Origin of the sequence: Micromonospora sp. NPDC049374 (genome assembly GCF_040677165.1) — a bacterium.
Taxonomy (GTDB): Bacteria; Actinomycetota; Actinomycetes; order Mycobacteriales; family Micromonosporaceae; genus Micromonospora.
Genome location: NZ_JBFAQH010000003.1, coordinates 1 through 55,733, shown reverse-complemented (window position 1 = coordinate 55,733; position 55,733 = coordinate 1). Strand labels below are relative to the sequence as shown.

At 71.8% G+C, this 55,733-nt stretch carries 58 protein-coding genes (1 of these 58 running past the window's edge); 38 read left to right on the top strand and 20 right to left on the bottom strand.

Going from position 1 to position 55,733, the window contains the following annotated elements:
- Window positions 1–1,060: the start of an AAA domain-containing protein gene (locus AB0J93_RS06210; protein WP_363918696.1), read on the bottom strand. It extends 2,522 nt beyond the left edge of the window; only the first 1,060 of its 3,582 coding nucleotides appear in the window; its start codon is at window positions 1,058–1,060; the stop codon falls past the left edge of the window.
- On the bottom strand, window positions 1,060–1,440 hold the full coding sequence (locus AB0J93_RS06205; protein WP_363918694.1) for a hypothetical protein: 381 nt from the start codon (window positions 1,438–1,440) through the stop codon (window positions 1,060–1,062). Before AB0J93_RS06205 ends, AB0J93_RS06210 begins: the two co-directional genes overlap by 1 nt.
- Before the next feature lie 524 nt (window positions 1,441–1,964).
- Between AB0J93_RS06205 and AB0J93_RS06200 the strand changes: the two genes are divergently transcribed.
- Window positions 1,965–2,483 (top strand): SNF2-related protein, encoded by a 519-nt coding sequence (locus AB0J93_RS06200; RefSeq protein WP_363918692.1) that lies wholly within the window; start codon window positions 1,965–1,967, stop codon window positions 2,481–2,483.
- Between the two features lie 112 nt (window positions 2,484–2,595).
- Here AB0J93_RS06200 and AB0J93_RS06195 read toward each other — a convergent pair whose 3' ends face one another.
- The 3 genes from AB0J93_RS06195 to AB0J93_RS06185 form a co-directional block, all read right to left on the bottom strand.
- Window positions 2,596–2,967, bottom strand: a complete 372-nt coding sequence (locus AB0J93_RS06195; protein WP_363918690.1) for a cupin domain-containing protein — start codon at window positions 2,965–2,967, stop codon at window positions 2,596–2,598.
- A gap of 157 nt (window positions 2,968–3,124) precedes the next feature.
- Window positions 3,125–3,379, bottom strand: coding sequence for a flavin reductase (locus tag AB0J93_RS06190; protein WP_363918688.1), 255 nt, complete (start codon window positions 3,377–3,379; stop codon window positions 3,125–3,127).
- Entirely contained in the window at window positions 3,376–3,675 is a 300-nt protein-coding gene (locus AB0J93_RS06185) for a hypothetical protein (protein WP_363918686.1), read from the bottom strand. The genes AB0J93_RS06190 and AB0J93_RS06185 overlap by 4 nt, the downstream gene beginning before the upstream one ends.
- A 236-nt stretch (window positions 3,676–3,911) precedes the next feature.
- On the opposite strand from AB0J93_RS06185, the gene AB0J93_RS06180 reads away from it, so the two are divergent.
- Both AB0J93_RS06180 and AB0J93_RS06175 read left to right on the top strand, forming a co-directional pair.
- Window positions 3,912–4,658: a DUF5753 domain-containing protein gene (locus tag AB0J93_RS06180; RefSeq protein ID WP_363918684.1), complete on the top strand. Its 747-nt coding sequence runs from the start codon at window positions 3,912–3,914 to the stop codon at window positions 4,656–4,658.
- Window positions 4,646–4,840 (top strand): DUF397 domain-containing protein, encoded by a 195-nt coding sequence (locus AB0J93_RS06175; RefSeq protein WP_363918682.1) that lies wholly within the window; start codon window positions 4,646–4,648, stop codon window positions 4,838–4,840. Before AB0J93_RS06180 ends, AB0J93_RS06175 begins: the two co-directional genes overlap by 13 nt.
- A 256-nt stretch (window positions 4,841–5,096) precedes the next feature.
- On the opposite strand, the gene AB0J93_RS06170 is transcribed toward AB0J93_RS06175, so the two are convergent.
- Window positions 5,097–5,981: a septum formation family protein gene (locus AB0J93_RS06170; protein WP_363918680.1), complete on the bottom strand. Its 885-nt coding sequence runs from the start codon at window positions 5,979–5,981 to the stop codon at window positions 5,097–5,099.
- An 86-nt stretch (window positions 5,982–6,067) separates the two neighbouring features.
- Window positions 6,068–6,955, bottom strand: a complete 888-nt coding sequence (locus tag AB0J93_RS06165; RefSeq protein ID WP_363918678.1) for a septum formation family protein — start codon at window positions 6,953–6,955, stop codon at window positions 6,068–6,070.
- 246 nt (window positions 6,956–7,201) lie between these two features.
- Between AB0J93_RS06165 and rpe the strand changes: the two genes are divergently transcribed.
- The 6 genes from rpe to ribH all read left to right on the top strand — a co-directional run bounded on the left by rpe (window position 7,202) and on the right by ribH (window position 12,698).
- The gene (gene rpe, locus AB0J93_RS06160; protein WP_363918676.1) at window positions 7,202–7,882 is read left to right on the top strand and encodes a ribulose-phosphate 3-epimerase; all 681 of its coding nucleotides are present in this window, start codon (window positions 7,202–7,204) and stop codon (window positions 7,880–7,882) included.
- Window positions 7,863–8,867: a response regulator gene (locus AB0J93_RS06155; protein ID WP_363918674.1), complete on the top strand. Its 1,005-nt coding sequence runs from the start codon at window positions 7,863–7,865 to the stop codon at window positions 8,865–8,867. The genes rpe and AB0J93_RS06155 overlap by 20 nt, the downstream gene beginning before the upstream one ends.
- 381 nt (window positions 8,868–9,248) lie before the next feature.
- Complete coding sequence (gene ribD / locus AB0J93_RS06150) at window positions 9,249–10,310, top strand: bifunctional diaminohydroxyphosphoribosylaminopyrimidine deaminase/5-amino-6-(5-phosphoribosylamino)uracil reductase RibD (RefSeq protein ID WP_363918672.1); 1,062 nt, start codon at window positions 9,249–9,251, stop codon at window positions 10,308–10,310.
- A gap of 2 nt (window positions 10,311–10,312) precedes the next feature.
- Window positions 10,313–10,933 carry a riboflavin synthase gene (locus AB0J93_RS06145; RefSeq protein ID WP_363918670.1) on the top strand — a complete coding sequence of 207 codons (621 nt, stop codon included), beginning with the start codon at window positions 10,313–10,315 and terminating at the stop codon, window positions 10,931–10,933.
- Complete coding sequence (locus AB0J93_RS06140; RefSeq protein WP_363918668.1) at window positions 10,930–12,192, top strand: bifunctional 3,4-dihydroxy-2-butanone-4-phosphate synthase/GTP cyclohydrolase II; 1,263 nt, start codon at window positions 10,930–10,932, stop codon at window positions 12,190–12,192. The genes AB0J93_RS06145 and AB0J93_RS06140 overlap by 4 nt, the downstream gene beginning before the upstream one ends.
- Window positions 12,193–12,197: 5 nt before the next feature.
- Window positions 12,198–12,698: a 6,7-dimethyl-8-ribityllumazine synthase gene (gene ribH / locus AB0J93_RS06135; RefSeq protein ID WP_363918666.1), complete on the top strand. Its 501-nt coding sequence runs from the start codon at window positions 12,198–12,200 to the stop codon at window positions 12,696–12,698.
- 115 nt (window positions 12,699–12,813) lie between these two features.
- On the opposite strand, the gene AB0J93_RS06130 is transcribed toward ribH, so the two are convergent.
- A complete protein-coding gene (locus AB0J93_RS06130) occupies window positions 12,814–13,674 on the bottom strand; it encodes a transporter substrate-binding domain-containing protein (RefSeq protein ID WP_363918664.1) in 861 nt (286 codons plus the stop codon).
- 138 nt (window positions 13,675–13,812) lie between these two features.
- On the opposite strand from AB0J93_RS06130, the gene AB0J93_RS06125 reads away from it, so the two are divergent.
- The 20 genes from AB0J93_RS06125 (at window position 13,813) to argH (ending at window position 33,853) form a co-directional block, all read left to right on the top strand.
- Window positions 13,813–14,076 (top strand): phosphoribosyl-ATP diphosphatase, encoded by a 264-nt coding sequence (locus AB0J93_RS06125; RefSeq protein ID WP_088947482.1) that lies wholly within the window; start codon window positions 13,813–13,815, stop codon window positions 14,074–14,076.
- A 44-nt stretch (window positions 14,077–14,120) separates the two neighbouring features.
- On the top strand, window positions 14,121–14,966 hold the full coding sequence (gene hisG, locus AB0J93_RS06120; RefSeq protein WP_363918662.1) for an ATP phosphoribosyltransferase: 846 nt from the start codon (window positions 14,121–14,123) through the stop codon (window positions 14,964–14,966).
- Entirely contained in the window at window positions 14,963–16,090 is a 1,128-nt protein-coding gene (locus AB0J93_RS06115) for a DMT family transporter (protein ID WP_363918660.1), read from the top strand. The genes hisG and AB0J93_RS06115 overlap by 4 nt, the downstream gene beginning before the upstream one ends.
- Window positions 16,087–16,614 (top strand): PH domain-containing protein, encoded by a 528-nt coding sequence (locus AB0J93_RS06110; RefSeq protein ID WP_363918658.1) that lies wholly within the window; start codon window positions 16,087–16,089, stop codon window positions 16,612–16,614. The genes AB0J93_RS06115 and AB0J93_RS06110 overlap by 4 nt, the downstream gene beginning before the upstream one ends.
- Window positions 16,615–16,942: 328 nt before the next feature.
- A complete protein-coding gene (gene infC, locus AB0J93_RS06105; RefSeq protein ID WP_363918656.1) occupies window positions 16,943–17,587 on the top strand; it encodes a translation initiation factor IF-3 in 645 nt (214 codons plus the stop codon).
- A gap of 20 nt (window positions 17,588–17,607) precedes the next feature.
- Window positions 17,608–17,802: a 50S ribosomal protein L35 gene (gene rpmI, locus AB0J93_RS06100; protein ID WP_093404274.1), complete on the top strand. Its 195-nt coding sequence runs from the start codon at window positions 17,608–17,610 to the stop codon at window positions 17,800–17,802.
- Between the two features lie 32 nt (window positions 17,803–17,834).
- Window positions 17,835–18,227, top strand: coding sequence for a 50S ribosomal protein L20 (rplT, locus tag AB0J93_RS06095; protein WP_093404272.1), 393 nt, complete (start codon window positions 17,835–17,837; stop codon window positions 18,225–18,227).
- 65 nt (window positions 18,228–18,292) lie between these two features.
- The gene (locus AB0J93_RS06090) at window positions 18,293–19,090 is read left to right on the top strand and encodes an RNA methyltransferase (RefSeq protein ID WP_363918653.1); all 798 of its coding nucleotides are present in this window, start codon (window positions 18,293–18,295) and stop codon (window positions 19,088–19,090) included.
- A 213-nt stretch (window positions 19,091–19,303) separates the two neighbouring features.
- A complete protein-coding gene (pheS, locus tag AB0J93_RS06085) occupies window positions 19,304–20,371 on the top strand; it encodes a phenylalanine--tRNA ligase subunit alpha (RefSeq protein ID WP_363918651.1) in 1,068 nt (355 codons plus the stop codon).
- Window positions 20,372–20,407: 36 nt separating this feature from the next.
- The gene (pheT, locus tag AB0J93_RS06080) at window positions 20,408–22,984 is read left to right on the top strand and encodes a phenylalanine--tRNA ligase subunit beta (RefSeq protein ID WP_363918649.1); all 2,577 of its coding nucleotides are present in this window, start codon (window positions 20,408–20,410) and stop codon (window positions 22,982–22,984) included.
- 249 nt (window positions 22,985–23,233) lie between these two features.
- Window positions 23,234–24,436: a nucleotide sugar dehydrogenase gene (locus tag AB0J93_RS06075; RefSeq protein ID WP_363918647.1), complete on the top strand. Its 1,203-nt coding sequence runs from the start codon at window positions 23,234–23,236 to the stop codon at window positions 24,434–24,436.
- On the top strand, window positions 24,436–25,215 hold the full coding sequence (locus AB0J93_RS06070; RefSeq protein ID WP_363918645.1) for a glycosyltransferase family 2 protein: 780 nt from the start codon (window positions 24,436–24,438) through the stop codon (window positions 25,213–25,215). Before AB0J93_RS06075 ends, AB0J93_RS06070 begins: the two co-directional genes overlap by 1 nt.
- A gap of 8 nt (window positions 25,216–25,223) precedes the next feature.
- Window positions 25,224–26,249 carry an NAD-dependent epimerase/dehydratase family protein gene (locus AB0J93_RS06065; RefSeq protein ID WP_363918643.1) on the top strand — a complete coding sequence of 342 codons (1,026 nt, stop codon included), beginning with the start codon at window positions 25,224–25,226 and terminating at the stop codon, window positions 26,247–26,249.
- Window positions 26,250–26,349: 100 nt separating this feature from the next.
- Window positions 26,350–27,351, top strand: a complete 1,002-nt coding sequence (argC, locus tag AB0J93_RS06060; RefSeq protein ID WP_363918641.1) for an N-acetyl-gamma-glutamyl-phosphate reductase — start codon at window positions 26,350–26,352, stop codon at window positions 27,349–27,351.
- Complete coding sequence (argJ, locus tag AB0J93_RS06055; RefSeq protein ID WP_363918639.1) at window positions 27,348–28,514, top strand: bifunctional glutamate N-acetyltransferase/amino-acid acetyltransferase ArgJ; 1,167 nt, start codon at window positions 27,348–27,350, stop codon at window positions 28,512–28,514. Before argC ends, argJ begins: the two co-directional genes overlap by 4 nt.
- Before the next feature lie 169 nt (window positions 28,515–28,683).
- Window positions 28,684–29,571, top strand: coding sequence for an acetylglutamate kinase (gene argB / locus AB0J93_RS06050; protein ID WP_363918636.1), 888 nt, complete (start codon window positions 28,684–28,686; stop codon window positions 29,569–29,571).
- On the top strand, window positions 29,568–30,893 hold the full coding sequence (locus AB0J93_RS06045; protein ID WP_363918634.1) for an acetylornithine transaminase: 1,326 nt from the start codon (window positions 29,568–29,570) through the stop codon (window positions 30,891–30,893). Before argB ends, AB0J93_RS06045 begins: the two co-directional genes overlap by 4 nt.
- Window positions 30,890–31,819: an ornithine carbamoyltransferase gene (argF, locus tag AB0J93_RS06040; protein WP_363918632.1), complete on the top strand. Its 930-nt coding sequence runs from the start codon at window positions 30,890–30,892 to the stop codon at window positions 31,817–31,819. Before AB0J93_RS06045 ends, argF begins: the two co-directional genes overlap by 4 nt.
- Window positions 31,816–32,331, top strand: a complete 516-nt coding sequence (locus tag AB0J93_RS06035; RefSeq protein WP_363918630.1) for an arginine repressor — start codon at window positions 31,816–31,818, stop codon at window positions 32,329–32,331. The genes argF and AB0J93_RS06035 overlap by 4 nt, the downstream gene beginning before the upstream one ends.
- Window positions 32,332–32,389: 58 nt before the next feature.
- The gene (argH, locus tag AB0J93_RS06030) at window positions 32,390–33,853 is read left to right on the top strand and encodes an argininosuccinate lyase (RefSeq protein WP_363919427.1); all 1,464 of its coding nucleotides are present in this window, start codon (window positions 32,390–32,392) and stop codon (window positions 33,851–33,853) included.
- 112 nt (window positions 33,854–33,965) lie between these two features.
- On the opposite strand, the gene AB0J93_RS06025 is transcribed toward argH, so the two are convergent.
- Genes AB0J93_RS06025 through AB0J93_RS06015 form a run of 3 tightly spaced genes read right to left on the bottom strand, consistent with a single transcriptional unit; the run spans window position 33,966 to window position 36,186 of the window.
- Entirely contained in the window at window positions 33,966–34,688 is a 723-nt protein-coding gene (locus AB0J93_RS06025; RefSeq protein WP_363918628.1) for a hypothetical protein, read from the bottom strand.
- Window positions 34,685–35,470, bottom strand: coding sequence for a hypothetical protein (locus AB0J93_RS06020; RefSeq protein WP_363918626.1), 786 nt, complete (start codon window positions 35,468–35,470; stop codon window positions 34,685–34,687). Before AB0J93_RS06020 ends, AB0J93_RS06025 begins: the two co-directional genes overlap by 4 nt.
- Window positions 35,470–36,186, bottom strand: coding sequence for an ATP-binding cassette domain-containing protein (locus tag AB0J93_RS06015; RefSeq protein WP_363918624.1), 717 nt, complete (start codon window positions 36,184–36,186; stop codon window positions 35,470–35,472). Before AB0J93_RS06015 ends, AB0J93_RS06020 begins: the two co-directional genes overlap by 1 nt.
- A gap of 125 nt (window positions 36,187–36,311) precedes the next feature.
- Here AB0J93_RS06015 and AB0J93_RS06010 point away from each other — a divergent pair, with 125 nt between their 5' ends.
- From AB0J93_RS06010 to AB0J93_RS05990, 5 genes are all read left to right on the top strand, one after another.
- On the top strand, window positions 36,312–37,163 hold the full coding sequence (locus AB0J93_RS06010) for a histidine kinase (protein ID WP_363918622.1): 852 nt from the start codon (window positions 36,312–36,314) through the stop codon (window positions 37,161–37,163).
- 5 nt (window positions 37,164–37,168) lie between these two features.
- On the top strand, window positions 37,169–37,861 hold the full coding sequence (locus AB0J93_RS06005) for a response regulator transcription factor (RefSeq protein ID WP_363918620.1): 693 nt from the start codon (window positions 37,169–37,171) through the stop codon (window positions 37,859–37,861).
- A 96-nt stretch (window positions 37,862–37,957) separates the two neighbouring features.
- The gene (locus AB0J93_RS06000; protein ID WP_363918618.1) at window positions 37,958–38,563 is read left to right on the top strand and encodes a DNA-3-methyladenine glycosylase; all 606 of its coding nucleotides are present in this window, start codon (window positions 37,958–37,960) and stop codon (window positions 38,561–38,563) included.
- Window positions 38,564–38,730: 167 nt separating this feature from the next.
- Window positions 38,731–39,870, top strand: coding sequence for an LLM class flavin-dependent oxidoreductase (locus AB0J93_RS05995; RefSeq protein WP_363918616.1), 1,140 nt, complete (start codon window positions 38,731–38,733; stop codon window positions 39,868–39,870).
- Window positions 39,867–40,490 (top strand): FMN reductase, encoded by a 624-nt coding sequence (locus tag AB0J93_RS05990; RefSeq protein WP_363918614.1) that lies wholly within the window; start codon window positions 39,867–39,869, stop codon window positions 40,488–40,490. Before AB0J93_RS05995 ends, AB0J93_RS05990 begins: the two co-directional genes overlap by 4 nt.
- A gap of 48 nt (window positions 40,491–40,538) precedes the next feature.
- Here the strand turns inward: AB0J93_RS05990 and AB0J93_RS05985 are convergent, their stop codons facing one another.
- The 5 genes from AB0J93_RS05985 to ppdK all read right to left on the bottom strand — a co-directional run bounded on the left by AB0J93_RS05985 (window position 40,539) and on the right by ppdK (window position 48,374).
- Window positions 40,539–41,384: a universal stress protein gene (locus AB0J93_RS05985; RefSeq protein ID WP_363918612.1), complete on the bottom strand. Its 846-nt coding sequence runs from the start codon at window positions 41,382–41,384 to the stop codon at window positions 40,539–40,541.
- Window positions 41,385–41,450: 66 nt separating this feature from the next.
- Window positions 41,451–42,347 (bottom strand): universal stress protein, encoded by an 897-nt coding sequence (locus tag AB0J93_RS05980; protein ID WP_363918610.1) that lies wholly within the window; start codon window positions 42,345–42,347, stop codon window positions 41,451–41,453.
- Between the two features lie 34 nt (window positions 42,348–42,381).
- Window positions 42,382–45,015 (bottom strand): cation-transporting P-type ATPase, encoded by a 2,634-nt coding sequence (locus AB0J93_RS05975; protein WP_363918608.1) that lies wholly within the window; start codon window positions 45,013–45,015, stop codon window positions 42,382–42,384.
- 245 nt (window positions 45,016–45,260) lie between these two features.
- Window positions 45,261–45,701 (bottom strand): hypothetical protein, encoded by a 441-nt coding sequence (locus tag AB0J93_RS05970; protein WP_363918606.1) that lies wholly within the window; start codon window positions 45,699–45,701, stop codon window positions 45,261–45,263.
- A gap of 12 nt (window positions 45,702–45,713) precedes the next feature.
- On the bottom strand, window positions 45,714–48,374 hold the full coding sequence (gene ppdK / locus AB0J93_RS05965; RefSeq protein WP_363918604.1) for a pyruvate, phosphate dikinase: 2,661 nt from the start codon (window positions 48,372–48,374) through the stop codon (window positions 45,714–45,716).
- 129 nt (window positions 48,375–48,503) lie between these two features.
- On the opposite strand from ppdK, the gene AB0J93_RS05960 reads away from it, so the two are divergent.
- The 3 genes from AB0J93_RS05960 to AB0J93_RS05950 all read left to right on the top strand — a co-directional run bounded on the left by AB0J93_RS05960 (window position 48,504) and on the right by AB0J93_RS05950 (window position 51,244).
- Entirely contained in the window at window positions 48,504–48,983 is a 480-nt protein-coding gene (locus tag AB0J93_RS05960; protein ID WP_363918602.1) for a GNAT family N-acetyltransferase, read from the top strand.
- 70 nt (window positions 48,984–49,053) lie between these two features.
- Window positions 49,054–49,689, top strand: a complete 636-nt coding sequence (locus AB0J93_RS05955; protein ID WP_363918600.1) for a hypothetical protein — start codon at window positions 49,054–49,056, stop codon at window positions 49,687–49,689.
- Between the two features lie 157 nt (window positions 49,690–49,846).
- Window positions 49,847–51,244: a hemolysin family protein gene (locus AB0J93_RS05950; RefSeq protein ID WP_363918598.1), complete on the top strand. Its 1,398-nt coding sequence runs from the start codon at window positions 49,847–49,849 to the stop codon at window positions 51,242–51,244.
- Between the two features lie 72 nt (window positions 51,245–51,316).
- Here AB0J93_RS05950 and AB0J93_RS05945 read toward each other — a convergent pair whose 3' ends face one another.
- The 4 genes from AB0J93_RS05945 to AB0J93_RS05930 form a co-directional block, all read right to left on the bottom strand.
- Window positions 51,317–51,631 carry a PRC-barrel domain-containing protein gene (locus tag AB0J93_RS05945; protein ID WP_363918596.1) on the bottom strand — a complete coding sequence of 105 codons (315 nt, stop codon included), beginning with the start codon at window positions 51,629–51,631 and terminating at the stop codon, window positions 51,317–51,319.
- Entirely contained in the window at window positions 51,618–51,998 is a 381-nt protein-coding gene (locus AB0J93_RS05940) for a hypothetical protein (RefSeq protein WP_363918594.1), read from the bottom strand. The genes AB0J93_RS05945 and AB0J93_RS05940 overlap by 14 nt, the downstream gene beginning before the upstream one ends.
- Complete coding sequence (locus tag AB0J93_RS05935; protein WP_363918592.1) at window positions 51,995–53,221, bottom strand: divalent metal cation transporter; 1,227 nt, start codon at window positions 53,219–53,221, stop codon at window positions 51,995–51,997. The genes AB0J93_RS05940 and AB0J93_RS05935 overlap by 4 nt, the downstream gene beginning before the upstream one ends.
- 161 nt (window positions 53,222–53,382) lie before the next feature.
- On the bottom strand, window positions 53,383–53,763 hold the full coding sequence (locus AB0J93_RS05930; protein WP_363919425.1) for a PaaI family thioesterase: 381 nt from the start codon (window positions 53,761–53,763) through the stop codon (window positions 53,383–53,385).
- 113 nt (window positions 53,764–53,876) lie between these two features.
- Here AB0J93_RS05930 and tyrS point away from each other — a divergent pair, with 113 nt between their 5' ends.
- Window positions 53,877–55,163: a tyrosine--tRNA ligase gene (gene tyrS / locus AB0J93_RS05925; protein ID WP_363919423.1), complete on the top strand. Its 1,287-nt coding sequence runs from the start codon at window positions 53,877–53,879 to the stop codon at window positions 55,161–55,163.
- Window positions 55,164–55,733 lie beyond the last annotated feature (570 nt).

Genomic DNA, 55,733 nt, shown 5'->3' with positions numbered 1-55,733 from the left:
GCCGGAGCGGCTTCTGCCGAGTCGGCCGGACTGCGGCGACGGGATAACCGTACTGCATCTCCCTGCCGTCGCCCCGAGCCCGCACGGCGAGTTTGGCTGCCGCGCCGCTGAGTTGGACGGGCGTTTCCGAGGTGAAGACGGCCTCGGAGCCCGACGGTGCCGCGACGTACGTCGGGTTTGCCTGCGGATCGATGAACGACTGCAGCACGGTCGATCGCTGCATGCAGTTGATGTAGTAGGTCACCAGACGACGCCACTGGTCCGCATCGAACGGCGCCTCGTCCCTCGGACTGGCGGTGGCGACCCTGACCTGCTGTGCAGCGGCGACGGAGCCCGGGGCCGTCACCAGCCGGATCGGCTCGGTGACGCCCTCACTCGACTCGACCGGGCTGTGCTGGCGGCGTCGGGCCATCTCTGTCGGGGCGTATCGGGAAAGGTCGTTGGTGGTGATCCACCCGTCGTCGGAAGGCCCCTCGGCTGCACCGCGCAAACCGTCGAGCAGCACCTCGGTGAAGACCGACGGGCGTTCGGGCCCCTGCGCCTTCGACGCCTTCTGGTGCGTGCTGGAGGTCAGTATGAAGGTGCCACGCTGCCGTTTGAGGCGGCGTGGCTCTTCGCGCACACCGCCCCGGAACCGGTGCCGGGCCGTGAACGCACCGGAGAAACAGCAGTCGAGGAGGACGACCTTCTGGCTGGCCTTGGAGTCGTTGAGCAGGTGACGCAGTATGCCGTCGGTGTCGAAGGCGGTGGCGTGCAACTGCGCGCTGACCGTGTCGGTCGCCGCGAGGAACAGCGACTGACCGTCACGATGCCGCACCCCGTGACCCGAGTAGTAGAGCAGGGCCAGGTCGCCCGTGCGCCGCACCCCGTAGAACTCCTCGACGATCTGCCGTAGGTGCGCTGCCGGCAGGTCGATTTCGGCGCGTACGGTGTCGAACTCTCCCGCGCTGTCAAGCAGCGCCTTGACCTGCTCAACGTCCTGCCGTACCGAGGGCAGGGGCGCGAGCTCCCGGTCGAGATGACAGGTGGCGGTGCCGAGCAGTAGGGCATGCCGGCCCATCAGGGCCGAGCCCGTTCGATTGCGGCCCGTACCGTCCTGATCAGTTCGTCGGTGTGTTCATGGGTGGGCTGGTCGATGGTCAGCTCGATGTCACCGACCCGCAGATGCACCCGACGGCCGGTGTGGCGTTGCAGGAAGGCCAGGACAACGTCGACCAACGCCTGCACGTAGCCGGGCTCGGTTCCCGTCAGCACCGTGACGACGCCGAGCGCCAGCTCTGCGACGCCCTTGGCATCCGGGTCGACGGTGGCTCGCTCGACGCGAGAGACGTCGCCGACCTCGCGGAGCTCATCCGCCAGCTCGTCGGTCAACTCACCGAGAACGAACTCGTCGTCGTCGGCGAGCGGCGTGAACGCGATCCGGATGCGGACGTGGGACATCCAACCTCCTGACTGTGCGGCGGAAACCAACCTACGGAAAAGGCGCCGCCGACACCCACAACTGTCAGCTTGTCGATCGAAAGTCCATTACTGGCCAGCTTGGCGTTCCTACATGGAGTGTGGGTCATTCCGATCTGGATCATGTACTAACCTTCACGCCTGCCGTCCGGACGTCTGCACCACACGTGACGTTCGATGCATGAGGCGACCCCTCCGGGCCTGAAGGAGCGCACCGATGGTTCGAGTCGGATGACCATGGCGACCGACAATTCTCCGGTGCCGGGCCAGCTCGTCACAGTACGCAACCGGCGCTGGGTCGTCGCCGACGTGGTCCGCAGTGACGTGGCCAGCGGCGATCCGCATGTCTTCACCGGCCGGACCCCGCCCCTGGCCGCCCTGGTCAGCATCGAGGAGGATGCCCGCGACGAGGAGTTGCGGGTGGTCTGGGAGTTGGAGCCGGGCCGGCGGGTGCACGACAGCGCCACGCTGCCGGGCCCCGGAACGGGTTCGACGACCCCGGGCAGTTGGACGCGCTTCTGGACGCCGTGCGCTGGGGCGCCATCGCCTCGGCCGATCGGACCGCACTTCAGGCACCCTTCCGTTCCGGCATCGAGATCGAGGATTACCAACTCGACCCGGTGGCCCGGGCGCTGTCGATGCCGCGGACGATTCTGCTGATCACCGACGACGTCGGCCTCGGCAAGACCATCGAAGCCGGGTTGGTGATGCAGGAGCTGGTGCTGCGGCACCGAGCCCGCACCATGATGATCGTGTGTCCAGCCGGGCTGACCCGGCAGTGGCGTGACGAGATGCGCGACAAGTTCGGCCTCGACTTCCGCATCGTCGGCGCGGCCCTGCTCCGGGAGTTGCGCCGGGCCCGAGGTCTCTACACCAACCCGTGGACGCACTACGCGCGACTGATCGCCAGCGTGGGCTGGTTGAAGCGGGACCGGCCGATGCGGCTGCTCCGCGAGGTGCTGCCGGCGACGCCGCGTTATCCGAGCTGCGATCTGCAGCCGACCGGGGCGTACACATCGATCTGATCGTGGAAAGCTCAGCCGAAGACGACGGCGCCTTACGGAGATCGGCCGGCGCCGCTGTCACCTTCGCCGCTCTCCGGAACCGCGCGACGTTCTGGCACTGGCCGGCCGGGTGTCAGTCGAGAAACTCGGCCGCTTTGGTCATCGGTCCTCCAACGTCACCGGTGTTGAGCGTGCCTGCCGGTTCGAACAACAGGATCGCGGTCTCCTCGTCCGCCACCGGGCAGTGCTCGACTCCACGGGGGACCACGAACAACTCGCCGGGTTCCAACACCACATCGCCCTCCCTGAGTTGGATGGTGAGCCGTCCGCTGATGACCAGGAACAATTCATCGGTGTCCTCGTGGGTGTGCCAGACGAATTCCCCTTTCACCTTGACCAGCTTGACCTCGTAATCGTTGAGCACGGCCACAGTCTTCGGCGACCACAGCTCGCTGAACTGCGACAGCTTCTCGGCGAGGTTGACCGGAAGAACAGACTTGGACATACGGCATCCTTCCTCGACTCCGGGCAATCGGGAACGGTTTGTGGGCTCTCGAATCGGCGTCACGAGCCTGCCACACACGGACTCCGCCAGTCTTGTACGTTCCTACGGACCTCAGCGTCCTTCTGCTGCCTCACGGCGTCCCACGACGGTCACGGCCTTACGCGGGCCGGTCGGGAACCCAGTCCGTGAACCGTCGGTGCAGCCCTGCGGCGTCCTCGCCGGAGCCCGACACGGCAAGCTGCCCGGCGGCCTCCTCGCGCAACTCGATGAGGCGCACCATGAGCGCCGGCTTGTCTTCCCGGTACACCGCGAGCAGGCGTAGCTTCGCCGGAGAACAGGGCCAGGCGGCCCCGCACGCCTGGCAACGCCACGTCGGGCGGGACGGGACGTGCGCCTCGATCCGGCCGATCATCCGGTCACGCTCGCGACGCCGGAGCGGGGCCGGGAGCGACGCTTGGCGTACGGGACGGGCGGGACGTTTACCGGCCGCATCCCCGCCGGCCGCAGGAACAGCGCCCGGCGCTGGGTCGCGTCCCCGTGCCGATCGAGCTGGTAGACGTCGACCCAGGCCCACCCGTCGTACGTCGTGCGTTCCAGGTGCCGGATCACGCGGACCAGGATCGGTTGGTGGAACTGCGGGGATGCTTCCCGGGTCAGGAGGTACACGCCGGGACGGACCCGGGGTGTTCCGCCCTCCCGCCCGGTCACCGGCCACGCGCCGTCTCTTGCACGGACATGGGTGCCTCCTCCGTCCCTCCGTCGCGGTTGGAGGGGGTCGCCCCGGTCTGCTCGCCCAGGGGCGACCCCCGGCGACCCGGCGAGCGGGATTGCCGTCCCAAGGCCCGCACGCGCCGCCCATGGAAACCATCGCGTGGCGAATGTGGACGACTACAGGGCGTAGGCATAGGTTCTTCAGACGTCAAGGACGTCATGTGGGAGGCGGCATGAATCAGGCGCTGAGGGCAGCCATGGTGGACGCGGGAGAGACCGCCGAGAGTCTCGCCGAACAGGTCGGCGTGGATCCCAAGACGGTCGCGCGGTGGGTTGCTCCGGGACGGGTGCCGCATCCCCGCCACCGCGCGGCGGCGGCTGCGGCATTAGGGCGGGACATCGAGGACATCTGGCCGGACGTTTTGAAGCGGCGCGAGCCGTCCTGGCTCCGGCCCTGGGTGGAGACGGAACTCCAGGCCACCGCGCTGCGGTCCTTTCAAGTCGCGGTCATCCCGGGCCTGTTGCAGACCCCCGAGTACGCCTCGGCAGTGCTCAGCAGCGGGCTGCTCGCCCCGGACGAGGTGGCCGGCTACGTCGAGACCCGGATGCGCCGACAGTCGTCGGTCCTGGAACGGCGCAAACCGCCGCTCCTCGTCGCGGTCATCGACGAGTTCGCGCTTCGTCGCGGAGCCGCGGACATCATGCACCCGCAGCTGGATCACCTGGTGCGGCTGGCGCAGCGGCCCAACATCCTGCTGCACGTGCTGCCGCTCGACGCCGGCCTGCACCCCGGGCAGGCGGGGCCGTTCGTCATCGCCACGACGGAGGACGGCGACGTCGCTTACCTGGACGACCAGGCCGCCGGCCGGCTGACCAACGACACCGCCGCGCTCTGGTCCACTTGGGATACGCTGCGCTCGGTGGCGCTGCCGCGCCGCCAGACCATCGACTTCCTTGAGGCACGATCATGGCTGACCTGACCGGCGCCGTGTGGCGCACAAGCACCCGTAGCAGCTCGAACGGTGGCGACTGTGTCGAGGTCGCCGACAACCTTCCCGACGTCGTCGGTGTCCGCGACTCGAAGGACCGGACCGGTCCGGCGTTGGTCTTCGCTCCCGCGGCCTGGCAGGCGTTCGTCGCCCGGGCCGCCGGGCGGTCCTGACCCGACCGGCGCGCAGGCGCCCGTCCCCACCGGGGCGGGCGCTTCATCGCGAGCGCAGCGACACATGCACCCATCACCGCCTCGCCGGCCCGCCTCGGGCCGACGATTCGGCTCGCCAACGTTGAGATCTTGGACATTTCCCGTTCTGCGCTAACGGAAAATGTCCAAGATTCACGCGGCGAGGTGCCGCGGCGGCTGCGGTCGGGGCGGCTGCGGCGACCATCGCTGGGGCTGGGGCTGGGGCTGGGGCTGGGGCTCAGTTGATCGGCAGCAAACCCGTGCCGGCGCCCTTCATCGACCGGGTGAGGGTGCGGTCGCTGATCCAGAGGAAGCACTGCACCGACCGGTTGCCGCTGCGCCACTCGCCTTCCGACGGGTGGTAGAAGATGGTGCCGACCCGGTACTGGAGGTTGCCGTCGTCCGGCAGCTTGGCGTAGCGGGCGACGGCGCTGCGGCAACCACGATGGCTCCGTGTGGGGTTCTCCAGGAACTCCGACCAGCTGCTCTTCGGTGCCTGCCACAGGCCCACGAACTCCGCCCGGTGTTTCGCGGTGCACTTGACGGCGACCATCTCGGTCACCTCGTCGCCCTCGGTGCGGGCGTTGAAGCAGCCGTGCCGCAGCGGGGACGACCCGTCCAACGCACCGGCCAGGCTGTCCGTGCGGCGCACCGGTACCGGGGTGTCGAGCCCGCGCAGCTCGTGGACGTCGCAGCGGAACCACCGGGCGCCGCCGGTCCACGCCTGCGGCGAGGGCAGGACGACGGTGAGCCCGATCCGGGCGCCCCGCCAGTCGCCGCCCAACGTCCTGCGGGCCTCGCGGTCGCACTCGCCGAACGCGGCGCGCATCCCCTTGCTGCCGACCGCCGGCGGTCGGGCCCCGGTCGCCTCGGCGAGGGCGCCGACGTGCAGGGTCTCGGCCCGGTGCGGCTGCGCGCAGTCCACCGGCGCGTAAGCGCTGAGGTAGCCGACCTCCTGCGGCTGCCCGTGGCAGGTGCCGGAGCCGGGCGTGAACACCGCCGGTGCGGCCATCGACGCCCAGTCGTCGACCAGGTCACCATCGGTGCCGGCCGGTTTGGTGCAGCCGGTCGCCGCCAACGCCACCACGGCGCCCAGGGCGACTCCGGTCAACCATCGCCGCATCCCCGTCGACCTCCCGCTCCCGCCCGTCGAAGCGGCAGCATACGGCACCGGGCGCAGCCGGTGTCGAGGACGTTTGCGCACCGTGTTCACGTCACGGGCAGTCCCTGTGGGCCGACGCCGCGCATCGAACCGGTGAGCTTGCGGTCGTCGCTCCACAGGATGCACCGCACCCCCCGGTCGCCCTCCTCCCACTCCCGCTGTGACGGCGGGTAGAAGATGGAACCGGCGCGGTAGGGCAGGTCGGCGTTGTTGGGCACGTCCGCGAAGGCGGCGATCAGCTCCATGCACCGCTTGTGTGCCTGGCCGGCCGAACCGACGAACTGCTCCCAGCTCATGTCCTGCTCGACGTAGACGCCGACGAACTCGGCGCCGTGCGGCTCGGTGCACAGCACCGGGGCCATGTAGTTCAGGCTGTCGCCGATGAGCTTCGGGTCGAAGCAGCGGTGCACCAGCGGTGAGTCGCCGATCAGTGCTCCGCGCAGGCTGCCGGTGCGGTTGACCGGCCGGGTGTTGTCGATGCTGTCGGTCTCGCTCAGGTCGCAGCGGAACCAGCGGGCGCCGCCGTTCCAGGCGGGCACCGACGGCAGCGAGATGTTGAGGGTCAACCGGGCGGTGTGCCAGTCACCACCGAGCACCAGGCGGGCCCGCTGGTCGCACTCCGCACGGGCGGTACGCAGCGCCGCCGACCCTGGTTCCGGGCGTTCGCCCTCGGCGGCGGCGTCGGTGAACGTGCCGACGTGGACCGTCTCGGCGAGATGGTTGCGGGCGCAGTCCACCGTCTCGTAGGTGCTCGCCTGGACGACCGCGGTGATCCGGGGCAGGCAGGCGTCGGTGGCCGGCACGAACATGGTCGGTGCCCGCAGTGTCTGCCAGTCGTCGGTGAGATCGCCGTCGGTTCCGCCCGGCCGCACGCAGCCGCTGAGCACCATCGCAGCCACACTGGCCAGCGCCAGTGCCGCGAGCCACCGTCGCATCGTCCGCCCTTTCCGGGAGCTGCCGCCCGGCTGCCGGCTCCCGCGCCCACCGGCCTGCACGATACCGTCACCGTCCCCGATGGAGTGTTGCCGCGAATCGGTCGTCTGGCCAGTGGAAGCTGAGCTTCATTCCGTTTCATCGGTTCGAAGGGGGTCATTCTGCACCATTGGTCACCTCCGGGTCACGGGGTGTCCCGGTTGCTGGCACGCTGCCGTGGCTGCTGGCCGCGTTCGTACACTGGCCCTGTGACCGTACCGCCGCCGATCATCGCGCCCAGCATCCTCGCCGCCGATTTCTCCCGCCTCGCCGAGGAGGTCCGTGCCGTCGAGGACGCCGCGGACTGGTTGCACGTCGACGTCATGGACAACCACTTCGTGCCGAACCTGACCATCGGGCTGCCCGTGGTGCAGAGCCTGCGGGCCGCCACCAAGCTGCCCTTCGACGTACATTTGATGATCACCGACCCGCAGCGTTGGGCGCCCGGCTACGCCGATGCGGGGGCGTACAACGTCACCTTCCACGCCGAGGCCTGCGACGACCCGGTGGCGTTGGCCCGGGACCTGCGGGCGGCCGGTGCCAAGGCGGGGCTGGCGATCGACCGGGACACCCCGATCGAGCCGTACCTCGACCTGCTGCCGAGCTTCGACACGCTGCTGGTCATGACCATCAAGGCCGGGTTCGGCGGGCAGCGGTTCCTCCCGCAACTGCTGGACAAGGTCCGCACCGCGCGTCGCCACGTCGACGCCGGTCACCTGGAGCTACGCATCGAGGTCGACGGTGGGATCGCCGCCGACACCATCGAGCAGGCGGCCGCGGCGGGCGCCGACGCCTTCGTGGCCGGCACCGCCGTCTACGGTGCCGACGACCCGGCCGAGGCGGTACGCCGGCTGCGCGGGCTGGCCGAGCGTGCGGCGGCCGGGGCCTGACGTGGACACCCCCGACGACGATCGCAAGGACGTGATCCTCGTCGTCGACGACGACGAGGACATCGCCCGCTTCGTCGAGTTCAACCTGCGCCTCCAGGGCTTCGACGTGATCCTCGCCGCGGACGGCCAGGAGGCGTTGGAGCTGATCGAACGCCAGCGGCCCGACCTGGCCGTGGTCGACCTGATGATGCCGCGGGTGGACGGCCTGGAACTGACCCGGAGACTGCGCGCCGACCCGATGACCGCGGCCCTGCCGGTGATCATGCTGACGGCCAAGGGGATGACCCAGGACAAGGTCCACGGGCTCAACGCCGGTGCCGACGACTACCTGGTCAAGCCCTTCGACAACGCCGAGCTGGTCGCCCGGGTCAGCTCCACGCTGCGGCGCAACAAGGAGTTCCGGGAGGTCTCCCCGCTGACCGGGCTGCCGGGCAACAGCCGGATCCGCCGGGAGATCGCCGACCGGGTCCGCGGCGGCGCGGACTACGCCGTCGGCTACATCGACATCGACCGGTTCAAGAGCGTCAACGACCGGTACGGGTTCGTCCGGGGCGACGGCTTCATCTCCGCGCTGGCCCGCAGCCTGCACCGGGCGGTCGTCGCGGTGGCCCTGCCGCCGGCCTTCCTCGGCCACGTCGGCGGTGACGACTTCGTCTTCGTGTGCACACCCGAGCAGGTACGGCCGCTCACCCTGCGGGTGTCGTCGGACTTCGAGAAGGCCGCGGACGCCCTCTACGATCCCACCGACCGGGAACGCGGCTACGTGGAGTTGAAGGACCGACGGGGCAACATCCGCCGGGCGGCGCTGGTCACCCTCTCCATCGGGGTCGCGATCTCCGACGCCGACAAACGCATCACCAACCCGCTGGAGGCGATGACGGTCGCCTCCGAGATGAAGACCGTGGCGAAGAGCCAACCCGGCTCGTACGTGGCGGTGGATCGCCGTCGCGGTGTCGCCGACCCCGGTCACCGTCATGTGAAGTAGCTCGCCCGGGTGGCCCGGCGCCCCGCCGGGCGTGTAAGACTTTGCTCAGTACCCACCACGCGCTGGCGGGACTCGGTGTAATTCCGAACCGGCGGTGATCCACGGTCCGACCGTGGTAAGCCCGCGACCCGGGAGCGGTTCGTCCGCCCGGTGGACCTGGTGAGAATCCGGGGCCGACGGTTGGGGGCGGTTCGTCCGCGCCCAGACAGTCCGGATGGGAGACAGCGCGCGGGACGGAAGGGGGCCGTGTGGCTCGCCGGGCTCCGGCGTGCGCGCGTCCCGTCCGGGGCGGCTGTGCCGTACCCGGGTTCCGCTGCCTGCCCGTGGCCACCCGGCCGACCTCCCTGCCCGCGCGTACGAGCGAGAGGGCAACGGCAGGCGATGGCGAGCGTCTCCGTGGACGAGGCGATGCGTCGCGCGATCGAACTCGCGGCGCGCGGGCTCGGCACCACCAGTCCCAATCCGGTCGTCGGCTGCGTGCTGCTCGACGCCGACGGCGAGGTGGTCGGCGAGGGCTTCCACGCGTACGCCGGGGGACCGCACGCCGAGATCGTCGCGTTGGCCCAGGCCGGCCAGCGGGCCAAGGGCGGCACGGCGGTGGTCACCCTGGAACCCTGCGACCACGTCGGTCGCACCAGCCCCTGTAGCACCGCGCTGGTCCAGGCGGGGGTGGCCCGGGTCGTCATCGCGGTACCGGACCCCAACCCGGTCGCCACCGGCGGCGCCGCCACGTTGCGCGACGCCGGCGTCCGCGTCGACCTGGGGGTACGCGGGGCCGAGGCGGAGAGCGGCAACGTGGCCTGGTTGACCGCCATGCGCCGGGGCTGGCCGTACGTGATCTGGAAGTACGCGGCGACCCTGGACGGCCGCTCCGCGGCGGCCGACGGCACCAGCATGTGGATCACGTCCGAGGCGGCCCGGATGGACGTGCACGCGCTGCGCGCCACCGTCGACGCGGTGGTCGTGGGCGTCGGCACCGTTCTCGCCGACGATCCCCGCCTCACCGTGCGCAACCTGCGCGACGGCAGCCTGGCCATCCGGCAGCCGCTGCGCGTGGTGGTCGACTCGGCCGGGCGTACCCCGGACGGCGCCCGGGTCCGCGACGGCGCCGCCCGCACCTGGGTGGCCACCGCCGCCGAGGTGGGCACCGGCCCGGACGGCGGCGTCGACCTGCCGGCGCTGCTCGCCGCCCTGCACACCCGTGGGGTACGGGCCGTGCTGCTGGAGGGCGGCCCCCGGCTCGCCGGGGCGTTCCTCGCCGCCGGCCTGGTCGACCGGGTGGTCGGCTACCTCGCGCCCCGGCTGCTCGGGGCCGGGCCCGCCGCGCTTGTCGACGCGGGTGTGACCACCATCGCCGAGGCCATCGATCTGGAACTCACCGACGTTACGCAGGTCGGTCCCGACCTGCGGATCACCGCGCTGCCCCGAAAGAGGGAGGGCTAGGCATGTTCACCGGCATCGTCGAGGAACTGGGCGAGGTCGTCGGGGTGACCCCGACGGCAGAGGACTCGACCCTGGTAGCGGTCCGTGGCCCACTGGTCACCTCCGACGCACGACACGGCGACTCGATCGCGGTCAACGGGGTCTGCCTGACCGTCGTCGACGTCGACGGCGGGGTGTTCACCGCCGACGTGATGGGCGAGACGCTGCGCCGCTCGGCGCTGGGCGCACTGGGTACCGGCGACCGGGTCAACCTGGAACGCGCCGCCGCGCTGGGCAGCCGTCTCGGCGGTCACCTGGTGCAGGGGCACGTCGACGGCGTGGGTGAGGTGCTCGCCCGCGAGCCGGCGTCGCGGTGGGAGACGGTCCGGTTCCGGTTGCCCGCCGCGCTGTCCCGGTACGTGGTGGAGAAGGGCTCGATCACCGTCGACGGCGTCTCGCTGACCGTGGCCGAGGTGGGCGACGACTGGTTCGCCGTCGGTCTGATCCCCACCACCCTGTCGGCGACCACGCTCGGCACCAGGTCGGTTGGTGACCGGGTCAACCTGGAGATGGATGTGCTGGCCAAGTACGTCGAGCGGCTGCTGGGTGGCCGTCCGGTCGACGGGGCGGAGGTGCCGGCATGACCTTCGCCGACATCGAGCAGGCCCTGGTCGAGATCGCCGCCGGCCGTCCGGTCGTGGTGGTCGACGACGCCGACCGGGAGAACGAGGGCGACCTGATCTTCGCGGCCGAGCTGGCCACCCCGGAACTGCTGGCCTTCACGGTGCGGCACACCTCGGGCTTCATCTGCGCACCGCTCACCGAGAGCGAGTGCGATCGGCTCGACCTGCCGCCCATGCACCACACCAACCAGGACCGGCGGCAGACCGCGTACACGGTGACCGTCGACGCCCGGGAAGGGGTGACCACCGGCATCTCGGCGGCCGACCGGGCGCACACCATCCGGCTGCTCGCCGACCCGGCCACCGGCCCGACGGACCTGGCCCGCCCGGGGCACGTGGTGCCGCTGCGGGCCCGCGCGGGTGGGGTGCTGCGACGTCCCGGGCACACCGAGGCGGCCGTGGACCTGACCCGGCTGGCCGGTCTGCGTCCGGCCGGGGTGCTCTGCGAGCTGGTAAACGACGACGGCACCATGATGCGGCTGCCGGACCTGGAGAAGTTCTGCGCCGAGCACTCGCTGACCCTGGTCACCATCGCGGATCTGATCGCGTACCGGCGGCGCACCGAGAAGCAGGTCGAGCTGGTCGCCGACGCCCGGATGCCCACCGAGCACGGGGTGTTCCGGGCGTTGGGCTACCGCAGCGAGTACGACTCGGCCGAGCACGTGGCGCTGGTGATGGGCGACATCGGCGACGGCCGTGACGTGCTGGTGCGGGTGCACTCGGAGTGCCTGACCGGCGACGTCTTCTCGTCGGTGCGCTGCGACTGCGGGCCGCAGCTCAACGCCGCCCTGGACCGGGTGGCCCGCGAGGGGCGGGGCGTGGTCCTCTACGTGCGCGGTCACGAGGGGCGCGGCATCGGGCTGCTGCACAAGCTCCAGGCGTACCAGTTGCAGGACCAGGGCCGCGACACGGTGGACGCGAACCTCGACCTCGGCCTGCCGGCCGACGCACGCGACTACGGCACCGGCGCGCAGATCCTCTACGACCTCGGGGTGCGGTCGATGCGGCTGTTGACCAACAACCCGGCCAAGCGGGCGGGGCTGGAGGGCTACGGCCTGACCATCACCGGCCGCGAGGGGCTGCCGGTGCGCCCGCACCCGGAGAACGTACGTTACCTGCGGACCAAGCGGGACCGGATGGGTCACCTGCTCGAACAGCTTGACGAGGTGGCCGAGGCGCCGATGGGGCGTACGGTGCCCGGCAGAGAGATCGGAGCGTAGGAGAGATGGCGGGTTTCGGGGAGCCGGGTTCGGCTCCGGTCGACGCGGCCGGGATGACCGTCGGTGTGGTCGCCGCGCGCTGGCACGGTGACCTGACCGACCACATGCTCGACCGGGCGGTGGCCGCCGCGCAGGCGTGCGGTGCGCGGGCGGTGGTGGCCCGGGTGGCCGGCTCGGTGGAGCTGCCCGTGGTGGCGCAGGCCCTGGCGCGGCGCTGCGACGTGGTGGTCGCCCTCGGCGTGGTGGTACGCGGTGCCACCGCCCATTTCGACTACGTCTGCCGCTCGGTGACCGACGGGCTGACCCGGGTCGCCTTGGACGAGGGCAAGCCGGTCGCGCACGGCGTGCTCACCGTGGACACCATCGAGCAGGCCCGCGACCGCGCCGGCCTGCCCGACTCCGCCGAGGACAAGGGCTGGTCGTCGACGGTGGCCGCCCTGGACGCCGCCCTCGCCATCCGCCAGGCCGCCACCGCCGGCAACTACCCTGTCGGCTTCGGCGCCTAACCCCACCCCATCCTTTCGGCGATCATGAAGTTGTTGTCCCGGAGAGCGTTTACCCGGGACAACAACCTCATGATCAACCGGGCGGGCGGCGCAGCGGGCGGGGCGGGGCGGGGCTTCATGTGAGTTCGGGCGCTCCCGCTTCCTGGGCGAGCCACTGCTCCTCCAGCTGGTTGAGTACGCCCTCGCTGGCGAGCTGCCCGACCGCCGCGCTGACGCAGCCGGTGAGCGGTGAGTCCTTCTCCAGCAGCAGGCCGAACGCCTTCGGGCTGCCCACCTGGGGTAGCTGCCCGACGATGACCGCGTCGTCGGTCTCCGCCTCGGTGAGCAGGAACGCGGTGGGCAGATCCACCACCAGGCCGTCGATCCGCCCGCTCCGCAGGGCCTTCGTGGCCTCGTCGTGGGATTTGTAGGTCCGCGGTTCGGCCTTCGGTCGCACCAGGTCGGTGATGGCCTGGTGTCCGGTCGTGCCGGCCTGGGCGCCGAGCCGGGCGTCACGCAGCTCGGCCAGCGCGGTCTTGCCGGCGATCTTGGAGGACTTCAGCGCGATCACCGTCTGCCGGACGAGGTGGTACGGCGCGGAGAAGTCGACCGCCTGCTTGCGCTCCTCACTGATCGAGAACTGGTCGATGCCGAAGTCGAAGTCCTTCGGCCCCGGCGCGATGGCGGAATCGGACCCCACCCTTGTCCAGGTGACGTCGTCGCGGGCGTAGCCGAGCTGCTCCGCCACCGCGTACGCCACGGCGGACTCGAAGCCCTGACCGTTGGCCGGTTTGCCGTCGACGAACCACGGCGGGCGGGCCGGCTCGTCGGTGGCGATGGTGAGCTTGCCCGCAGTCTCGGTGGGCAGGCTGTCCTTGGTGCATCCCATCGACACGGTCGGCATGGGCGCGGGCTGGGCCTGGGACGTGCAGGCGCTGACCGCCAGCAGAACGGCCGCTGCGGTGGCGAACGCGAGGGTACGCGGGGTGGTGACCATGGCGGACAGCGTACGACCAACATAGGCGGGGATCGAAGGACTGTCCCACTGTGCCGGTAGGGAATGCCGGTCCCGTCCACCGGTCAGCACCGACCCGGTGCTCGGGTGGACCGAGGGCGACTGCGAGAATCCGTCTTCGTGAAGACGTTCGAGGAGTTGTTCGCGGAGTTGCAGGCCAAGGCAGCGGCCGGCACCCCCGGCTCGGGCACGGTCGCCGCACTGGAGAAGGGCGTGCACTTCATCGGCAAGAAGGTCGTCGAGGAGGCGGCCGAGTCGTGGATGGCCGCCGAGCACGAGGGGCCGGAGCGCACCGCCGAGGAGATCTCCCAGCTGCTCTACCAGGTGCAGGTGCTGATGCTCGCCAGCGGTCTCGACCTGAAGGACGTCTACCGACATCTGTGAGTGCCCCACCGTCGACCCGGAACCGATCGAAGGAGCACTCCGTCATGCTGCGTGTCGCCGTACCCAACAAGGGCGCCCTGGCCGATTCGGCCGCCCAGATGCTGCGCGAGGCGGGCTACCGCCAGCGCACCGACACCAAGGACCTGGTCTGCCGCGACCAGGCCAACGACATCGAATTCTTCTACCTGCGGCCGAAGGACATCGCCACCTACGTCGGCTCCGGTGACCTGGACGTCGGCATCACCGGTCGGGACCTGCTGATCGACTCCGGCGCGCCGGCCGAGGAGGTCGTCGACCTGAACTTCGGCCGGGCCACCTTCCGGTTCGCCGCCCGGCCGGACGACGTCGACGACGTACGGGAACTGGGCGGGCACCGGATCGCCACCGCGTACCCGGGCCTGGTCGAGCGGCACCTCACCGAGCTGGGCGTCAAGGCCGACGTGATCCGCCTCGACGGTGCGGTGGAAAACGCCATCCGGCTGGGTGTCGCCGACGTGGTCGCCGACGTGGTGGAGACCGGGGCGACGCTGCGCCAGGCCGGCCTGGTGGTCTTCGGTGAACCCCTGCTGCAATCGTCGGCGGTGCTGGTCCGTCGCACCGGCGCGGCTTCCCACCCGCAGGCCGAGCAGCTGTTGCGCCGGCTGCACGGGGTGCTGGTGGCCCGCCGCTACGTGATGCTCGCCTACGACGTGCCGGCCGGGCTGCTGGATCGGGCCAGCTCGCTCACCCCGGGCATCGAGTCGCCGACGGTCTCCCCGTTGCACCGGGAGGGCTGGGTGGCGGTGCAGGCCATGGTGCTCCGCGACGACGTGCACCGGATCATGGACGAACTCTACGAACTGGGCGCCCGGGCGATCCTGGTCACCAACATCCACGCCTGTCGGCTGTGAGCCGGCCGCCGGTAGCGCTCGCACTCACGCTTGTCGCCCTCGGGGGGATCGCCTCGGCCGCCCAGGGGGCGGTGAACGCGGAACTGGGGCAGCGGGTCGGCAACGCCTCCCTGGGTGCGGTCGTCAACAACCTCGGTGGCTGCCTGCTGGTCCTGGTCGGGCTGCTGGCTCTGCCGTCGATGCGGACCGGGCTGGCCGCCCTGCGACGGTCCCGCCTGCCCTGGTGGACGTACCTGGGTGGGCTGGGTGGGGCGGCCATCGTGGTGTTCGCCGCGTACGCCGTTCCGGTGCTCGGGGTCGCGGTGTTCACCATCGCCCAGGTCGCCGGTGGCAGCCTCGGCGGGCTGGCCTCGGACCGGGCCGGCCTGGCCCCGGTGGGCCGGCTGCCGCTCACCGTGCCCCGGCTCGCCGGGGCGTTGCTCGGGGTGGCCGCGGTGGCCCTGGCGCAGACCGGCCAACCCGTCGGTGACCTGGCCGTCGGCCTGCTGCTGCTCGCGGTTGCCGGCGGCGTCGCCGTGGCGTTGCAGGCCGCGCTCAACGGCCGGATCTCCGCGGCCGGGTCGGCCGCCGCCGGGGTCGCCGTCAACTTCGTCGTCAGTACGCCTGTGGTGCTGCTCGTCGCGGCGTTGGCCGGCGCGTTCACCGGTCCGTCGATCCGCTGGCCGGACGGCTGGCACCTCTACACCGGTGGGCTGCTCGGGGTCGGCATCGTGGCCAGCCTGGTCGTGGGGGTACGCGCGGCGGGAGTGCTGCGTACCGGTCTGGCGCTGGTCGGCGGCCAACTCGCCGGTGCCCTGCTGCTGGACGTGCTGCTGCCGCAGGGGCCGGGCGCCCGGTTGCCGGTACTGGCCGGCGCGCTGCTCACCCTGCTCGCGGTGCTGGTCGCCGGGCGCTCCCCACGCGCCACCGGCGTCCTCGCCTCGGCCACCGGCGTCCCCGCCTCGGCCACCGGCGTCCCCGCCTCGGCCACCGGCGTCCCCGCCTCGGCCACCGGCGGGCCGCCCGTGACCGGTCCGCCGCCCACCGCGGCGTCGGGTCCGGCCGCTGGGTCGGGCTCACCCGAGGTTGACATCAGTGTGGCGGCGGACGGCCCGCCGGAACCGGATGGCAGACTTGTGCCATGAGCGAGCGGCGGGACGCGACGCAGCCCAGTGCCGGCCCGGGCGAGCGCGAGCGGGCGACCGGCACCGAGTCGATCCGGCTGCGGCCGCGACGGATCCGGCTGGTCTGCTGGGTGTCGGCCATCCTGCTGGTCGTGGTCTTCGCGCTGATCGCCACCACGCTGACCGGCCCGACCGGTAACGGCTACGGAACCTTCCAGCGCGGTGACCAGTTCGCCATGATCGGGCTCGGGTTCGTGTTCGCCCTGGGCACGCTGCTGTTCACCCGACCTCGGGTCGAGGCGGACACGCGGGGTGTCCGGGTCCGCAACATCATCGGCTCGTACGAACTGCCCTGGGAGGTCGTCCGGGGGATCCGGTTCGACCGGGGTGCGCCGTGGGCGGCCCTGGAGCTGTACGACGACGACCTGCTCCCGGTGGTCGCTCTCCAGGCAGCCGACAAGCAACTCGCCGTCGACGGCGTCCGAGCGCTGCGCCGCCTGCACCAGGCGCACCTGACTGCCGTCACCGAGCGCGCGGCTCGCTGATCCGGCCCGCCAAGCGGGTCGGTTTGAGGTGCCCGTTACCGAGGGTGTAGTGTTGTCGAGTCGACCAGGCTGTCCGCTCCGGCGGGCGGCCGTGAAAGCGGAGCGCCTGCTCCCACCCGCGTCGCCGCCTGTGGCGTCCGGGTCCGGTCACCGGTTCCGGGCACGTCCCGGTCCCGGATGCGCGATCCTGTGATCGTGCCGACCGGTCGAGCGGGCCCTGGCATACGCCGGGGCCTTCTACTTTCCGGGCCGGTTCCCACCGGGAGCCACCGGGTCGGCCACGCATGAAGATCCGACTCGAGGAGGCCCCATCAGCGTCGAACCACGCGTGAACGAGCAGATCCGGGCACGTGAGGTCCGACTGGTCGGCCCCGAGGGTGAGCAGGTGGGCATCGTCCCGCTGGAGCGCGCCCTTCAGCTGGCCGCGGACGTCGATCTGGACCTGGTCGAGGTTGCGCCGATGGCGCGCCCGCCGGTGTGCAAGCTCATGGACTTCGGCAAGTTCAAGTACGAGAGCGCACTGAAGGCGCGCGAAGCGCGGCGGAACCAGCAGCAGACCGTCATCAAGGAAATGAAGCTCCGGCCGAAGATCGATCCGCACGACTACGAGACCAAGAAGGGTCACGTGGTGCGGTTCCTCAAGGCCGGCGACAAGGTCAAGGTGACGATCATGTTCCGCGGTCGCGAGCAGAGTCGCCCGGAGCTGGGCTACCGGCTCCTGCGTCGGCTCGAGTCCGAGATCACGGAACTGGGATACGTGGAGTCCGCTCCGAAGCAGGACGGCCGAAACATGATCATGGTTCTCGCTCCGCACCGGGCCGTGAAGGCCTCCGCGGTCGCCGCCACGGCGTCCCGTGGTGGGCCTCGGGAGCGGACCGCGGAGGAACCCGCCGCGGCCGCCGAACCTGCGGTGACCAGTGAGAGCGCAGCAGCCGGTGAGACCGGCACGACCGCTGACACCAGCGGTCAGTAACAGGGGAGAAGACGTTCCACATGCCGAAGATGAAGAGCCACACGGGGATGGGCAAGCGGGTCCGCGTGACCGGCAAAGGCAAGATCACCAAGCAGCAGGCCGGTCTGCGTCACAACCTGGAGAAGAAGCCCTCCACCCGCACCCGCCGGCTGACGGGCGTGGTCGAGGTGGCCAAGGCTGACGTCAAGCGCATCAAGAAGCTGCTCGGCCGCTGACGCGCGCCACCTGAATCCAAGAAGGAGTTGAGATGGCACGCGTCAAGCGGGCTGTTAACGCCCAGAAGAAGCGCCGTACCCTGCTGGAGACCGCGAGCGGATACCGCGGTCAGCGCTCCCGGCTGTACCGCAAGGCCAAGGAGCAGGTGCTGCACTCGATGCAGTACGCCTACCGGGACCGTCGCGACCGCAAGGGCGACTTCCGGCAGCTGTGGATCCAGCGGATCAACGCGGGTGCCCGCGCCAACGGGATGACCTACAACCGGCTGATCCAGGGCCTGCGCCTGGCCGGCATCGAGGTCGACCGCAAGATCCTGGCCGACCTGGCCGTCAACGACGCCGCCGCGTTCGCGGCGATCGTCGAGCTGGCCCGGGCCGCCGTGCAGGCCGAGGGCACCGGCGGCGCGCCCGCCCAGGCCGCCTGAGTCCCACACAGCGCAGCGAGGCGTCCCTCGGCGACGGGGGACGCCTCGCGCGTGTGGCTGAGACCATGCCCTTCACACCGCGTACCCCCAGGGTGGTGGCCGCGCGCCGACTTCAGCGTCGCCGCGAACGCGACGCCGCGGGTCGGTTCCTCGCCGAGGGACCGCAGGCGGTCCGGGAGGCCCTGAGCCGGCCGCGCACCGTCCTTGAGCTGTTCGGCACACCCGCCGCCCTCGACCGGTACGCCGACCTCGCGGCGACCGCCGCCAGCGACGACGTGCCCGTCTCCGAGGTGACCGACGAGGCGCTGGCCGCGCTCGCCGAGACCGTCGCCCCGCAGGGGCTGGTCGCCGTCTGCCGGCACCTCGACGTGTCCCTGGCCGTCGCGTTGTCCCGCAGCCCCCGACTGGTGGCCGTGCTCGCCGGCATCCGGGACCCGGGCAACGCCGGCACGGTGCTGCGTACCGCCGACGCGGCCGGCGCCACCGCGGTGATCTTCGCGGGTGACGCCGTCGACCCGTACAACGGCAAGTGCGTCAGGTCGTCTGCGGGCAGCCTGTTCCACGTCGACGTGGTCCGGGAACGCGACCCGCTCGCGACGCTCACCGCGGCGCGGACCGCCGGGCTGACCGTGCTCGCCGCGACCGGCTACGGCGACGCGGATCTCGACGACCTGGTCGACGCCGGCAGGTTGGCCGCGCCGACCGCCTGGCTGTTCGGCTCCGAGGCGCACGGCCTGCCCACCGAGCTGGCCGAGGCCGCCGACGCCCGGGTCCGGGTGCCGCTGCACGGGCGGGCCGAGAGCCTCAACCTGGCTGCGGCGGCTGCCGTCTGCCTGTACGCTTCAGCCAGAGCACAGCGCTGACCCCGGGTCATGCGCGCATGACGGAGGAGATGCGGCCCCGATGGTGAACGCACCACGGCGTTCGTTTAGCCAGCCCGCCGGTGTCGGCGGGCGGCGGGCCTGACCTGCTCTCCACGCGACTCCCACCGGCGGGCTGCGGCACAGCCGCGCGTCCGTAGACTCGCCTAGCCGCCCGTGAGGGCCGGTGCCGTCGTGAGGGAGTGCCCGTACGCCATGACTTACCGCAACGATCCGTACGACCCGAAGCAGGTTGCCCTGCTCGACCCGGCCGCGCTGGCCGAGGCCGTGACCGGGGCCGAGAAGGCGTTCGCCGCCGCCGGTGACCCCGACGCGCTGGCCGCGGTGCGCCCGGCGCACCTGGGGGACCGCGCCCCGATTTCGCTGGCCCGCCGCGAGATCGGCGCGCTGCCGCCGGCCGCCAAGGCCGACGCCGGCAAGCGGGTAAACGAGGCCCGCCGCATCATCGAGCAGGCGTACGCCGCCCGTTCCGAGGTGCTGGAGCGCGAGCAGGCCGAGCGGGTCCTGGTCGCCGAACGAGTCGACGTGACGCTGCCGTACGACCGGCACCCGCGTGGCTCCCGGCACCCGATCACGCTACTGATGGAGCAGATCAGCGACCTGTTCATCGGGATGGGCTACGAGGTGGCCGAGGGGCCCGAGGTCGAGCTGGAGTGGACCAACTTCGACGCGCTCAACATCCCCGCCGACCACCCCGCCCGCGGGCTGATGGACACCTTCCACATCGCACCGGAGGGCTCCGGACTGGTGCTGCGTACCCACACCTCGCCGGTGCAGGCGCGCACCATGCTCACCCACAAACCGCCGATCTACGTGGTCGTGCCCGGCCGGGTCTACCGCACCGACGAGTTGGACGCCACCCACTCCCCGGTCTTCTACCAGGTCGAGGGCCTGGTGGTGGACAAGGGCATCACGATGGCGCACCTGCGCGGCACGCTCGACCACTTCGCCCGGGCGATGTTCGGCGCGGGGGCGAAGACCCGGTTCCGGCCGCACTACTTCCCGTTCACCGAGCCGTCGGCCGAGTTCGACGTGTGGTTCCCGGAGCACCGCAAGGGCCCACAGTGGGTCGAGTGGGGTGGCTGCGGCATGGTCAACCCGCGGGTGCTGCGGGCGTGCGGCATCGACCCGGAGGTCTACTCCGGCTTCGCCTTCGGCATGGGCATCGACCGGACCGTGATGTTCCGGCACGGGGTGGGCGACATGCGGGACCTGGTCGAGGGCGACGTCCGGTTCACCCGGGCGTTCGGCCACGGGGCTTAGTGCGGGCGCGAGTTACGGAGACGGTGGTTACAAGTCATGCGAGTTTCTCTCAGTTGGCTGGGTGAGTACGTCGACCTTCCCGACCTGTCCGTTGGCGAGCTGGAACAGGCCCTGGTCGACCTCGGCATCGAGGTGGAGTCCATCGTGGACCTGGCCGGCACGGTGACCGGGCAACTGGTGGTCGGCGAGGTCCTGGAGATCGAGGAGCTGACCGGCTTCAAGAAGCCGATCCGGTTCTGCCTGGTGAACGTGGGCACCGCCAACGGCACCGGCGAGCCGCAGGAGATCGTCTGCGGTGCCCGCAACTTCGCCCCTGGTGACCGGGTCGTGGTCATCCTGCCCGGCGGGGTGCTGCCGGGTAATTTCGCCGTCGGTGCCCGCCGGACGTACGGGCGCAACTCCAACGGCATGATCTGCTCGGCCAGGGAACTGGGCCTGGGCGACGACCACTCCGGCATCCTGGTGCTGCCCGAGCACGTGGTGGCCGAGCCCGGCGACGACGCACGTCCGGTGGTCGGCCTCAACGACATCATCGTCGAGGTGGAGATCACCCCGGACCGGGGCTACCAGATGTCACTGCGCGGGCTCGCCCGCGAACTGGCGCACGCTCTCGGCCTCGACTACTCCGACCGGGGCCGGATGCCCGCGACGCCCGGCACGGCCGAGCCGGCGTACCCGGTCGAGGTGCGCGACCCGGTCGGCTGCGACCGGTTCGCGGCCCGGATGGTGCGCGGCGTCGACCCGGCGGCGCAGACCCCGGACTGGATGCGGCAGCGGCTCACCATCGCCGGTATCCGCAGCATCTCGTTGCCGGTCGACATCACCAACTACGTGATGCTCGAACTCGGCCAGCCGATGCACGCCTTCGACGCCGACCGGATCGCCGGCAAGTTGGTGGTGCGCCGGGCGGTACCGGGGGAGAAACTGACCACGCTCGACGGGGTGACCCGCGCCCTCGCCCCCGAGGACATGGTCATCTGCGATGCCGGGCTGCCGAACCCGCTCGCCGCCGAGGGCGACGGCACGCCGATCTCGCTCGCCGCCGTGATGGGCGGTGAGACCAGCGAGGTGCTGCCGGGCACCGTCAACGTGCTCTTCGAGGCCGCGCACTGGGACCCGGCGATGGTCGGTCGCACCGCCCGTCGGCACAAGCTGTTCAGCGAGGCGGCGAAGCGCTGGGAGCGGGGGGTGGATCCGGCGCTGCCGCTTGTCGCCCTGGACCGGGCGGTCGGGCTGCTCACCTCGTACGCGGGCGGCACCGCCAGCGAGGAGGTGCTGGACATCAACCACGTCCGGCCGCGTACCCCGGTCACCCTGCCGGCCGACCTGCCCAGTCGGCGGGTCGGCGTGGACTACTCGCCGGCCCGGGTGGCCGCCCTGCTGGAGCAGGTCGGCTGCACCGTGGCGCGCGGCACCGACCGGCTGGCCGAGGACCCGGGAGAGGTGGCGGTGGCTGCCGGTGGCGGCGAGACGCTCAGCGTCACCCCGCCCACCTGGCGGCCCGACCTGACCGACCCGGCGGACCTGGTCGAGGAGGTGGTCCGCCTCGACGGGTACGACAAGGTGCCGTCGGTGCTGCCGACCGCGCCGCCCGGCCGGGGCCTGACCGGGCAGCAGCGACGCCACCGGGCGGTGTCCCGCTCACTGGCCGAGCGCGGTTACGTCGAGGTCCTGGCGCACCCGTTCGTCGCCACCGAGCTGGCCGACCAGCTCGGCCTGCCCGCCGACGACCCGCGCCGCCGGGCGGTGCGGCTGGCCAATCCGCTGTCGGAGGAGGAGCCGCTGCTGCGCACCACGCTGCTCGGCCCGCTGCTCGGTATCGTCCGGCGCAACCTCGGCCGGGGCCTGCGGGACCTGTCCCTCTACGAGATCGGCACGGTCTTCCACCCCCGGCCCGACGCCGGCAGCCCGCCGGCGATGGGCGTCGACCGACGTCCCACCGACGCGGAGTTCGCCGCCGCCGACGCGGTGGTTCCGGACCAGCCCCGGCACGTCGCCGTCGTGCTTACCGGTGACATCGAGCCGGCCGGCTGGTGGGGCGGCGGGCGGGCGGCAGGCTGGGCGGATGCCGTCGAGGCGGGCCGCGCCGTGCTCGCCGCCGCCGGGGTACCTGACGGGCAGGTCGAGGTGCGGTCGGCCGAGTACGCCCCCTGGCATCCGGGCCGCTGCGCGGAGCTGCTGGTCGACGGGACGGTGGTCGGCCACGCCGGTGAGCTGCACCCGCAGGTCGTGGCGACGCTGGAGCTGCCGAGGCGTACCTGCGCCATGGAACTGGACCTGGACGCACTGCCGGCGGCCCCGCCGGTCGGCGCGCCGACGGTGTCGACGTTCCCGCCGGCCCTGATCGACGTGGCGCTTGTGGTGGACGAGTCGGTGCCGGCGGCACAGGTGCGCCGGGCGCTCGTCGAGGGGGCCGGTGAGCTGCTGGAGTCGGTCAGCCTGTTCGACGTGTACGCCTCGGAGCAGCTCGGCGCCGGCCGCAAGTCGCTTGCCTACAAGCTCGCCTTCCGGGCACCGGACCGCACCCTGACCGTCGAGGAGGCGGTGGCCGCCCGCGATGCCGCCGTCGCCCGCGCCGCCGAACGCTGCGGCGCCACCCTCCGCGGCACCTGACGGGCAAGGAAGGGGCCCCTCCTCGACGCATCGAGTAGCGGAGGGGCCCTTTCCGGACGCCGAAGGCGCGGGGGCGGCACCGGCGGTGTGTGCGATCGGTGACGGCGGCGAGACGCTCGGTGCGGGATCGACCGAAAGGTCAACACCGATGGCTGTTTGGTTACCCGCGAGTTACCTCCGAGCGGTTAGCCTGCTTGGATTCCGAGTGCCGCCACCCGCATCACCCCGCCACCCCACGGGAGCCCCCTCATGTCCGATGATCCGCCCGCCTCGGTCGACGTCTGCATAGTCGGTGGTTGTGGCCGGGTGGGCCTGCCACTGGGCATCGCCTTCGCCGCCCGCGGGTTGTCCGTCGTGCTGTACGACATCAACGCCGAGGCGGTCGCGGGCGTCAACGCGGCCACGCTGCCCTTCGCCGAGCCCGGCGCGGCCGCTCCGCTGGTCGAGGCGGTGGCCGCCGGGCGGCTGCGCGCCACCACCGACCCCGCCGCCGTCGGGGCCTCGGAACATCTGGTCGTCGTGGTCGGCACGCCTGTCGACGAGCATCTCAACCCGGATCTCGGTGCCGTGCCCCGCGCGCTGGAACGCTGCGCCGAGCACCTGCGCGACGGTCAGCTGATCGTGCTGCGCAGCACCGTCTACCCCGGGGTCACCGCGCTTACCGAGAAACTGCTGGCCGGCAAGGGCCTGCGCGCGGACGTGGCGTTCTGCCCGGAGCGGATCGCCGAGGGCCGGGCGATGACCGAGCTGTTCACGCTGCCGCAGATCGTCGCCGCGCGGACCCCGGAGGCGCTGACCCGGGCGGAGAAGTTGTTCCGGCACCTGACCGACCAGATCGTCCCGCTCGAACCCGAGGAGGCCGAGCTGGCGAAGCTGTTCACCAACACCTGGCGGTACATCAAGTTCGCCACCGCGAACCAGTTCTGGATGATGGCGAACGACTTCGGGCTGGACTTCGCCCGGATCCGGCACGCGGTGGCGTACGACTACCCCCGCGCGGCGGACCTGCCGATGCCCGGTTTCGCGGCCGGACCGTGCCTGTTCAAGGACACCATGCAACTGGCCGCGTTCAACCGGAACAACTTCGTCCTCGGCCACTCGGCGATGCTGATCAACGAGGGGTTGCCGCTGTACCTGGTGTCCCGCCTGGAGGACCGGTTCGACCTGTCCACCTCGACGGTGGGCATCCTCGGCATGGCCTTCAAGGGCGGTAGCGACGACCCCCGGGAGAGCCTGGCGTACAAGCTACGCAAGATCCTGGCGTTGAAGACGCGGGAGACGCTCTGCACCGACCCGTACGTGGCCGACGAGCGCTTCGTCGACCTCGACGAGGTGTTGCGCCGGGCCGACCTGCTGGTCATCGCCGCGCCGCACGAGCAGTACGCCCGCCTGGACACCGACAAACCGGTGATCGACATGTGGGGTCTGACCGGGCAGGGGGTACGGGTGTGATGAACCCGCGGGTCTCGGTGATCGTGCCGGTCTACAACGAGGGCGAGGCGATCGTCCGCTGCCTGGAGCGGATGCTGCGCGAGCTGCTGCTGCCCGCCGAGGTGCTGATCGTGCACGACATGCCCGAGGACACCACGGTCCCGTACGTCGAGCGGATCGCGCGTACCGACCCGAGGGTCCGGGCGGTGCTCAACACCTACGGTCGGGGCCCGGCCAACGCGATCCGGTTCGGCATCGACGCGGCCCTGGCACCGGTCGCGGTGGTGACGATGGCCGACGGGTGTGACGATCCCCGCCAGATCGACGAGCTGGCCCGGTTGGTCGACCGGGGCGTGGTGGTCGCCGCGGCCTCCCGGTACATGCCCGGCGGCCAGCAGGTCGGCGGGCCGAGGCTGAAGCGGATGATGTCCCGCTGGGCGGGGCGCAGCCTCTACACCTTCGCGCGGGTGGGCACCCGCGACGCCACCAACAGCTTCAAGGCGTACGACACGTCGTTCGTCCGCGAGGTCGGCATCGAGTCGCGGACCGGCTTCGAGATCGGGCTGGAACTGACCGCGAAGGCCACCCGGCTGCGCCTGCCGGTGGCCGAGATCCCGACCATCTGGTTGGACCGTCCGCTCGGCGAGTCCCACTTCGACCTGGGCCGCTTCCTCCCCGGCTACCTGCGCTGGTACCTGTTCGCCTACGGTCGACGGCTGAGCCGGGAGAAGCTGACCGCCCGGGTGCGGACGGCGGCCGTGCCGAGTCCGCGTGGCACCGAGTACGAGAAGACGGCATAGGAGCGTACGTGGCGAAGGTCCTGGTAACTGGTTCGGCCGGCTTCATCGGCGGCTATCTCGTCGCGGAGCTGCTCGACCGTGGCCACGAGGTGGTCGGTGTCGACAACTTCTCGAAGTACGGCCCGGTCGCCCAGAGCCACGAGGGGCACCCCCGGTTCCGGTTCGTGGAAGGGGACGCCCGCGACACCGGTCTGCTGACCGGGCTGCTCGACGGCTGCGACCATCTGGTCGCCGGTGCCGCGATGATCGGCGGGATCTCCTACTTCCACGCGTACGCCTATGACCTGCTCGCCACCAACGAGCGGATCATGGCGGCGACCTGTGACGCGGCGCTCCAGGCGCACCGCGCCGGCCGCCTGTCCAAGGTCACCTACCTGTCCTCCTCGATGGTGTTCGAGTCCACCGAGCACTGGCCGAGCCGGGAGGGCGACGAGCGGCGTATCCCGCCGCCGCTGTCGTCGTACGGGTTCCAGAAGCTGGCTGTGGAGTACTACGCCCGGGCGGCCTGGGACCAGTACCAACTGCCCTACACGATCGTGCGGCCGTTCAACTGCGTCGGCGTGGGGGAGGGACGGGCGTTGGGCCAGGCCGAGGTGCTCTCCGGCAACGTCAAGCTGGCCATGTCGCACGTGGTACCCGACCTGGTGCAGAAGATCGTCAAGGGGCAGGATCCGCTGCACATCCTCGGCGAGGGCGACCAGGTGCGGCACTACACCTACGGCGGCGACCTGGCCCGGGGGATCGCGCTCGCCATCGAGCACCCGGCGGCGCACAACGAGGACTTCAACCTCTCCACCGCCGAGTCGACAACCGTCCTGGAGTTGGCCGAGCTGATCTGGCGCAAGATCAAGGGGTCTGACGTGCCGTTCCGGCACGTCAGCGACGACCCCTTCCAGTACGACGTACAAAAACGCGTACCGGACACCACGAAGGCCCGCGAGGTGCTCGGTTTCACCGCCACCACGACCCTGGACGAGATGCTCGACGAGGTCATCCCCTGGGTCACCCACGCCGTCGCCGAGGGCCGCCTCTAGCCCTCGACCGATAGCTCATCGCTATACGGCTGACTGTATGAACTTGCAGATCGAGGTGCACTCCTGCTAGCCTTCGATGCATATTCATGCGGAGGTAGGTATGGGGATTCGGGCTGCGGTCGCCGGGGCGAGTGGGTACGCCGGTGGTGAACTGCTCCGCCTGCTCGCCGGACATCCCGAGTTCGACCTGGTCGCCGCCACCGCGCACAGCCAGGCCGGGCAACGGCTCGACGCCGTCCACCCACAGCTGACCGGGCTGGACGTGACGCTCGGTGCGACCACGCCGGAGGTGCTGGCCGAGGCCGATCTCGTCTTCCTCGCCCTGCCGCACGGCGAGTCCGCCGCCATTGCGGCGCAACTGCCCGCCGGCGTGCGGATCGTCGACCTCGGGGCCGACCACCGGCTCGTGGACGCCGACGCCTGGGCCCGTTACTACGGCGGCCCGCACGCGGGGGCGTGGACCTACGGCCTGCCCGAGTTGCCCGGTCAGCGGGGGCGGATCGCCGCCGCCGAACGGGTGGCCAGCACCGGCTGCTACGCGGCGACGATCACCCTGGCGTTGGCCCCGCTGGTCGCCGCCGGTGCCGCCCGACCCGACGACGTGGTGGTCGTCGCCGCGTCGGGCACCTCGGGCGCGGGCCGGGCCGCCAAGGCGCACCTGCTCGCCAGCGAGGTGATGGGCGACCTGTCGCCCTACAAGGTGGGCGCGCATCAGCACGTACCCGAGATCAAGCAGGCCACCGGGGCGACCGGACTGTCGTTCACCCCGGTGCTGGCGCCGATGCCGCGCGGCATCCTGGCCACGGTCACCGCGCTGCCGACCGGCGAGGCCGATCCGCGCGCGGTGCTGGCGCAGGCGTACGCATCCGAACCGTTCGTGCACCTGCTGCCCGAGGGACGGTGGCCGCACACCGCCGCCACGCTGGGTGGCAACGCCTGTCATCTGCAAGCCACCGTCGATGTCGACTCCGGCCGGTTGATCGTGGTCGCCGCGCTGGACAACCTCGGCAAGGGTGCCGCGGGGCAGGCGGTGCAGAACGCCAATCTGATGTTCGGTATGCCCGAAACCACGGGCCTGTCCGGGTGGGGGACCGCGCCATGACCGTGACCACACCCCGGGGATTCCGGGCGGCCGGGGTGGCCGCGGGCCTGAAGACCGGCGGCGCACCGGATGTGGCGCTGGTGGTCAACGACGGCCCCGACGCCGGTGTCGCCGCTGTCTTCACCGCCAACCGGGTCAAGGCCGCGCCGGTGCTCTGGACCCAGCAGGTCGTCCGGGGCGGCATCGTGCGGGCGGTGGTGCTCAACTCCGGTGGCGCGAACGCCTGCACCGGCCCGGCCGGCTTCCAGGACACCCACACCACCGCCGAGCACACCGCCGCCACGTTGACCTCGGCCGACGTGCATCAGATCGGCGCGGGCGAGGTAGCGGTCTGCTCCACCGGCCTGATCGGCGAGCGGCTGCCCATGGATCGGCTCCTGCCGGGAATCGCCGCCGCCGTCGGGAGCCTGGGCGACAACGGCGCCGCCGCCGCCGAAGCGATCATGACGACGGACACCCGGCCGAAGACCACAGTCGTCTCCGGTGCCGGTTGGACCGTCGGCGGCATGGCCAAGGGCGCCGGCATGCTGGCCCCGGCGATGGCCACCATGCTCTGCGTCCTCACCACCGACGCGGTGGCCGGGCCGGAGGCACTCGACGCCGCGCTGCGGGCGGCCACCCGGGTCACCTTCGACCGGGTCGACTCCGACGGCTGCATGTCGACGAACGACACGGTGCTGCTGCTGGCCAGCGGGGCCTCGGGTGTCGCGCCGAGCGAGGCGGAGCTGGCCGCGGCGGTCACCGCCGCCTGTCACGACCTGGCCCAGCAACTGCTCGCCGACGCGGAGGGTGCCACCAAGCAGGTCGCCATCGAGGTCGTCGGCAGCGCCGACGAGGACGACGCGGTCGAGGTGGGCCAGGCGGTGGCCCGCAACAACCTGGTCAAGACCGCACTGTTCGGCAACGACCCGAACTGGGGTCGGATCCTCGCCGCCGTCGGCACCACCGCCGCCGCCTTCGAGCCGGACGCCGTGGACGTGGCGGTCAACGGCATCTGGGTCTGCCGGGGTGGCGCGGCGGCCGAGGACCGCTCGAAGGTCGACCTCTCCGGCCGGGACGTCACCATCCGGATCGACCTGCACGCCGGCAGGGCCGAGGCGACGGTGTGGACCAACGACCTTTCGCACGCCTACGTGCACGAGAACTCGGCCTACTCAACGTGAGCGCGAGGAATGCAGCGCAGCGGAGTCCCGCAGTCGTGAACGGAAGGCGGGCGGAGCGCGAGGAACGTAGCGCAGTCGTGTCCCGCAGTCGTGAACGGAAGGTGGGCTCGGTGAGCGCGAGGAACGTAGCGCAGCGGAGTCCCGCAGTCGTGAACGGAAGGTTGGTCCGGTGACGCTGAGCTCTGATCTGAGCCGCGCCCAGGCGAAGGCCGCTACGTTGATCGAGGCGCTGCCGTGGCTGGCCCGCTTCTCCGGTTCCACCGTTGTGATCAAGTACGGCGGCAACGCCATGGTCGACCCGGAGTTGCAGCGGGCCTTCGCCGCGGACATGGTGTTTCTGCGCTACGTCGGGCTCAAGCCGGTGGTGGTGCACGGCGGCGGACCGCAGATCTCGGCCATGCTCGCCCGATTGGGCATCGACAGCGAGTTCCGGGGCGGCCTTCGGGTGACCACCCCGGAGGCGATGGACGTGGTCCGGATGGTGCTTGTCGGCCAGGTGGGCCGGGAACTGGTCGGGTTGATCAACGCGTACGGGCCGTTCGCGGTCGGTCTCTCCGGCGAGGACGCCGGGTTGTTCACGGCGGTGCGGCGGCCCGCGTACGTCGACGGGCAGCCGGTCGACGTCGGCCAGGTCGGCGACGTCGAGTCGGTGGACGTCTCGGCGGTGGACGACCTGATCGCCGCCGGCCGGATTCCGGTGATCTCCACGGTGGCGCCGGACGCGGACGGGGTGTTGCACAACCTGAATGCCGACACCGCCGCCGCCGCGCTCGCGGTCGCCCTGCGGGCGCGCAAGCTGGTGGTGCTCACCGACGTGCCCGGTTTGTACGCCGACTGGCCCGACAAGTCCAGCCTGGTCAGCGAGATCAGCACCGACGGGCTGGCGAAGCTGCTGCCGTCGCTGGAGTCGGGCATGGTGCCGAAGATGGAGGCGTGCCTGCGGGCCGTCAACGGGGGAGTGCCGGCCGCGCACGTGGTGGACGGTCGGGTCGCCCATTCCACCCTGCTGGAAGTGTTCACCTCGGAAGGCTTCGGAACGATGGTGATTCCCTCATGAGTGCTCTGGTCAGCCGTTGGCGGCAGGCGATGATGGACAACTACGGCACGCCGCCGCTGGCGCTGGTGGCGGGCTCCGGCGCCGTCGTGGTCGACGAGGCCGGTCGGGAGTACCTCGATCTGCTCGGCGGCATCGCGGTCAATTCTCTCGGCCACGCCCACCCGGCGGTGGTGGCGGCCGTGTCGAAGCAGGTCGCCACGCTCGGCCACGTCTCCAATCTGTACATCTCCGAGCCGCCGGTGGCCCTGGCCGAGCTGCTGCTGGCGCTCGCCGGTCGGCCGGGGCGGGTGTTCTTCGCGAACTCCGGAGCGGAGGCCAACGAGGCGGCGTTCAAGCTTTCCCGGTGCACCGGCCGTACCCAGGTGGTGGCCACCGTCGGCGGCTTCCACGGCCGCACCATGGGGGCTCTCGCGTTGACCGGCCAACCGGCCAAGGCCGACCCGTTCCGTCCGCTGCCGGGCGAGGTCACCCATGTCCCGTACGGCGATGTCGACGCCCTGGCCGCGGCGGTGTCCGATGCCACGGCCATGGTGATCCTGGAACCGATCCAGGGCGAGAACGGTGTGGTGGTCCCGCCCGCCGGATACCTCGCCGAGGCCCGGCGGATCACCGCCCGGCACGGCTCCCTGCTGGTGCTCGACGAGGTGCAGACGGGCATCGGCCGGACCGGGCACTGGTTCGCCCATCAGGCCGACGGCGTCGAGCCGGACGTGGTGACCCTGGCCAAGGGGCTCGGTGGCGGGCTGCCCATCGGCGCGACCCTGGCCTTCGGCCCGGCTGCCGACCTGCTCGGCCCTGGTTCGCACGGCAGTACCTTCGGCGGCAACCCGGTCAGTTGCGCCGCCGCGCTGGCGGTGATCTCCACCATCGCCAGTGAGGGGCTGCTCGACCACGTCAAGCGGATCGGTGAGCGGCTGCGTCGGGGGATCGAGGCCCTCGATCATCCGCTGGTGGGCGGCGTACGCGGTGCGGGGCTGCTGCTCGGCGTCACCCTGACCGCACCGGTGTCGGCCGCCCTCGCCGGGGCGCTGCGCGAGGCCGGCTTCCTGGTCAACCCGATCCAGCCCGACGTGATCCGCCTGGCCCCGCCGCTGATCCTCACCACCGCCCAGGCCGACGCCTTCCTGGCGGCGCTGCCAGCCGCCCTGACCGCGTCGACGGCCACACCGGATCGTGTTGCCCAGCAGGCGCCGTCCCACAGCCCGATCCCGACCGGCGCTTCGGCGGTCGCCGCGGATGCTGTTACGGAGAAGCCCTCGCAGGGGCGCTCTCGCACCGAGATCTCGACCGACACGGTGACGCCGACGGAGGCTTCCGCATGACCCGGCACTTCCTGCGCGACGACGACCTGTCTCCGGCCGAGCAGTCCGCGGTGGTCGACCTGGCCGGCCGGATGAAGGCCGACCGCTTCGCGTTCACGCCGTTGGCCGGGCCGCGCTCGGTGGCGGTGCTCTTCGACAAGCAGAGCCTGCGTACCCGGATCTCCTTCGACGCCGGAATCGCGGAACTGGGCGGTCACCCCCTGGTGGTGGACACCCAGGTCACCCACTTCGGCCGGGGTGAGGCGCTCGCGGACGCCGGCCGGGTACTGTCCCGCTACGTGGCCGCGATCGTGTTGCGTACCCACGGCGACGAACGGATCGCGGAGGTGGCCGCCGGTGCCACCGTGCCGGTGGTCAACGCGCTGACCGACGGGTTCCACCCGTGCCAGTTGCTCGCGGACCTGCTCACCATCCGGGAGTGGTGTGGCGGTACCGAGGGGCGGACGCTGGCCTACCTCGGGGACGCGGCGAACAACATGTCCCACTCGTACCTGCTGGCCGGCGCGACCGCCGGGATGCACGTGCGGGTCGCCGGTCCGGCCGGCTTCTATCCGGACGCGGAGGTGGTGGCCCGCGCGGAGGCGATCGCCGCCGGCACCGGCGGTTCGGTCCGGGTGCTCACCGACCCGGTCGCCGCCGTCCGGAACGCCGACGTGGTGGCCACCGACACCTGGACCTCGATGGGACAGGAGGGTGACGGGTTGGACCGCAACACCCCGTTCCTGCCGTACCAGGTCAACAAGGCGTTGCTCGGGCACGCCGCGCCGGAGGCCATCGTGCTGCACTGCCTGCCGGCGCACCGCGGCGAGGAAATCACCGACGAGGTGCTCGACGGCCCGCGCAGTGCCGTCTTCGACCAGGCGGAGAATCGGCTGCACGTCCAGAAGGCGCTGCTGACCTTCCTTCTCCAAGGGAAAACGACATGACCGCACCACTGACCCGTGGCGCCCGGCACGCCCGCATCGTCGAGCTGATCCGCGACAAGCCGATCCGGTCGCAGACCGAACTGGCCGAGCTGCTCGGCGACGAGGGCGTGCAGGTCACCCAGGCCACCCTCTCCCGCGACCTGAAGGAACTCGGCGCGGTCACCGCCCGGGGTGGTGACGGCCGAGCCGTCTACGTCATCCCCGAGGACGGCCATCGCCCGCTGCGTGACGCCGAGGCGGCACCGGCCCGCCTGGTGCGGCTGCTGCGCGAACTGCTCAACGAGGTCGACTCGAGCGGCAACATCGCGGTCCTGCGTACCCCACCGGGAGCCGCCCACTACCTGGCCAGCGCGTTGGATCGGGCGGGCCTGTCGGAGGTCGTCGGCACCATCGCCGGCGACGACACCATCTTCGTCGTGGCGCGCGCCGCTGACGGCGGCGCCGCGCTCGGTGAACGGCTCGCCGGCTGGGCCCGCCGGGACGACAGCGCGGAAGGGAGCGGTACGCAGTGATCGAGGTTGTGTCGGACGTGGGTGCCCGGTGGGGAGGCTGCTGATCGTGGGGACCACAATTGACCGGGTGGATGACAAGAGCCTGACCGAGAACAGCGCAGCGGCCAACCGGACGAGCCTGTGGGGCGGGCGCTTCGCCGGTGGCCCGTCGGAGGCCCTGGCCCGCCTGTCGGTGAGCGTGCAGTTCGACTGGCGGCTGGCCCCGTACGACATCGCCGGTTCCCGGGCGCACGCCCGGGTGCTGGCTGGCGCCGGCCTGCTCGACCCGGAGGAACTGGGTCGCATCCTCGCCGCCCTCGACGACCTGGAGGCCGCCTGCGCCTCGGGCACGTTCCGTCCCACCGTCGACGACGAGGACGTGCACACCGCCCTGGAGCGCGGGCTGCTGGAGCGGCTCGGCAGCCTCGGCGGCAAGCTGCGGGCCGGCCGGTCCCGTAACGACCAGGTCGCCACAGACCTGCGGCTCTACCTGCGCGACCACGCGCGGGGCGTGGCCGCGCGGCTGGTGGAGCTGGCCGAGGCGCTGGTCGAGCAGGCCGGTCGGCACGTGGACACCGCCGCACCGGGCATGACGCACCTGCAACATGCCCAGCCGGTCACCTTCGGCCACTGGCTGCTCGCCCACGTGCAGCCGCTGCTGCGGGACCTGGAGCGGCTGCGCGACTGGGACCACCGGGCCGCGGTCAGTCCGCTCGGCGCGGGGGCGCTGGCCGGTTCAGGGCTGCCGCTGGATCCGGTGGCGGTCTCGAAGGAGCTGGGTTTCCGGACGTCCTTCGCCAACTCGATGGACGCGGTCGCCGACCGGGACTTCGTCGCCGAGTTCCTCTTCGTCACCGCGATGATCGGGGTGCATCTGTCCCGGCTCGGCGAGGAGGTGGTGCTCTGGACGTCGCAGGAGTTCGGCTGGGTCGAGCTGGACGACGCCTTCGCCACCGGCTCGTCGATCATGCCGCAGAAGAAGAACGCGGACATCGCCGAGCTGGCCCGGGGCAAGTCCGGTCGGCTCGTCGGCGGGCTGGTCGCGGTGCTGACCATGCTCAAGGGCCTGCCGATGACGTACGACCGGGACATGCAGGAGGACAAGGAGCCGGCCTTCGACGCGGTCGACACCCTGGAACTGCTGCTGCCGGCGCTCGCCGGGATGATCTCCACGATGACGGTACGCGTCGACCGCCTGGTCGCCGCCGCGCCGGTGGGCTTCTCCCTGGCCACCGAGGTGGCCGACTGGCTGGTCCGCAAGGGCGTGCCGTTCCGCGACGCCCACGAGATCACCGGCAAGCTGGTGGCGCTCTGCGCGGCCCGGGACTGCGCCCTCGACGAGGTCTCCGACGCCGACCTGGCCACCGTCAGCGAGCACCTCGACCCGGGCGTACGCGACGTGCTCTCGGTCCGTTCCGCCCTCGCCGCCCGGATCACCCCCGGCTCCACGGGCCCGGGCCCGGTAGCCGACCAACTGGCCACCGCCGCCGACCAACTGACCACCTGGCGCGACTGGACCAACGAGGCAGTGGTCCCCCGCTGACCCGCACCCCTCGCGCCGATCCGCCACAAGATCCGCACAACTTCGGGGAAACTGCTGTCCGGACGTGGTCCGGTTGCAGCAGTTTCCCCGAAGTTGCTGCTTGGCGGCGGACTCAGGCGTCCCGGCGTCGGAAGGCAGCCGCCGCCCCACTCCCGATGACAACGACCCAACCGAGCAGAACGAGCAGGCCGGTGACGGGCGTCAGGACCGGTGCCGGGTCGGGAAGGTAGAGCAGGCCACCAGCCCGGTCCGGCAGGTAACGAGCGTGCGGGGTGACGGCGTCCAGCACCGGCGAGGCGACCAGAACCAGGCTGAGCGTGACGACGAGAGCGGAAACGACGGCTCGCAGGAGGGCGGCCAGAGCCAGCCCGAGCAACCCGATGAGCGCGAGGTAGGCCGCCGCGCCGACGACTTTCCACGGGAAACCGTCGGTGACCACCGGGACGTCCCGCGTGGCCAGCGCGATTCGGGCCGTGAGCAGCCCGACGGCGAGCGCCGCGACGGCGGTTACGGCAGCCCAGGCCAGGTAGGCGAGGGTCTTGGCAGCCGGCACGGCCAGGCGGCCCGGCACGCACAGCAGGGTTCTGTGGATCTGCCCATCGGCGTACTCGGTCCCGGCCGCGAGGACGCCGAGCGAGATGGTGCCGGCCTGGAGGTACGGCACCGCCTGGAGGACGACTGCGACCGGCTCGTTCGCCCCGACCGGCGAGGCGGCCAACGCCCCGGTGATGGCGACGGCTGCGCCGATCGTGCCGAAGACCGCAGCCACCACCGCAGGCAGGCCGAACAGCTTGGCCAGCTCTGCGGCGGTGGCCTGGGCGCAGGAGCGGATCATGCGTCCCGCCGCAGGAAAACCGCACTGGCCAACGCGAGCAGCCCTGCCGTCCAGGTGACCATGACCAGGCCGCCGGTGACCGGGGCGAGCGCGTCGTCGAACGCCAACAGGCCACCGGCGAACATGCTCATACCCGCGAGGTCGGGTAGGAACCTGGCGAGCGGGGTGAGGTGGGACAGCAGCACGGAGACCGAGACGAGCGAGCTGTTCACCACGAGCACGATGATCGGGACGATCCCGTTGCGGGTGAAGACCGTGACCGCGAGGCCGATAAGCGCCGTGAGCATCCAGTAGATCCCGGCGCCGACCGAGCGGGACAGCACTCCGTCCGGGGGCGGAGGGGCGTCCGTGCCGACTATCCCGCTGGCCAGAGCCAACGAGGCGGGAATCACCACCAGAGCCGCGACCGCCACCAGCAGGACGACGCTGGCCGCCTTGGCGGCCAGCACGCCGAGGCGGCTGGGGGTGGCGGTGAGGGTGGTGGTGATCTGCCGTCCGCCGCCGATCCTGGCACTGTTCGCGGTGTACTCGCCGCTGACGGCGACGACGCCGAGGACCACCGCGCCGACCGTGCCGAGCGGAACCGCGGAGAAGACCGCCTCGACAGGCGAGGTGTAGGCCGTCAGCTCGGGTCGTCCGCTGCGCAGCGCGGCGCGGACGCCGACGGCGTTGATCAGAGTGATCGCGACCGGACCGAGCACGGTGACAGCCAGCGCGACAATGGTCGCCGGCAGCGTCGCCGTCTTGCGAATCTCGGCGGCGAGCGTGTCGAAGAAGGTCATCACCCACCTGCCGTCGGCCCGGTGAGGGCGAAGAAGGCGTCCTCCAGGGTCGGGTAGCCGGCCGTGACCTCGCGGATCGGGCCGGCGGCGACGACCTGGCCGTGGGCGAGGACGACCAGGTCGTCGGCGATCTCGCCCACTTCGCTCATCAGGTGGCTGGAGAGCAGCACGGTGCCGCCGGCGTCCGCGTGTCCGCGCAGCAGAACGCGGATCCAGCGAATGCCCTCCGGATCGAGCCCGTTCACCGGCTCGTCGAGCACAAGTGCACGGGGTTCGCCGAGCAGCGCGGCGGCCAGCCCGAGCCGCTGGCACATGCCGAGCGAGAACCGGCCGACCCTGGTACCTCCGGCGGCACCGAGCCCGACCTGGTCGAGCACGTCGGCCACCCGTCGGGTCGGGATGCCGTTGCTGCGCGCCATCCAGGTGAGGTGGTTGCGCGCGGTACGGGAGCGGTGTGCGCCGGAGCCTTCCAGCATCGACCCGACGGTGCGTAACGGCTGGCGCAGGCGCCGGTACGGCTGGCCGTCGACCAGGGCCGTGCCGGCATCCGCCCGGTCCAGGCCCAACAGGATGCGCAGGGTGGATGACTTGCCCGCACCGTTCGGCCCCAGCAGACCTGTCACCCGGCCGGGTGCGGCCCGGAAGGTGACGTCGGTGAGGATCTCGCGGGAGCCGCGCCGCTTGACCAGACGCTCGACTGACAGCATGGGCACCATGTCAGCCCATGGTGCTGGTCCGCGTCATCGGACCAGAGCCGGGACTTCCGCCATTCACCCCCACCCCAGGTCGCTCCGACCCAGGTCCGATGTCACGTCACGGCCCGGGTTCCTAGACTCGCGAGATGGCACCTGACGGGCGACCGACAAGGCGTCCCTGGCTGTCCGCCGTCGCCGTCGCGGTGCCGGTGGCCTTGCTCCTCTGCCTGACAACGGCGGGCACCGTGGGGACGGCCGGGACGCTCCTGCTGACGGTGATCACCGCGACCGCTGCCGCGGTGTTGCTCTGGGCGTTGATCCGCGCTCGACAGGAACGCCGGGTGTACGAGGACCGGCTGACCGCATGGGCCGCTGAGCGGGCCGCAGCGGCGGAACGGTTGCGCATCGCCCGTGAGCTTCATGATCTCGTCTCGCACGGCCTCGGCCTGGTCACTATTCGTGCCGCCACCGCCGCTCGGGTTACCGGGCCAACCGGTGCGGCCGAACGGGCGAACGCGCTGTCCGACATCGAACAGGTCGGGCGAGAGACCACGGCTGAACTGCGGCGAATGCTCGACGTGCTCCGCGCACCGGGCGGCGAGCCCGCCTCCTTGCGGCCGCCCGACACGCTCGACGCCCTACCGGAGATCGTGCGGTCCGCGACCGCCACCGGGATCGCCGCCACCGTCGACGTGCGGAAGGTCGGCGAGGTGCCACCCGGCGTGCAGCTCGCCGTGTGCGCGATCGTCCGTGAGGGCCTGAGCAACACGGCCCGGCACGCCGGGCCGACCTGCGTGCACGTCACCGTGGATCGCGACGGCGACGCAATCGTGGTGAATGTACGCGACGATGGTCCCCGCCCCGGCTGGCGGCCCCGCCCCGGTGCTGGCCACGGCTTGGACGGACTGCGTGAGCGGGTGAGCATGCTCGACGGTGTCTTGCGCGCCGGCCCGGCCGGGCCGGGCTTCCAGCTCACGGCACGCCTGCCGGCCCGGTGAGCCGGATGACCACTGAATCAGCGGACCGATCCACAAGCATCCGGGTGCTCGTCGCGGACGACCAGCCGCTCCTGCGGCACAGCCTCGCCCTCCTCATCGACGGCACTGCGGGCCTCACCGTCGTCGGTCAGGCCGCCACCGGACACGAGGCCGTGTCGCTCACCCGTGAACGCCGCCCCGACGTCGTCCTGATGGACATCCGGATGCCCGACGGCGACGGCATCGAAGCGACCGGACGCATCGCCGCCGCCACCGACCTGAGCGGTACCAGGGTCCTCGTGCTCAGCATGTTCGCACTCGACGAGTATGTGGCCGCCGCGCTGCGCGCCGGGGCGCACGGCTTCCTGCTCAAGGACGCCCACCCGGACCAACTCGTCGACGCCATCCGACGGACCCACGCGGGCGAGTCCCTCTTCGCTCCCAGCATCCTCACCCGCTTCGTCGCGCACTACCTCGACCGGCCCGGCCCGCCCGAGGTCGGCAAAATCGACAGGCTCACCGGCCGCGAGACCGAGGTGCTGTCTCTCGTGGCCCGCGGCCTGTCCAACGACGAGATCGCTCGGACACTCAACATCTCGATCAAGACTGTCAAGACTCACGTCGGCAACCTGCTCACCAAGCTCGACGCCCGTGATCGAGCCCAGCTCGTCATCGCCGCCTACGAGAACGATCTCGTCGCACCTCGATCCTCTGCGTGATCTTCGCGTCCTGCCTGCCGGATGTCGCGGCCGTGGCCCTGGATCAGCATGGGAGCGCGGCTTGCCGGTTGGACCCCGGCCGGGTTACCTGGAGGCGTGGACCATCCCTGGTTGAGTGCCCCGGCCGCCGACGTCGTGCAGACGGCGCGGAATCTGCTGGGTTGGGAGGTGTCAGCCAACGGGGTCCGGATCAGGCTGACCGAAGTGGAGGCGTACGCCGGCACCGGTGTGGATCCCGCCTCGCACGCGCATCGCGGACCGACGCCCCGGACGACTGTGATGTTCGGTCCGGCGGGCTACGCCTACACCTACTTCGTCTTCGGCATGCACTGGTGCCTGAACGTCGTCTGCGGGGGCGAGGGGGAGGCGGCGGCGGTCCTGCTGCGCGCCGGCGAGGTGGTCGACGGTGTGGACCTGGCCCGTAAGCGGCGCGGCGAGGTGCCCGACCGGGACCTCGCCCGTGGGCCGGCCCGGTTGGTGGTCGCGCTCGGCATCGATGCGGCGGCGAACGGCACCTGCATGCTCGACGGGACCGGGCCGTTGCTGCTGACGCCACCGACCCGCCCGGTCACGCCGCCGGTCGTCTCCGCCGGCCCGCGGGTCGGCGTGGCCGCCGCACACGACGTGCCCTGGCGCTTCTGGATCACCGGTGACCCGACCGTCAGCCCGTACCGCCGGCACGTGCCACGACGACGGAGCTGACCCCGTTGTCCCCTTTGCTGGCGCTGTTGCCGGTCATGGGCGGGGGATGGGGAGGGCGTGACGGGGGACACTGGTGCGAGGCGGGCTCGCGGAATAGTTGACTCGTCAAATATGTTGTCGGGGGCGTCGGGCACCACCGCCCGGTCGGACGACACGAGGGAGCGGTCATGCAGTTCGGAGTCTTCACCGTCGGCGACGTCACGGTCGACCCGACAAACGGCCGGGAGCCCACCGAAGCCGAACGGATCAAGGCGATGGTCACCATCGCGCTGAAGGCCGAGGAGGTCGGCCTCGACGTCTTCGCCACCGGTGAGCACCACAACCCGCCGTTCGTGCCCTCGTCGCCCACCACCATGCTGGGCTGGATCGCCGCCCGCACCGAGCGGCTGCTGCTCTCCACCGCGACCACGCTGATCACCACCAACGACCCGGTGAAGATCGCCGAGGACTACGCGATGCTGCAACACCTCGCCGACGGCCGGGTCGACCTGATGATGGGCCGGGGCAACACCGGGCCGGTCTACCCGTGGTTCGGCCAGGACATCCGCAACGGCATCCCCCTCGCCATCGAGAACTACGACCTGCTGCGCCGGTTGTGGCGCGAGGACGTGGTCGACTGGAAGGGCAAGTTCCGCACCCCGTTGCAGTCGTTCACCTCGACGCCGCGCCCGCTCGACGGCGTACCCCCGTTCGTGTGGCACGGCTCCATCCGCAGCCCGGAGATCGCCGAGCAGGCCGCCTACTACGGCGACGGGTTCTTCGCCAACCACATCTTCTGGCCCGCCGAGCACACCCGGCGGATGGTCGGCCTGTACCGTCAGCGCTTCGAACACTACGGTCACGGCTCCGCCGACCAGGCGATCGTGGGTCTCGGCGGCCAGGTGTTCATGCGGCGCAACTCCCAGGACGCGGTGCGTGAGTTCCGCCCCTACTTCGACAACGCGCCGGTCTACGGTCACGGCCCCTCACTGGAGGAGTTCACCGCGCAGACCCCGCTGACCGTGGGCAGCCCGCAGCAGGTCATCGACCGTACGCTCGGCTTCCGCGACTACGTGGGTGACTACCAGCGGCAGCTGTTCCTCGTCGACCACGCCGGGCTGCCGTTGAAGACCGTCCTGGAGCAGCTCGATCTGCTCGGCGAGGAGGTCGTGCCGGTGCTGCGCAAGGAGTTCGAGTCGCTGCGACCGGCGCACGTGCCGCTGGCACCGACCCACGCCTCGCTGCTGGCCGCCGCCGGAGGTGGCAGCGACAGCACCGTCCACGCCGTCGACGACGTCACCGGCCGGGCACCGGAGGCCGCCCGATGACCGTGCGTACTCTCGCCGTGGTCTCGGCCGGCCTCAGCCAGCCCTCGTCGACCCGGCTGCTCGCCGACCAGCTCGCCGCGGCCACCCGCGACGAGCTGGTCCGGCACGGCGAGCAGGTCGAACTGCGCCCGGTAGAGCTGCGCGAACACGCCCACGACATCGTCAACCACCTGCTCACCGGCTTTCCGTCGGAGCCGCTGCGCCAGGTACTGGACGAGGTCACCGGCGCCGATGCGGTGATCGCCGTCAGTCCGATCTTCAACGCCTCGTACAACGGGCTGTTCAAGTCGTTCTTCGACCTGGTCGACGCCGACGCGCTCGGTGGCCGGGCGGTGCTGATCGGTGCGACCGGCGGCACCGCACGGCACTCCCTGGCGCTGGAGCACGCGCTCCGTCCGATGTTCACCTACCTGCGGGCGGTGGTCGCGCCGACCGCGGTATTCGCCGCGCCGGAGGACTGGTCCGGCGGAGCCGTCGACGGTGCGTTGCGCGCCCGGATCGAGCGCGCCGGTCGGGAACTGGCCGAGCTGGTACGACGCAGCGCACCGTCCAGCGGGCCCGCCGACCCGTTCGCCCTCACCACCAGCTTCGACCAACTGCTCCACGGCCGCGACGGCTGATCCCGCCGACCGGGCTGCCGACAGGACGGCGGCCCGGTCGGGCGGTGCTCACTGCTCCGGCCGGTAAGGGTGAGCGATGAGCACCGGGCAGCGGGCGTGGTGCACAAGCGTCTGGCTGACCGAGCCGAGCAGCAGCCCGGCGAAGCCACCCCTGCCGCGCGAGCCGGCCACCACGAGCGCGGCGTCCCCGGTCGCCTCGATCAGCGCCTGGTCCGGCTTGGGCGCGACGATCACCCGTTCCTCCACGGTCAGCCCCGGGTGGCTGCCCCGCGCCGCCGCACCGGCGGTGGCGAGCAGAGCCGCCGCTGCCCCGTCGTCGTCGCCTTCGTCGGCGACGTGCACCAGCACCAGCGTCCCACCGCGCCGACCGGCCTCCTCGGCGCCGTAGCCGACGGCGAGTTCGGCCGACTCCGAACCGTCCACACCGACCAGCACCGGACCCTCGGTGGGCAACGGACGGTCCGGCGGACGGATCACCAGCACCGGGCAGTGGCCGTGCGCGGCGACCTGGGTGCCGACCGAGCCGAGCAGCAGCCCGGCGAAGCCGCCCAGACCCCGGCTGCCCACCACCACCAACTCCGCCCGCCGGGACTCCTCGACAAGCGTCGCACCCGGCCCGCCGGCCACCTGACGCACCTCGACCGTCAGCCCCGGCCACCGGTCGACCAGTTCGGCGGCGGTCTGTTCGAGCATCTTGCGACCGTCCTCCGACGCTGCCGGCACGCCCACCTCGTACGGGTTGATCGGTACGCCGTAGCCGAGCGGGTGCAGGTAGCCGTGTACCAGGTGCAGCGGGCGGGAGCGCCACACCGCCGCCTGGGCCGCGTGCTCCGCGGCCACCAGGCTCGGCGGTGATCCGTCCACCCCCACCACGACAGGTCGGTTCATCGTCACTCCATGGGTCGGTCAGGGTTCATTGTCGACGCGTCCCGCCGTCGGGACGCGTCGACACACCACCGGTCAGTTCTCCTCGACCGTACGCAGCTTCCGGACGATCGCCAGCGGGGAGTGGGCGTGGTGCAGCACGGCGTGGCTGACCGAGCCGAGCAGCAGCCCGCCCAGCGCGCCGCGTCCGCGCGCGCCCACCACCACAAGCTGGGCGGTGCGGGACTCCTCCACCAGCGCCCGACCCGGGGAACCGCGCACCAGCCGCCGCCGCACCGGCACCTCCGGATAGCGCTCGGACCAGCCGGCCACCGCCTCGGCGAGGGTGCGCTCCTCCTCGTCCCGGAAGGCGTCCAGGTCGTAGACCAGGGGCAGGATGTCACCGGGACCGGCCGGGGTCGGATAGAGCCAGGCGTGCACCGCGACCAGTTCGGTGCCGCGCCACGCCGCCTCCTCGAAGGCGAACCGGACGGCCTCCTGGGACAGCTCCGAGCCGTCGACGCCGACCACCACCGGCCCGTCCGCCCGCGATTCGCCGCGAACCACCAGCACCGGGCAGTCCGCGTGGGCGCTGACCTGCACGGCCACCGAGCCGAGCAGCAGCCCGGCGAAGCCGCCCAGGCCCCGGTTGCCGAGTACGACCAGAGCCGCGTCCCGGGCCTCGGCGAGCAGGACGGTGCTGGCCGCCCCGTCGACCACCGCACCGGTCACCGACACCTCCGGGGCCACCTTGCCGGCCTCGGCGACGGCGTCGGCGACACACCGCTCGGCCTGGTTGCGCAGCCCGCCGTCGGCGGGCGCACCGGGTGCGGGGCCCAACGGCACCTTCATCAGCGGCCAGATGAACGCGTGCACGATCCGCAGCGGACGGTGCCGGTACGCCGCCTCCCGCGCGGCGGCGCGCACCGCGTGCAGGGCGATCTCGGAACCGTCCACGCCCACCACGATGGGGGCGCCGGTGTTGCTGGCCATCACATCTCCTCCTCAACTCCGCAGTCAGCCTGGCTCACCTGACGGCGTCAGGGTAGACAGGTCGGTTCCCGTCGTACGACGGGTCGGCCGCAGCACCCGTGCGGCGCCGGGTCAGCCGCAGCACCAGACCGGGCAGGACGCTCACCGCGCCGCAGGCCAGCAGCTCGGTGACGCCGAGGACCTCGGTGCCGAGCAGCTCCCGCAGCGGCGGCAGCAGCACCCCGGCCACCTGGAGCAGCGCGGAGGCGGCGACCGCGACCGGCAGCGCCAGGTTGCCCCGCCGCTGTCCGGCCGGTCGTGGCGCGCGGACCGCCAGCGCCACCCCGAGCTGGGCCAGGCCGAGCACGATGAAGATCACCGACTGCCAGGGCCGGTCCCAGTGGGCGGCGGCCACGCCCGCGCCCAGGGTCACCGCCGCGATCAGCGCGCCGCCGACCAGGATCTGCCGGCCCAGCCCCGCACCGAGCACCGACTCGTGCGGCGAGCGCGGCACCCGGCGCAGGGTGCCGGGTTCGGCCGGTTCGGCGCCCAACGCCACCCCGGGTACCCCGTGGGTGAGCAGGTTGATCCAGAGGATCTGGGCCGGCAGCAGCGGCACGGGCAGACCGAACAGCGGCCCGAGCAGCATCACCGCGATCTCGGCCACCCCACCGGAGAGGGCGTAGCGCAGGAACCGGCGGATGTTGTCGTAGATCCGGCGGCCCTCACCGATCGCGGTGGCCACCGTGGACAGATCGTCGTCGACCAGCACCAGGTCGGCCGCCTGCCGGGCCACCTCGGTGCCGCCACCCATCGCCACCCCGATGTCGGCCCGGCGCAGCGCCGGCGCGTCGTTGACGCCGTCACCGGTCATCGCCACCACATGCCCCCGCGACTGCAACCCGGCGATGATGTCGAGCTTCTGCTCCGGCTGGGTACGCGCGAACACCCGCGTCGCCGGTGGCGCTTCGGCCGGATCGCCGTCGTCGCCGCGTACCACCGGGTCGCCCTCGGCCCACAGGCCCAACTGGCCGGCGATGGCCGCCGCGGTCGCCGGATGGTCCCCGGTCACCAGCACGAGCCGGACGCCCGCGTCGGCGAAGCCGTCGGCGATGTCCGGCGCTCCGGCGCGCAGCGGGTCGCCGACGGCGACCAGACCCACCGGGCGCAGCCCCTCGGGGTGGGCGGGGTCGGCCGGTGGGGTGTCCACCAGGGCGGCGGCCAGCGCCAGCACCCGCAGCCCGTCGCCGGCCATCCGGTGCGCGGCGGCGGTCAGGGCGGCCACCTCGTCGGCGTCGGCGTCGAGCAGCGGCGCGGTGAGCACGTTCTCCGGGGCACCCTTGCACACCACCAGGTAGCGGCGGTCGCAGGAGCGGTGCACCGTGGTCATCCGACGCAACTGCTGGTCGAAGGGGTGTTCCGCGACCCGGGGCCAGGCGTTGCGAGTGGTCTGCGGATCCAGGCCGCAGCGGGCCGCGAAGGTCACCAGGGCCGCCTCCAGCGGATCGCCGACAGCGCCCCAGCGGGGTCGCTCCTCGGTCGGCGGAGCGAGGGTCGCGTCGTTGCAGAGCAGCCCGGCCCGAGCCAGCCGACGCAACTCGTCCGGCACCGCCACCGGCGCGCCGTCGCGGTGCACGGTGCCGTGCGGGGCGTACCCGCTGCCGGTGACACCGAACCGTGCGCCGTCGCCGGTGACCGCCTGCTGCACGGCCATCCGCCCCTCGGTCAAGGTGCCGGTCTTGTCCGACGCGATCACGGTGACCGAGCCGAGCGTCTCCACCGCGTGCAGCCGGCGGGGGATCGCCCGGGCCGCCGCCATCCGGCGGGCACCCAGCGCCAGGGCCAGAGTCACCACCGCGGGCAGCGACTCCGGTACCGCGGCGACCACCAGGCTCACCGCGGTGACCGCCATGTCCACCAGGGGTCGACCGCTGAGCACGCCGACGGCGAAGACCAGCCCGGACAGCGCGACGGCGGCGAGGCCGAGGATCCGGCCGAGCGAGGCGAGCCGGCGTTGCAGCGGGGTGGCCGCCGGCCGGGTGGTGGCCGCCAGGGTGGCGATCCGGCCCAGGGCGCTCGCCGCGCCGGTGCGCACCACCGTGCCGGCGGCCCGACCGGTCGTCACCACCGTGCCGGCGCTGGCCTCCTCGTCCGCCGCTCGGGACACCGGCACCGACTCGCCGGTCAACGCCGACTCGTCCAGGTGCAGCCGGCTCGCCTCGTGCAGCAGCAGGTCGGCCGGAACCACGTCGCCGGCCTCGATCCGCACCAGGTCACCCCGGACGAGTTCGGTTGCGGGCAGTACCGCGTCCCGACCGTCGCGGACCACCCGGGCGGTCGGTGCGGCGAGCTGATCGAGTGCGGCGATGGCCCGGTCGGCGCGTACCTCCTGCACCACTCCGATCGCCGTGTTGACCGCGACCACGAGCAGGATCACCGCGGTGTCGGGGTAGTCCCGCAGCACCGTGGTGACCACGGCGGCGGCGAGCAGCAGGGCGACCAGGGGATCGGAGAGCTGATGCACGATCCGGGTCGCCAGGTGCCGGCGGGGCGGTGCCGCGGCGGCGTTCGGTCCGTCGACCCGTAGCCGCCGGGCGGCCTCGGTCGAGCTGAGCCCGGCGTCGGGTGCCGCCGCGACGATGCTCTCCCTGCGTACGTCCCCGTCCGCGACCTGGACCTGTCCGGCCACCGCCCGCTCCGCCCTGTGCGTCGGGCGTGCCCCGGCGGCACGCCCCTTCGACACCAGCGTCGCCGAGGTCGACGCCGCCCGGCAGGGGCGATCCGCCCGCGCGCCCCGGGACCAACGGCCCTGCCGCATGGTCCCCGTCGAGGTGGTCATGACCCGAGCAACATCGGTGATGCTGCTGCCCCGTCCGGTCCGGGGCAGCAACATCACCGAACGTGCTCGCCGGGGCGCGACGGGCGGCGTCGCGCTCAGCGTTCGGGGACCAGGCGGCGGGCCCGTAGCAGGCGGGCCCACCAGGGACGGGCAGCCCGGGGCGGTGGAATGCGTACCCCGCGGAAGCTGACCCAGCCGCCCGGTCCCATGTTCAGCCGGCCGACGGCGGGTGGTCGCCGCCGAACCAGCGCCGTGGCACCGGCGGTGACCAGTCCGACGGCCAACACCCCGGCGGCGGCGACCAGCAGCCGGTCCGGGTCGGGAAGCGGCCGGTACCGGACGTGTCCGCCGGTGACGACGAACACGCCGACCGGACGTCCCTCGCGGTTCACCGGCACCAGGGCGGCCGGCGGCGTGCCGGGCAACTCCAGCACGGGCCCGACCGACAGCGGCGCTGCCGGCTGCTGCGCCGTTTCCGGGGCCGGTCGGGGCGGGACCAGCGGTACCGGCCCGGTGGCATTGAAGATCGCAGTCATCTCGGGTACCTCCTATCGGGCGTCGGAGCCGGCGCAGTCGCGAGCCACCGCGGCCCGACCGGCGGCCAACCGGGCGATCGGCACCCGGTACGGCGAGCAGGAGACGTAGTCCAGTCCGGCCTCGGCGAAGAACTCCACCGACTCCGGGTCACCGCCGTGCTCGCCGCAGACACCGACGGTCAGGCCGGGTCGCGCGGCCCGGCCCTCGGCCACCGCCAGGCGGACCAGCCGGCCCACCCCGGCGACGTCGACGGTCTCGAACGGCGACGCCTCGACGATGCCCCGCTCCAGGTAGTCACCGAGGAACGAGCCCTCCCCGTCGTCGCGGGAGAACGCCCAGGTGGTCTGGGTCAGGTCGTTGGTGCCGAGGGAGAAGAACTCTGCCTCGCCCGCGATCGCCCCGGCGGTCAGTGCCGCACGCGGCGTCTCGACCATCGTGCCGACCGGGATCGGCGGTGCACCCGGCACGGTGGCCAGCACGTCGGCCACCTCGGCCCGCACCGCGGCCAGCTCATGCACGTCGACGACGAGCGGCACCATGATCTCCGGGCGCGGGTCGCCGCCCTCGGCCACCCGCCGCGCCGCCGCCTCGGCCACGGCTCGGACCTGCATCGCGAACAGGCCCGGCACCACCAGACCCAAGCGGACGCCGCGCAGGCCCAGCATCGGGTTGCTCTCCTGCATCCGGCGGACGGCGGCCAGCAGCACCGCGTCGTGGCCCGGGTCCTGCCCGAGCGCCTCCGCCCGGGCCACCCGCGCGGCCAGCTCGGGCAACGGAGGGAGGAACTCGTGCAGCGGCGGGTCGAGCAGCCGGATGGTCACCGGCAGGCCGTCCATCGCCGCGAGAATCGCGACGAAGTCCTCCCGCTGCAACGGCAGCAGCTCCGCCAGCGCGGCGTGCACCTCGTTCAGCCCGTCGGCCAGGATCAACCGCTCCACCAGGGCCCGGCGGGCACCGAGGAACATGTGCTCGGTACGGCACAGCCCGACGCCGCCGGCGCCGAGTGTCCGCGCCCGCGACGCGTCGGCGGGGGTGTCAGCGTTGGCGCGTACGCCGAGCCGCCGCACCGAGTCGGCGTGCCGCAGCAGCCGATCCACCGCCGAGACCAGCCGGTCGGACTCCGGCGCCAGCTCACCGGCGAGGTAGCGGGTCACCGGGGACGGACGCACCGGCACCTCGCCGAGGTAGATCCGGCCGGTGGTGCCGTCGATGGAGATGAGGTCTCCGGCCCGGACCGTCCGGTCGTCGACGCGGAACTCGCCGCGCTCCGGGTCGATCTCCAGTGCCTCCGCCCCGCAGACGCAGGTGCGTCCCATGCCCCGGGCGACCACCGCGGCGTGCGAGGTCTTGCCTCCCCGTGCGGTCAGGATTCCGGCGGCGGCGATCATGCCGGGCAGGTCGTCCGGGTTGGTCTCCCGGCGGACCAGGATCACCGGTCCGTCCGCCCCGGTGGCGGCGGCGTTGTCGAAGACCACCCGGCCGGCGGCGGCCCCGGGCGAGGCGCCGACGCCGGTGGCCAACGGCTCCGGCGTGGCTTCCGGGTCGAAGGTGGGGAACATCAGCTGAGCGAGTTGCGCACCGCTGACCCGGGTCAACGCCTCGTCCCAGCTGATCAGACCCTCGTCGGCCAACTGCGCGGCGATCACGAACGCGGCCGCCGGGGTTCGCTTGCCGACCCGGGTCTGCAACATCCACAGCCGGCCCCGTTCGATGGTGAACTCCACGTCGCACAGGTCCCGGTAGTGCCGCTCCAGCGTCGTCATGATCCCGGTCAGCCGGCGGTAGCTGGCCGGGTCGAGCCGAGACAGTTCGTCCAGCCCCACCGTGTTGCGGACCCCGGCCACCACGTCCTCGCCCTGGGCGTCGGACAGGTAGTCGCCGTATACGCCGGGGGCGCCGGTGGCCGGATCACGGGTGAACGCCACCCCGGTACCAGAGTCCGGGCCCAGGTTTCCGAAGACCATCGCCATCACGTTGACCGCGGTGCCCAGGTCGTCGGGAATGTGTTCGCGGCGTCGGTAGAGCACCGCCCGGGAGGCGTTCCACGACTCGAAGACCGCCCGGATCGCCAGGTAGAGCTGCTCGTGCGGGGCCTGCGGGAAGTCGTGACCGACCCGGTCGGCGAACACCTTCTTGTACGTCTCGACCAGCCCGTGCAGCTGCTCCGCCGTCGGGCCGTCCGACCCGGCGGTGGCCCGCAACGCGTCCAGTTCCCGCTCGAATTCCTCGGCCGGCACGCCGTGCACCGTCCGACCGAACATCTGGATCAACCGTCGGTACGAGTCCCAGGCGAACCGCTCGTCGCCGCTGATCCGGGCCAGCCCGGTCACGGTGGCGTCGTTGAGCCCGATGTCCAGGATCGTCTCCATCATCCCGGGCATCGAGTAGCGTCCCCCGGACCGGACGGCCAGCAGCAGCGGCTCAGCCGGGTCGCCGAGCCGCCGGCCCAGCCGCACCTCGATCTCCCGCAGGTGGGCGTTCACCTCGTCGAACAGTCCTTCGGGAACCGCCCGGTCGACGAGGTACGCCCGGCACGCATCGGTGCTGACGGTGAAACCCGGCGGCACCGGTAGTCCGAGCCGGGTCATCTCGGCGAGGTTGGCGCCCTTGCCGCCGAGCAGGTCGGCCATGCCTCGACCGCCCTCGATGAAGTCGTACACGTACCTGGTCATGACCCGGCCTCCACTTCGCCGTCGATGCCTCTGCCTCGTTGGTAGCAACGCCGCCGCCGGTGAGGGCAGGGCCGAAAGCCGATCCGAACAGGGTCGCTGGTCCTCAACCTGGCCGCGTATGGTCGGCCGGTGACCGATGACCTGCGGCTGCGCCCGGTGCGCGAGGACGACCTGGTGGAGTTCTTCGTGCACCAGCTCGACCCGGAGGCCAGCCGGATGGCCGCCTTCGGCGCCGAGGACCCGACGGACCGGCGGGCGTTCGCCGCGCACTGGGTCCGCATCCTCACCGGCCCGGAGAACCTGGCCCGCACGGTGACCGTCGACGGCACGGTGGTCGGTCACGTGCTGGCCTTCCCGGTCGCCGACGCGTTCGAGGTCAGCTACTGGATCGACCGGGCGCACTGGGGTCGTGGGTACGCCACCCGCGCCCTGGCCGCGCTGCTGCGGGAGGTCACGCGCCGGCCGCTGTTCGCGCGGACGGCCACCGACAACGCCGCGTCGCTGACGGTGCTGCGCCGCTGCGGGTTCGTGGTGCGCGGCACCGACCGGGCGTACGCCCCGGGCCGCGGCCACGAGATCGACGAGTACGTCCTGGAACTGCCGGCCTGACCCGGCATCGATCCGGTGTGAAGAGCCCCCTGACACCGGGGCTGACCAGGGCGGCGACTACCCTCGCGGGGTGAACTGGCTGGAACTGGTCGGCTGGGCCGGCTCCGCGTTGCTGGTCTGGTCGCTGCTGCAGACGCGCATCCTCCGGCTGCGCGCCCTCAACCTGGTCGGCTGTGCCGTCCTGATCGGCTACAACGCCACGATCCCGGTCTGGCCCATGGTCGGGCTGAACGTGGTGCTTGCCGTGATCAACATCTGGTACCTGCGGCGGCTGCTCACCACCCGCCACGACGAGCAGACCTACCAGGTGGTCGAGGTGGGTGCCGACGACGCGTTCCTGGCCCACACGCTGCGGGTGCACGCCGCCGATATCGCCCGGTTCAACCCGGGTTTCCGCCCGGACCGGCTGGCCGGCCGTTCGGCCTTCCTCGTCGTACGCGCCGACGAGGTCGTCGGCGTGGTACTGGTGCGCGACGTCGGCGACGGGGTGGCCCAGGTCGACCTGGACTACGTCACCCCGCCGTTTCGTGACTTCACCCCCGGCGAGTTCGTCTACCGGCGCAGCAGCCTGTTCACCGACCGCGGGTTCCGTCAGGTGGTCAGCCCGCCGGGCATGATCGCCCCGTACTACCACCGCCTCGGGTTCCGCCGCGCGGGAGAGTCGTACGTCCTGGACCTGCCGGCACCGGCGCTGCCGCAGGGCTGAGCGGGTCGACGGCTCGGACCGCCCTCGGCAGGGCGATGATTCCCGCCCTCGGCAGGGGATGATTCGCCGCCGGAGCGAGTGGGCATAGGCACCGCTACGCCGGCGGGGCCGCCACCGGCGGCGCCACGGGGCGCGGTCCAGCGAGGGAGAACCAGGCGTGCAGAGCTACTGGAGCCAGCTGGCCCTGGTCGCAGTCCTGATCGTGGTGAACGCGATCTTCGCCGGCAGTGAACTGGCGCTGGTGTCGCTGCGCGACAGCCAGGTCCAACGGCTGGAACGCACCGGGCGCACGGGCCGGGTACTCGCCCGGCTGGCCCGCGACCCCAACCGATTTCTGGCCACCATCCAGATCGGCATCACGCTGGCCGGGTTCCTCGCCTCGGCCGCCGCCGCGGTGTCGCTGGCCCAGCCGCTGGTCCCGCTGCTGGACGGCGTCTTCGGTCGGGCGGCCGGCCCGATGTCCGTGGTACTGGTCACGTTGGTCCTGACCTTCGTCACCCTGGTCTTCGGTGAGCTGGCTCCGAAACGGATCGCCATGCAGGTCCCGGAACGGTGGGCGCTGCTCGTCGCCCGCCCGCTCGATCTGCTCGCCGCCCTCACCCGGCCGGTCGTCTGGGTACTCGGGGCCACCAGCGACCTGGTGGTACGGCTGTTCGGCCTGGACCCGAAGCCAGAGCGGGACGAGATCAGCCCGGACGAGCTGCGGGACATCGTGGCCGGCCACCACGGCTTCACCAAGGAGCAGCAGACCATCATCGCCGGTGCCGTGGAGATCGCCGAGCGGAGGCTGCGGGCGGTGCTGGTGCCGAGGTTGCAGGTCTTCTGCCTGGACAGCGGCACCACGGCAGAGGCCGCCCGACTCGTGCTGGCCGCCTCCGGGCACTCCCGCGCGCCGGTGGTACGCCACGGCGGCCTGGACGATTCGGTGGGCGTCATCCACCTGCGCGACCTGGTCGGCGTCGGTGACGATCAGCCGGTCGACGAGTGCGCTCGCCCGCCGCTGCTGTTGCCGGACTCGGTACCGGTGGTGGACGCGTTGCGTCGGTTCAAGGCCGAACGCCAGCACATGGCCCTGGTCGTCGACGAACGCGGTGCCGTCGAGGGCATCGTCACCCTGGAGGACATCCTCGAGGAAATCGTCGGGGAGATCTACGACGAGACCGACCGGGATGTCGGTGCGGTACGCACCGACGCCGACGGGGCACTGCTGCTGCCGGGCACGTTTCCCGTCCACGACCTGCCCGACATCGGCGTCGAGCTGCCCGGGCGTCCGGACGGCGACTACACCACCGTGGCCGGGCTGCTCCTGGCCGGTCTCGGCCGGATCCCCGGCGCCGGGGAGCAGCTCAGCGTCGACGGCTGGCGGCTGGAGGTGACCCTCGCCGACGACCGGGCGGTCTCCGGTGTCCGGCTGCGTCGCACGGCAGCGGCATCCGCAGACCCGGACGCCCCCGAGACCGCCGTGTCGGCGACCGACGAGCCGGCAGCGCAGTCGGACGACGCCGCTGACACGCCGGACGACGCCCCGTCGGTGCTGGACGGCACCCGGCGCTGAGAGCTGTTCGGGCAGGCTCGTCCGTAGCGCGCCCAGCGTGGCCGGGCATGGCCTGCCCGGCCACGCTCCGAGTCAGCTCCGTGCTGCCTGACCCGGACCGGGCGGATCGGGCAGCGGCGGGTCCAGCCGTACCCGGTGCATCGGCACCTGCCAGGTGCTCCGACCGAGCAGCCGGGCCAGCGCCCGGATCGCCCAGGGGCCCGACGGATGCCGCTGCGGACCGATCAGCCGCCCACTCAACCGCCCGTACCAGTGCCGGGTGACGACCAGGTCGGTCAGCCGCAGCGGGCCGTCAGCGGGGCCGCGCAACACGAGGTCCACCACCCGACCCAGGCGGCGGCCCTGATGGTCGTACGCGGTCCGACCCAGCAGCTCACCCGCCCGCACGGTCGGCCCCCGGAATCCGATCGATCAGGTGTCGGCGCAACCACTCCTCCACCGGCGAGGTGGGCAGCTCGTCGGCCCGCACCCGCAGCCACACCGCACTGTCCACCCGTCCGACCAGCGCGTACGGGATGCGCAGCGGTGCCATCGGTCGATCCGTGACGAATCGCTCGGCGGTCAGCACCAGCATCCGGCCCAGCCGACCGCCGACCCGCTGCCCGAGTGCACCCGGCCCGCTTAGCAACGACCGCAGGTACGGCACCCCGTCCGCGTCGAGCGCGAACTCCACGTCGTCGACCTTGCCGACCAGCCGCCCGTCGCGGTCGACGAGTTGGCGATCGAGCAGCTCCTGGCTGATCTGGATCCTCACTGGCCCATCCTCGTACCGATCGCCAGCGGTACGGCGACGATCGAGGCGGCCAGGATGACCAGCAGCAGCACCGCGCCCAGCAGATTGAGTGCCCGGCCATTGACCCGGTCGCCCAGGTAGGTGCGGTCGTTGGCGACCACCAGGATCGGCAGGTAGGTCAGCGGCAACGCCACCGCACTGATGATCAGCATGTATTCGGTGAGCGTCACCGGGTCGACCGTGGTGAGCACCCCGAGCACCCCGAGCAGCACGCTTACCAGCAGCACCGTGTGGAATCGGGCCGCCTCGCGCGGGCTGACCCGTTTGCCCCACTGCCAGCCGAAGTACTGCGCGGCGGCGTACGCGGCGGACAGACCGGTCTCCAGCGCGGCGCCGAAGGTGACCGCGAAGAACGCCAGTGCCGCCACCGCCAGGCCGGCCGCGCCGAAGGCCAGCACCACCGGATGCGCGACCTGGTCGAGACTGTCCACCGACAGGCCGGCGGGGTGCAGCACCACCGTCGCCGTGGCGATCAGCGACAGGGCGAGAAAGCCGCCGATCGGAAAGCCGACAAGCACGCCGAAGCGGGCATCGGCCAGGTCGTTCGCGCTCCAGCGTTCCTCGACCCCGCCGGAGGAGAAGAAGAAGACCTCGTACGGGCTCACCGTCGAGGCGAACAGGGCCACCGCGACGAACCAGTACGCCCCCCACCCCTGACCGGAGGCGTCGGGTGCCAGCGCGCCGCGACCGAGCGCCGCCCAATCGGTCGGCAGCCAGAACAGGGCGACGGCGAAGACCACCAGCGCGAGCCCGGCCAGCCCGAAGACCCGTTCCATCACCGGGAACCGCATCCGCCACAGCACCAGCCAGACCGCGATCCCGGCGACGGGCACCCAGAGCAGGTAGGGCACGCCGGTGGCCAGCCGCAACGCCAGCGCCACCCCGCCCAGTTCGGCGGCGAGGGTGATCACCGTGACCAGGTACGACGCCACCAGGTTGATCAGCGCCATCCGCGCGCCGAGCCGCTCCCGGACCAGGTCGAACACCGCCCGGCCGGTCACCGCCGCGATCCGTCCGGCCATTTCCGCGTACGCGCAGATGGCGACGACCCCGAGCAGCAGCACCCAGGTGTGCGCCATGCCGAAGCGGGCACCGGCCTGGCCGGCGGCGACCAGGTCGCCGATGTCGACGAAGCCGCCGACCGCGGAGAGGATGCCGAGCGTGGCGGCGAGGAGCTTCCTCACGTCGGCGGTGCGGGCTCGGTCATCGACGCGACGATAACGCCACCAAAGCCGCTATCTACGCTAAACCGCCCTCAGCCCTGTTCGTGATGGGCGCGACGACGAGGGCGGTCCTGCCGAGCCCAGCTTCGACCTGACGGTGTGCTGTCGCTGGCCGTGCCTTGTCAGTCGGCGTCCGGGTAGAGGTTCTGGAGGCGGACCTGGCCACGGGCGACCAGTCGCCCGTCCGCATCCGTGATCTCCACCTGCCACAGCTGCTGGCTCCGACCCCGGTGCACCGGGGTGCCGACGGCGACCAGCTCACCTTCGCCCACGGCGCGCAGGAAGTCGGTCTGGTTGGACACCCCGACCACCCGCCCGCGCTCACCCAGCCAGACACCGGCGCCCAGGCTCGCCGCCGTCTCCACCACCGAGCAGTGGACCCCGCCGTGCAGGATGCCGTACGGCTGATGCAGCTCCGGGCGGACCCGCCAGCGAATCGTGACCCGGTCCCCGCTGATCTCGTCCAACTCCAGCCCGAGCAGGGCGAAGAAGCCACCCGACATCTTCGACACGTCCACGGTCACCTCCATGATCTTGGACTCGCCAGCCTAGTGCCGGTGCCCTCCGCAGGAACCCGGTAGGGCGGCACAGGGCTGATGGGGGAGAATCGGTGACCGTGACCGACAGCACCCTCCCGCCGGCCCGGCGGGACTCCCTGACCGATGACCTGCGCTGGCGGGGTCTGCTCCAGGACTCCACCGACCCGGACGAGCTGCGCGCGCTGCTCGACGGCCCGGGAGCCTCCTTCTACGTTGGCTTCGATCCGACCGCGCCGAGCCTGCACGTCGGCCACCTGATGCAGGTCACCACCGCCCGTCGCCTCCAACTCGCCGGGCACCGGCCGCTGCTGCTGGTCGGGGGCGCCACCGGGCAGATCGGCGATCCGAAGGAGAGCGCGGAACGGACCCTCAACCCGCCGGAGGTCGTGGCGAGCTGGGTGCAGCGGATCCGTGACCAGCTCGCACCCTTCGTGTCGTACACCGGGGACCACGCCGCCCGCCTGGTCAACAACCTGGAGTGGACCGGCGAAATGTCGGTGGTGGAGTTCCTGCGCGACGTGGGCAAGCACTTCCCGGTCAACCGGATGCTGGCTCGTGAGGTGGTCCGGGCCCGGCTGGAGAGCGGGATCAGCTTCACCGAGTTCAGCTACCAGCTGCTCCAGGCCAACGACTTCTTCGAGCTGCACCGGCGGCACGGCTGCCAGCTTCAGTTCGGTGGCTCGGACCAGTGGGGCAACATCACCGCCGGTGTCGACTACGTCCGGCGACGCGGGCTCGGGCCGGTCCAGGCGTTCACCACCCCGCTGGTCACCAAGTCGGACGGCTCGAAGTTCGGCAAAACCGAGGGCGGCGCGATCTGGCTCGATCCCGAGATGACCAGCCCGTACGCCTTCTACCAGTTCTGGATCAACGTCGATGATCGGGACGTGGGCCGCTACCTGCGCTACTTCAGCTTCCGCTCCAGGGAGGAACTGGAGGCGCTGGAGAAGGAGACCGCGGAGCGGCCGGCGTCCCGGGCCGCTCAGCGCGCTCTCGCCGAGGAACTGACCACCCTCGTGCACGGTGAGCGGGAGATGGCTCAGGTGGTCGCCGCCAGTCAGGCGCTGTTCGGCCGGGGATCGCTTGACGACCTGTCCGCGGTGACGCTGCGTGCCGCGCTCACCGAGGCCGGGCTGGTACGCCTCGACGAGCTCCTGGAGGTGGCCGCCCTGTTCAAGGAGTCCGGCCTGGTGCCGAGCATGAAGGAGGCCCGACGGGTGATCGCCGAGGGCGGCGCCTACGTCAACAATGTCCGCATCGGCGCGGCGGACGCCGTGGTCTCGCCGGCGGACCTGCTGCACGGCAGATACCTGGTGCTGCGTAGGGGAAAACGTTCCTTCGCCGGGGTGGAGGTCGAGGCCTGACCGCCGTCCGGCAGGTGTGACGCGGGACGCGCCCGGTGGATTTGACGATCAATCCGCCGGGCGCGTAGCTTTCTCTCTGCCAGCGCGGAACGGACGAAACAGGTCGAAAGCCTCAGGCCGGAGCGCAGGTAGACCTTTCGGTGCAGGTGGCAGACGTCCACCGCGTCCGAACCGGGTGGTGCCCCAGATTCGTCGGGAGGCGGATTTGGAGGGGCGAAACCGACCGGGTATGGTTGACGACCGGCAGGGCCCCAGGCGCGCTCGCGGGAGACCGCAGCGGCTGGCCTGCCACAACCACGACGGGAACGGCGAAAGCCGGCCTGATCGTGGTGCCCGGAGAATTGGGTTGAAGCGTGACAGAGCGGCGCAAGCCGGTTTGACAGGGCAGAAACCACCGGGTAACGTAGTAAAAGTGCCCGGCGCGGTTGTGGCGGGTGTGGTGCCCCGGATGGCGGCCCTTTGGTGGGTTGTTTGATGGTGTGTGGTTGTTCTTTGAGAACTCAACAGGGTGCTTGATAAGCCAGTGCCAAATTTGTTTGATTCCCGGGCTGGCCAGTTTTTCTGGTTGGT

Excerpts from the sequence above, each read along its gene's own strand:
- ribH (WP_363918666.1), top strand. The coding sequence starts at position 12,198 with ATGGCGGGTTTCGGGGAGCCGGGTTCGGCTCCGGTCGACGCGGCCGGG.
- AB0J93_RS06170 (WP_363918680.1), bottom strand. The coding sequence starts at position 5,981 with ATGCGGCGATGGTTGACCGGAGTCGCCCTGGGCGCCGTGGTGGCGTTG.
- AB0J93_RS05930 (WP_363919425.1), bottom strand. The coding sequence starts at position 53,763 with ATGTCGGGTGGCTTCTTCGCCCTGCTCGGGCTGGAGTTGGACGAGATC.
- rpmI (WP_093404274.1), top strand. The coding sequence starts at position 17,608 with ATGCCGAAGATGAAGAGCCACACGGGGATGGGCAAGCGGGTCCGCGTG.
- AB0J93_RS06175 (WP_363918682.1), top strand. The coding sequence starts at position 4,646 with ATGGCTGACCTGACCGGCGCCGTGTGGCGCACAAGCACCCGTAGCAGC.
- AB0J93_RS06110 (WP_363918658.1), top strand. The coding sequence starts at position 16,087 with ATGAGCGAGCGGCGGGACGCGACGCAGCCCAGTGCCGGCCCGGGCGAG.
- AB0J93_RS05990 (WP_363918614.1), top strand. The coding sequence starts at position 39,867 with ATGACCGTGCGTACTCTCGCCGTGGTCTCGGCCGGCCTCAGCCAGCCC.
- pheS (WP_363918651.1), top strand. The coding sequence starts at position 19,304 with ATGACTTACCGCAACGATCCGTACGACCCGAAGCAGGTTGCCCTGCTC.
- AB0J93_RS06165 (WP_363918678.1), bottom strand. The coding sequence starts at position 6,955 with ATGCGACGGTGGCTCGCGGCACTGGCGCTGGCCAGTGTGGCTGCGATG.
- AB0J93_RS06015 (WP_363918624.1), bottom strand. The coding sequence starts at position 36,186 with ATGGTGCCCATGCTGTCAGTCGAGCGTCTGGTCAAGCGGCGCGGCTCC.
- argC (WP_363918641.1), top strand. The coding sequence starts at position 26,350 with ATGGGGATTCGGGCTGCGGTCGCCGGGGCGAGTGGGTACGCCGGTGGT.
- AB0J93_RS06025 (WP_363918628.1), bottom strand. The coding sequence starts at position 34,688 with ATGATCCGCTCCTGCGCCCAGGCCACCGCCGCAGAGCTGGCCAAGCTG.
- AB0J93_RS06045 (WP_363918634.1), top strand. The coding sequence starts at position 29,568 with ATGAGTGCTCTGGTCAGCCGTTGGCGGCAGGCGATGATGGACAACTAC.
- AB0J93_RS06035 (WP_363918630.1), top strand. The coding sequence starts at position 31,816 with ATGACCGCACCACTGACCCGTGGCGCCCGGCACGCCCGCATCGTCGAG.
- AB0J93_RS06010 (WP_363918622.1), top strand. The coding sequence starts at position 36,312 with ATGGCACCTGACGGGCGACCGACAAGGCGTCCCTGGCTGTCCGCCGTC.
- AB0J93_RS06190 (WP_363918688.1), bottom strand. The coding sequence starts at position 3,379 with ATGATCGGCCGGATCGAGGCGCACGTCCCGTCCCGCCCGACGTGGCGT.
- AB0J93_RS06180 (WP_363918684.1), top strand. The coding sequence starts at position 3,912 with ATGAATCAGGCGCTGAGGGCAGCCATGGTGGACGCGGGAGAGACCGCC.
- hisG (WP_363918662.1), top strand. The coding sequence starts at position 14,121 with ATGCTGCGTGTCGCCGTACCCAACAAGGGCGCCCTGGCCGATTCGGCC.
- AB0J93_RS06205 (WP_363918694.1), bottom strand. The coding sequence starts at position 1,440 with ATGTCCCACGTCCGCATCCGGATCGCGTTCACGCCGCTCGCCGACGAC.
- AB0J93_RS06090 (WP_363918653.1), top strand. The coding sequence starts at position 18,293 with ATGCCCTTCACACCGCGTACCCCCAGGGTGGTGGCCGCGCGCCGACTT.
- ppdK (WP_363918604.1), bottom strand. The coding sequence starts at position 48,374 with ATGACCAGGTACGTGTACGACTTCATCGAGGGCGGTCGAGGCATGGCC.
- AB0J93_RS06145 (WP_363918670.1), top strand. The coding sequence starts at position 10,313 with ATGTTCACCGGCATCGTCGAGGAACTGGGCGAGGTCGTCGGGGTGACC.
- AB0J93_RS06130 (WP_363918664.1), bottom strand. The coding sequence starts at position 13,674 with ATGGTCACCACCCCGCGTACCCTCGCGTTCGCCACCGCAGCGGCCGTT.
- AB0J93_RS05970 (WP_363918606.1), bottom strand. The coding sequence starts at position 45,701 with ATGACTGCGATCTTCAATGCCACCGGGCCGGTACCGCTGGTCCCGCCC.
- AB0J93_RS05995 (WP_363918616.1), top strand. The coding sequence starts at position 38,731 with ATGCAGTTCGGAGTCTTCACCGTCGGCGACGTCACGGTCGACCCGACA.
- ribD (WP_363918672.1), top strand. The coding sequence starts at position 9,249 with ATGGCGAGCGTCTCCGTGGACGAGGCGATGCGTCGCGCGATCGAACTC.
- AB0J93_RS06070 (WP_363918645.1), top strand. The coding sequence starts at position 24,436 with ATGAACCCGCGGGTCTCGGTGATCGTGCCGGTCTACAACGAGGGCGAG.
- rplT (WP_093404272.1), top strand. The coding sequence starts at position 17,835 with ATGGCACGCGTCAAGCGGGCTGTTAACGCCCAGAAGAAGCGCCGTACC.
- argJ (WP_363918639.1), top strand. The coding sequence starts at position 27,348 with ATGACCGTGACCACACCCCGGGGATTCCGGGCGGCCGGGGTGGCCGCG.
- AB0J93_RS05980 (WP_363918610.1), bottom strand. The coding sequence starts at position 42,347 with ATGGCCAGCAACACCGGCGCCCCCATCGTGGTGGGCGTGGACGGTTCC.
- AB0J93_RS06075 (WP_363918647.1), top strand. The coding sequence starts at position 23,234 with ATGTCCGATGATCCGCCCGCCTCGGTCGACGTCTGCATAGTCGGTGGT.
- AB0J93_RS06195 (WP_363918690.1), bottom strand. The coding sequence starts at position 2,967 with ATGTCCAAGTCTGTTCTTCCGGTCAACCTCGCCGAGAAGCTGTCGCAG.
- AB0J93_RS06020 (WP_363918626.1), bottom strand. The coding sequence starts at position 35,470 with ATGACCTTCTTCGACACGCTCGCCGCCGAGATTCGCAAGACGGCGACG.
- argF (WP_363918632.1), top strand. The coding sequence starts at position 30,890 with ATGACCCGGCACTTCCTGCGCGACGACGACCTGTCTCCGGCCGAGCAG.
- pheT (WP_363918649.1), top strand. The coding sequence starts at position 20,408 with ATGCGAGTTTCTCTCAGTTGGCTGGGTGAGTACGTCGACCTTCCCGAC.
- AB0J93_RS06005 (WP_363918620.1), top strand. The coding sequence starts at position 37,169 with ATGACCACTGAATCAGCGGACCGATCCACAAGCATCCGGGTGCTCGTC.
- AB0J93_RS06140 (WP_363918668.1), top strand. The coding sequence starts at position 10,930 with ATGACCTTCGCCGACATCGAGCAGGCCCTGGTCGAGATCGCCGCCGGC.